This is a genomic window from Oceanospirillum beijerinckii DSM 7166, assembly GCF_000422425.1.
Classification (GTDB): domain Bacteria; phylum Pseudomonadota; class Gammaproteobacteria; order Pseudomonadales; family Halomonadaceae; genus Oceanospirillum; species Oceanospirillum beijerinckii.
Genome location: NZ_KE383834.1, coordinates 6298 through 60575 on the forward strand (window position 1 = coordinate 6298; position 54278 = coordinate 60575).

The 54278-nt window shown below is 48.9% G+C and carries 58 protein-coding genes and 1 pseudogene; 19 read left to right on the forward strand and 40 right to left on the reverse strand.

Features of this window, described 5'->3' with window-relative positions:
• Positions 1 to 357 precede the first annotated feature (357 nt).
• The 11 genes from H579_RS27360 to H579_RS28340 form a co-directional block, all read right to left on the reverse strand.
• Positions 358 to 780: a BRO-N domain-containing protein gene (locus H579_RS27360; protein ID WP_051228294.1), complete on the reverse strand. Its 423-nt coding sequence runs from the start codon at positions 778 to 780 to the stop codon at positions 358 to 360.
• A 165-nt stretch (positions 781 to 945) separates the two neighbouring features.
• Positions 946 to 2550: a phage portal protein gene (locus tag H579_RS27365; RefSeq protein WP_084624324.1), complete on the reverse strand. Its 1605-nt coding sequence runs from the start codon at positions 2548 to 2550 to the stop codon at positions 946 to 948.
• Positions 2551 to 2557: 7 nt separating this feature from the next.
• Positions 2558 to 2758 (reverse strand): phage head-tail joining protein, encoded by a 201-nt coding sequence (locus tag H579_RS0123210; protein WP_028302627.1) that lies wholly within the window; start codon positions 2756 to 2758, stop codon positions 2558 to 2560.
• Positions 2759 to 2772: 14 nt separating this feature from the next.
• The gene (locus tag H579_RS27370) at positions 2773 to 4905 is read right to left on the reverse strand and encodes a phage terminase large subunit family protein (protein ID WP_157834697.1); all 2133 of its coding nucleotides are present in this window, start codon (positions 4903 to 4905) and stop codon (positions 2773 to 2775) included.
• Positions 4868 to 5380, reverse strand: a complete 513-nt coding sequence (locus H579_RS0123220) for a terminase small subunit (RefSeq protein WP_028302628.1) — start codon at positions 5378 to 5380, stop codon at positions 4868 to 4870. The genes H579_RS27370 and H579_RS0123220 overlap by 38 nt, the downstream gene beginning before the upstream one ends.
• Positions 5381 to 5664: 284 nt before the next feature.
• Positions 5665 to 5919 (reverse strand): hypothetical protein, encoded by a 255-nt coding sequence (locus tag H579_RS0123225; RefSeq protein ID WP_028302629.1) that lies wholly within the window; start codon positions 5917 to 5919, stop codon positions 5665 to 5667.
• The gene (locus tag H579_RS28330) at positions 5916 to 6479 is read right to left on the reverse strand and encodes a hypothetical protein (protein ID WP_028302630.1); all 564 of its coding nucleotides are present in this window, start codon (positions 6477 to 6479) and stop codon (positions 5916 to 5918) included. The genes H579_RS0123225 and H579_RS28330 overlap by 4 nt, the downstream gene beginning before the upstream one ends.
• A complete protein-coding gene (locus H579_RS0123235) occupies positions 6460 to 6735 on the reverse strand; it encodes a hypothetical protein (RefSeq protein WP_028302631.1) in 276 nt (91 codons plus the stop codon). The genes H579_RS28330 and H579_RS0123235 overlap by 20 nt, the downstream gene beginning before the upstream one ends.
• A 223-nt stretch (positions 6736 to 6958) precedes the next feature.
• Entirely contained in the window at positions 6959 to 7462 is a 504-nt protein-coding gene (locus H579_RS0123240; protein ID WP_028302632.1) for a hypothetical protein, read from the reverse strand.
• A 1-nt stretch (position 7463) separates the two neighbouring features.
• A complete protein-coding gene (locus tag H579_RS28335; RefSeq protein ID WP_051228298.1) occupies positions 7464 to 8078 on the reverse strand; it encodes a replication protein P in 615 nt (204 codons plus the stop codon).
• Positions 8020 to 9135, reverse strand: coding sequence for a DnaT-like ssDNA-binding domain-containing protein (locus tag H579_RS28340; protein WP_051228300.1), 1116 nt, complete (start codon positions 9133 to 9135; stop codon positions 8020 to 8022). Before H579_RS28340 ends, H579_RS28335 begins: the two co-directional genes overlap by 59 nt.
• Before the next feature lie 191 nt (positions 9136 to 9326).
• Between H579_RS28340 and H579_RS0123255 the strand changes: the two genes are divergently transcribed.
• Positions 9327 to 9626, forward strand: coding sequence for a hypothetical protein (locus H579_RS0123255; RefSeq protein ID WP_028302633.1), 300 nt, complete (start codon positions 9327 to 9329; stop codon positions 9624 to 9626).
• Here H579_RS0123255 and H579_RS0123260 read toward each other — a convergent pair.
• From H579_RS0123260 to H579_RS30195, 4 genes are read right to left on the reverse strand one after another with little or no spacing between them, the layout of a single operon-like run.
• Complete coding sequence (locus tag H579_RS0123260; protein ID WP_028302634.1) at positions 9623 to 9898, reverse strand: hypothetical protein; 276 nt, start codon at positions 9896 to 9898, stop codon at positions 9623 to 9625. The two genes, H579_RS0123255 and H579_RS0123260, sit on opposite strands and share 4 nt — an antisense overlap.
• An 11-nt stretch (positions 9899 to 9909) precedes the next feature.
• The gene (locus tag H579_RS0123265; protein WP_028302635.1) at positions 9910 to 10371 is read right to left on the reverse strand and encodes a hypothetical protein; all 462 of its coding nucleotides are present in this window, start codon (positions 10369 to 10371) and stop codon (positions 9910 to 9912) included.
• A 2-nt stretch (positions 10372 to 10373) separates the two neighbouring features.
• The gene (locus H579_RS28345; protein ID WP_051228302.1) at positions 10374 to 10856 is read right to left on the reverse strand and encodes a phage regulatory CII family protein; all 483 of its coding nucleotides are present in this window, start codon (positions 10854 to 10856) and stop codon (positions 10374 to 10376) included.
• Positions 10857 to 10875: 19 nt separating this feature from the next.
• A complete protein-coding gene (locus tag H579_RS30195; protein WP_084624328.1) occupies positions 10876 to 11136 on the reverse strand; it encodes a helix-turn-helix domain-containing protein in 261 nt (86 codons plus the stop codon).
• Between the two features lie 89 nt (positions 11137 to 11225).
• Between H579_RS30195 and H579_RS27395 the strand changes: the two genes are divergently transcribed.
• Both H579_RS27395 and H579_RS0123280 read left to right on the forward strand, forming a co-directional pair.
• Positions 11226 to 11885: a LexA family protein gene (locus H579_RS27395; RefSeq protein ID WP_036567365.1), complete on the forward strand. Its 660-nt coding sequence runs from the start codon at positions 11226 to 11228 to the stop codon at positions 11883 to 11885.
• A gap of 457 nt (positions 11886 to 12342) precedes the next feature.
• Positions 12343 to 13161: a DNA adenine methylase gene (locus H579_RS0123280; protein WP_028302636.1), complete on the forward strand. Its 819-nt coding sequence runs from the start codon at positions 12343 to 12345 to the stop codon at positions 13159 to 13161.
• Here the strand turns inward: H579_RS0123280 and H579_RS0123285 are convergent.
• A complete protein-coding gene (locus H579_RS0123285; RefSeq protein ID WP_211224792.1) occupies positions 13155 to 14309 on the reverse strand; it encodes a DGQHR domain-containing protein in 1155 nt (384 codons plus the stop codon). The genes H579_RS0123280 and H579_RS0123285 overlap by 7 nt on opposite strands.
• Positions 14306 to 14794: a hypothetical protein gene (locus H579_RS0123290; RefSeq protein ID WP_157834698.1), complete on the reverse strand. Its 489-nt coding sequence runs from the start codon at positions 14792 to 14794 to the stop codon at positions 14306 to 14308. Before H579_RS0123290 ends, H579_RS0123285 begins: the two co-directional genes overlap by 4 nt.
• Before the next feature lie 616 nt (positions 14795 to 15410).
• On the opposite strand from H579_RS0123290, the gene H579_RS0123295 reads away from it, so the two are divergent.
• The 8 genes from H579_RS0123295 to H579_RS0123330 all read left to right on the forward strand — a co-directional run bounded on the left by H579_RS0123295 (position 15411) and on the right by H579_RS0123330 (position 19202).
• Positions 15411 to 15782, forward strand: coding sequence for a hypothetical protein (locus tag H579_RS0123295; RefSeq protein ID WP_028302639.1), 372 nt, complete (start codon positions 15411 to 15413; stop codon positions 15780 to 15782).
• Positions 15783 to 16058: 276 nt separating this feature from the next.
• Positions 16059 to 16856: a hypothetical protein gene (locus tag H579_RS28350; protein WP_051228304.1), complete on the forward strand. Its 798-nt coding sequence runs from the start codon at positions 16059 to 16061 to the stop codon at positions 16854 to 16856.
• Positions 16853 to 17191 carry a hypothetical protein gene (locus tag H579_RS0123305; protein ID WP_028302640.1) on the forward strand — a complete coding sequence of 113 codons (339 nt, stop codon included), beginning with the start codon at positions 16853 to 16855 and terminating at the stop codon, positions 17189 to 17191. The genes H579_RS28350 and H579_RS0123305 overlap by 4 nt, the downstream gene beginning before the upstream one ends.
• Positions 17169 to 17351, forward strand: a complete 183-nt coding sequence (locus tag H579_RS0123310; protein ID WP_028302641.1) for a hypothetical protein — start codon at positions 17169 to 17171, stop codon at positions 17349 to 17351. Before H579_RS0123305 ends, H579_RS0123310 begins: the two co-directional genes overlap by 23 nt.
• Positions 17344 to 17580, forward strand: a complete 237-nt coding sequence (locus tag H579_RS0123315; RefSeq protein WP_028302642.1) for a hypothetical protein — start codon at positions 17344 to 17346, stop codon at positions 17578 to 17580. The genes H579_RS0123310 and H579_RS0123315 overlap by 8 nt, the downstream gene beginning before the upstream one ends.
• Entirely contained in the window at positions 17580 to 17873 is a 294-nt protein-coding gene (locus H579_RS0123320; protein WP_028302643.1) for a phage antirepressor KilAC domain-containing protein, read from the forward strand. Before H579_RS0123315 ends, H579_RS0123320 begins: the two co-directional genes overlap by 1 nt.
• The gene (locus H579_RS0123325) at positions 17870 to 18076 is read left to right on the forward strand and encodes a helix-turn-helix domain-containing protein (protein ID WP_245583355.1); all 207 of its coding nucleotides are present in this window, start codon (positions 17870 to 17872) and stop codon (positions 18074 to 18076) included. The genes H579_RS0123320 and H579_RS0123325 overlap by 4 nt, the downstream gene beginning before the upstream one ends.
• Before the next feature lie 4 nt (positions 18077 to 18080).
• A complete protein-coding gene (locus H579_RS0123330) occupies positions 18081 to 19202 on the forward strand; it encodes a tyrosine-type recombinase/integrase (protein ID WP_028302645.1) in 1122 nt (373 codons plus the stop codon).
• Between the two features lie 12 nt (positions 19203 to 19214).
• Here the strand turns inward: H579_RS0123330 and H579_RS0123335 are convergent, their stop codons facing one another.
• From H579_RS0123335 to H579_RS0123355, 5 genes are all read right to left on the reverse strand, one after another.
• The gene (locus tag H579_RS0123335; RefSeq protein ID WP_028302646.1) at positions 19215 to 19562 is read right to left on the reverse strand and encodes a hypothetical protein; all 348 of its coding nucleotides are present in this window, start codon (positions 19560 to 19562) and stop codon (positions 19215 to 19217) included.
• Between the two features lie 610 nt (positions 19563 to 20172).
• The gene (locus H579_RS0123340; RefSeq protein WP_036567368.1) at positions 20173 to 21852 is read right to left on the reverse strand and encodes an electron transfer flavoprotein-ubiquinone oxidoreductase; all 1680 of its coding nucleotides are present in this window, start codon (positions 21850 to 21852) and stop codon (positions 20173 to 20175) included.
• Positions 21853 to 21854: 2 nt separating this feature from the next.
• Positions 21855 to 23057, reverse strand: coding sequence for an acetyl-CoA C-acyltransferase (locus H579_RS0123345; protein WP_028302648.1), 1203 nt, complete (start codon positions 23055 to 23057; stop codon positions 21855 to 21857).
• 14 nt (positions 23058 to 23071) lie between these two features.
• Positions 23072 to 23545, reverse strand: a complete 474-nt coding sequence (locus H579_RS0123350; protein WP_028302649.1) for a MaoC family dehydratase — start codon at positions 23543 to 23545, stop codon at positions 23072 to 23074.
• A 52-nt stretch (positions 23546 to 23597) separates the two neighbouring features.
• The gene (locus H579_RS0123355) at positions 23598 to 24383 is read right to left on the reverse strand and encodes an SDR family oxidoreductase (protein WP_028302650.1); all 786 of its coding nucleotides are present in this window, start codon (positions 24381 to 24383) and stop codon (positions 23598 to 23600) included.
• Positions 24384 to 24780: 397 nt separating this feature from the next.
• Here H579_RS0123355 and H579_RS0123360 point away from each other — a divergent pair, with 397 nt between their 5' ends.
• Entirely contained in the window at positions 24781 to 26199 is a 1419-nt protein-coding gene (locus H579_RS0123360) for a DUF1329 domain-containing protein (RefSeq protein WP_051228308.1), read from the forward strand.
• Between the two features lie 256 nt (positions 26200 to 26455).
• On the opposite strand, the gene H579_RS0123365 is transcribed toward H579_RS0123360, so the two are convergent.
• From H579_RS0123365 to H579_RS0123375, 3 genes are all read right to left on the reverse strand, one after another.
• The gene (locus tag H579_RS0123365) at positions 26456 to 28969 is read right to left on the reverse strand and encodes a bifunctional diguanylate cyclase/phosphodiesterase (protein WP_028302652.1); all 2514 of its coding nucleotides are present in this window, start codon (positions 28967 to 28969) and stop codon (positions 26456 to 26458) included.
• Between the two features lie 380 nt (positions 28970 to 29349).
• Positions 29350 to 30876 (reverse strand): DUF1302 domain-containing protein, encoded by a 1527-nt coding sequence (locus tag H579_RS0123370; protein WP_028302653.1) that lies wholly within the window; start codon positions 30874 to 30876, stop codon positions 29350 to 29352.
• An 86-nt stretch (positions 30877 to 30962) separates the two neighbouring features.
• Positions 30963 to 32345 (reverse strand): DUF1329 domain-containing protein, encoded by a 1383-nt coding sequence (locus H579_RS0123375; protein ID WP_028302654.1) that lies wholly within the window; start codon positions 32343 to 32345, stop codon positions 30963 to 30965.
• 283 nt (positions 32346 to 32628) lie between these two features.
• On the opposite strand from H579_RS0123375, the gene H579_RS0123380 reads away from it, so the two are divergent.
• Together H579_RS0123380 and H579_RS0123385 are read left to right on the forward strand one after the other, a co-directional pair.
• Positions 32629 to 33918 (forward strand): acyl-CoA dehydrogenase family protein, encoded by a 1290-nt coding sequence (locus H579_RS0123380; RefSeq protein ID WP_028302655.1) that lies wholly within the window; start codon positions 32629 to 32631, stop codon positions 33916 to 33918.
• Positions 33919 to 33935: 17 nt separating this feature from the next.
• Complete coding sequence (locus H579_RS0123385; protein WP_028302656.1) at positions 33936 to 35141, forward strand: acyl-CoA dehydrogenase family protein; 1206 nt, start codon at positions 33936 to 33938, stop codon at positions 35139 to 35141.
• A 323-nt stretch (positions 35142 to 35464) separates the two neighbouring features.
• Here H579_RS0123385 and drt3b read toward each other — a convergent pair whose 3' ends face one another.
• From drt3b to H579_RS0123455, 13 genes are all read right to left on the reverse strand, one after another.
• Entirely contained in the window at positions 35465 to 37408 is a 1944-nt protein-coding gene (drt3b, locus tag H579_RS28355) for an antiviral reverse transcriptase Drt3b (RefSeq protein WP_028302657.1), read from the reverse strand.
• Entirely contained in the window at positions 37401 to 38582 is a 1182-nt protein-coding gene (drt3a, locus tag H579_RS28360; RefSeq protein WP_028302658.1) for an antiviral reverse transcriptase Drt3a, read from the reverse strand. Before drt3a ends, drt3b begins: the two co-directional genes overlap by 8 nt.
• Positions 38583 to 38985: 403 nt before the next feature.
• Complete coding sequence (locus H579_RS0123400; protein WP_028302659.1) at positions 38986 to 39255, reverse strand: DUF4351 domain-containing protein; 270 nt, start codon at positions 39253 to 39255, stop codon at positions 38986 to 38988.
• Between the two features lie 73 nt (positions 39256 to 39328).
• Positions 39329 to 40399: an Rpn family recombination-promoting nuclease/putative transposase gene (locus H579_RS0123405; RefSeq protein ID WP_051228310.1), complete on the reverse strand. Its 1071-nt coding sequence runs from the start codon at positions 40397 to 40399 to the stop codon at positions 39329 to 39331.
• A 260-nt stretch (positions 40400 to 40659) separates the two neighbouring features.
• Positions 40660 to 42273 (reverse strand): ATP-binding protein, encoded by a 1614-nt coding sequence (locus H579_RS0123415; RefSeq protein ID WP_028302662.1) that lies wholly within the window; start codon positions 42271 to 42273, stop codon positions 40660 to 40662.
• A 168-nt stretch (positions 42274 to 42441) separates the two neighbouring features.
• Positions 42442 to 43608: an acyl-CoA dehydrogenase family protein gene (locus H579_RS0123420; protein ID WP_028302663.1), complete on the reverse strand. Its 1167-nt coding sequence runs from the start codon at positions 43606 to 43608 to the stop codon at positions 42442 to 42444.
• Complete coding sequence (locus H579_RS0123425; RefSeq protein ID WP_245583356.1) at positions 43605 to 44819, reverse strand: acyl-CoA dehydrogenase family protein; 1215 nt, start codon at positions 44817 to 44819, stop codon at positions 43605 to 43607. The genes H579_RS0123420 and H579_RS0123425 overlap by 4 nt, the downstream gene beginning before the upstream one ends.
• A gap of 33 nt (positions 44820 to 44852) precedes the next feature.
• Positions 44853 to 46019, reverse strand: a complete 1167-nt coding sequence (locus H579_RS0123430) for an acyl-CoA dehydrogenase family protein (RefSeq protein ID WP_028302665.1) — start codon at positions 46017 to 46019, stop codon at positions 44853 to 44855.
• Positions 46020 to 46029: 10 nt separating this feature from the next.
• Positions 46030 to 47205, reverse strand: a complete 1176-nt coding sequence (locus H579_RS0123435; protein WP_028302666.1) for a lipid-transfer protein — start codon at positions 47203 to 47205, stop codon at positions 46030 to 46032.
• Positions 47206 to 47222: 17 nt separating this feature from the next.
• Positions 47223 to 47642 carry a MaoC family dehydratase gene (locus H579_RS0123440; protein ID WP_028302667.1) on the reverse strand — a complete coding sequence of 140 codons (420 nt, stop codon included), beginning with the start codon at positions 47640 to 47642 and terminating at the stop codon, positions 47223 to 47225.
• On the reverse strand, positions 47614 to 48747 hold the full coding sequence (locus H579_RS0123445) for an acyl-CoA dehydrogenase family protein (protein WP_028302668.1): 1134 nt from the start codon (positions 48745 to 48747) through the stop codon (positions 47614 to 47616). Before H579_RS0123445 ends, H579_RS0123440 begins: the two co-directional genes overlap by 29 nt.
• A gap of 8 nt (positions 48748 to 48755) precedes the next feature.
• Complete coding sequence (locus H579_RS0123450; RefSeq protein ID WP_028302669.1) at positions 48756 to 49787, reverse strand: OB-fold domain-containing protein; 1032 nt, start codon at positions 49785 to 49787, stop codon at positions 48756 to 48758.
• A 94-nt stretch (positions 49788 to 49881) separates the two neighbouring features.
• Positions 49882 to 50673: an SDR family oxidoreductase gene (locus tag H579_RS0123455; RefSeq protein WP_028302670.1), complete on the reverse strand. Its 792-nt coding sequence runs from the start codon at positions 50671 to 50673 to the stop codon at positions 49882 to 49884.
• A 160-nt stretch (positions 50674 to 50833) separates the two neighbouring features.
• Here H579_RS0123455 and H579_RS0123460 point away from each other — a divergent pair, with 160 nt between their 5' ends.
• The 3 genes from H579_RS0123460 to H579_RS0123470 all read left to right on the forward strand — a co-directional run bounded on the left by H579_RS0123460 (position 50834) and on the right by H579_RS0123470 (position 52750).
• Positions 50834 to 51658 (forward strand): enoyl-CoA hydratase, encoded by an 825-nt coding sequence (locus H579_RS0123460; protein ID WP_051228312.1) that lies wholly within the window; start codon positions 50834 to 50836, stop codon positions 51656 to 51658.
• 481 nt (positions 51659 to 52139) lie between these two features.
• A complete protein-coding gene (locus H579_RS29265; protein WP_157834699.1) occupies positions 52140 to 52295 on the forward strand; it encodes a hypothetical protein in 156 nt (51 codons plus the stop codon).
• 2 nt (positions 52296 to 52297) lie between these two features.
• The gene (locus H579_RS0123470; RefSeq protein WP_028302672.1) at positions 52298 to 52750 is read left to right on the forward strand and encodes a hypothetical protein; all 453 of its coding nucleotides are present in this window, start codon (positions 52298 to 52300) and stop codon (positions 52748 to 52750) included.
• A 121-nt stretch (positions 52751 to 52871) separates the two neighbouring features.
• Here the strand turns inward: H579_RS0123470 and H579_RS0123480 are convergent, their stop codons facing one another.
• Complete coding sequence (locus H579_RS0123480) at positions 52872 to 53087, reverse strand: DUF2798 domain-containing protein (RefSeq protein WP_028302673.1); 216 nt, start codon at positions 53085 to 53087, stop codon at positions 52872 to 52874.
• 10 nt (positions 53088 to 53097) lie between these two features.
• Positions 53098 to 53388, reverse strand: a complete 291-nt coding sequence (locus tag H579_RS0123485; protein WP_028302674.1) for a putative quinol monooxygenase — start codon at positions 53386 to 53388, stop codon at positions 53098 to 53100.
• Between the two features lie 112 nt (positions 53389 to 53500).
• Here H579_RS0123485 and H579_RS27415 point away from each other — a divergent pair, with 112 nt between their 5' ends.
• Positions 53501 to 54001 (forward strand): LysR family transcriptional regulator, encoded by a 501-nt coding sequence (locus tag H579_RS27415; protein WP_211224793.1) that lies wholly within the window; start codon positions 53501 to 53503, stop codon positions 53999 to 54001.
• A 49-nt stretch (positions 54002 to 54050) separates the two neighbouring features.
• Positions 54051 to 54278: pseudogene (locus H579_RS0123495) on the forward strand (helix-turn-helix domain-containing protein); the annotation flags it as partial.

Below are 54278 nucleotides of genomic sequence, written 5' to 3' on the forward strand. Positions count from 1 at the left end.
ATTGTTTCTACTGCCTTAACGGCAAACACTGCTGCAACAGTGCCTTCTGCAACCCGCATTCCAGAGCCTTCCCTGAGGCCAAAAAGGCGACCCTGTAAAGTGTAGGGTTATTTTTTGGCTTAAATTGCCAATTTTCGCACTTTTTGGAGCGTTGCATTCAGCTAACTTATTGATTTTAAAGAGCTGGTGAACCTTATGATCTATTGTTTAGCTAACCGGCTGTTTTTCATAATAAAATGATTTTTCGCTCGATTAGAGTAAAAGGCCTACCAAACTAGTCAATCCGTTCGGGAGTCATATTACTTAACCTTGTATTACGGATCAACAATAAAGCAGTCACAATTGGATCACCCACCTTTATCCACAGGAGCTGGCTTGCTGTTTGGCTTGTTCCAGTTCTTTCTGGGCTTTTATATATCGGAGCTTGGCGTTTTCTGTGCCATTGTGGAAGTCTTCCAGTAAGTCCAGCACCCAACGGCGGAAGGCTTTGGCTTTTTCGGTACGGGCAAACATGGCGATCAGGTGGGCACCGCGAAGGGAGAATACACGCACTTCACGTATCTGACCTGCGCCCCCAATTTGGGGGTGCAGGTCTGGGAGCTTCATCAGTGTTGTCATAGATTCCGTGAATTCATCCTTATTACGTTCATAGAGTTTGCTCATTGCCTTGTATGAGTTCTCATAATCCAAAGCATCACCGATTTGCGTACCCCTTACCCAAATCTGATTATCAATACGAAGAAACTCAATATCGGTATTTTCAAAAGCCATTTTTTCCATAACAACATTCCTCGTGGTTTCAAAATAAAGGATGCCGCCGGGCCGTTGGAAAACACCGAGCACCGGCCTTTCGGGAGCTACCCTAGGCTGCATACAAAACCCGCAGGCATAAAAAAACCGCCGGTTGGCGGTTATCTCTTATCACTGCTTTTATCTATAAAGCCTTTACGCTGCCTCTTGATCTGAGTGCATCTCCCCCATAATTTTGGCGGCATTCAGGCTAATCAGGTCAATTGGTAGGTCTTTCTCTTTACGCTCTGCAATCTCCCGCGCCTGCTGATCGAACACTTCCTGATAGTCTTTACCCATGATGGCCATTTCGTCTTCATAGGTGCTCAGGCCAGATTCAATCTTGAGAATGGCTTCTTTGGTTTCTTTTAGGCCGTCGATAGCTAGGCGGCCTGTGCCGATCCAGCGGCAGCGGGTCCAGGCACCGATCCCTTGATAGAAGTCTCGGGTTGCGCCTTTGGGCAGTGAGACGAGATTACGAAACAGCATCTCTTCCAGTACGCAACGGAAGATAATGGTGGCTTTGCGCTCGGCAATAATCTTGCGTCGCCCCATAAAGTAGCGCCAGTTTTCACCCAGCGAGGCTTTAACTGTGCTGTAGGACATCTGCTTGAAGTTTTTGCTGAGCGTTTCGTAGGGCAGGTTAAGACCTGCTGCCAGCCAGCGCAGTACGGAGCTTTCAAAGTCCACATAGCCGTTATCGACGTTGCCGGGTGATTGTACGTTTAAGCGTTCGCCACTCATCAGGTGCGGCACCCGCGCGCCGTTGAGCTTGAGCCCCAGGTTACTGTGATAGGCTTCAGCGGTGTTCATGTGGTTGAGTAGCGCCTGACTGGAGATGTTGCCACCGCCCAGAATCTCTGCGACCACATCCGGCGGCATATCGCTTTCAATGGTGGCGGCAAACATGGCACTGACTACGGCATTCTGCAGGCGGGTGTGGTGCATTTTTGGCAGCATCTGCATCTGTTCCAGTACGGTCAGAAACTGGTTAGCGCCTCGGGTTTGGCCGTCTTCTACTGGCTCAAAAATATGGGCAAATTTGGGGCGACCATGACGGGTTTCACGGCTGACATAGCGCCATTCGTTACCCATGCCGTGACCCAGGCTATAGCCATCGGATTGGCCGCTACGCACATGGTAGCCAATTGCGGCACCGTGACGATTAATCGCTACACCGGCTTTCAGGCCGTTACCATCCATCAGGCCGCCGGGGTTGCTGACCCGTTTCGGTGCTACGGATTTAATGGCGGTTGAGATGTAGGCACCTGTGCGGGGAATCCACTCTATGGCAAACATATCTTCCCCGGCCTTGGTGTGCATTCCGACGCCTTCGCGGATCATCATGGTGAAGGTGCGTTTGCGCTCTGCATCCAGATAGCAACTGGTGGGATCTTCTGCGATCTCTTGCCAGGCTACTTCTACATCTCGGGCAAAGGCTCTGGCATCTTCCTGACTGATCCCTAAGGCAAGGTGATTCGGTTTGTAGCTGAGCCGGAACAGTTCACCGACGATATTGTCAATGTGCAGCTGTACGCCGTTGCTGGCAAAGGCGTTATTGCGCACCACGTCTTCAGCACGGGCGTTACCCATATTCAGGTTAGGCAGCAGGGCGGCATCCATGGTTTTAAGGCCGGGATACCAGTCACCCAGCTGACCACCAAAACCGGCACCGGCACCCTGATAACTCATTTGCCGCAGGGGCTGACCACTCAGGTCAACCAGTTGCGGTGATTGTGTCGATGCGATTGGTGCGTTCATAACTACCTCAGAAAACTCTAAATGCCCGGCGACGTTGGCTGGATGCCAATACGGATTCCAGCTCTCGAATATAAGCCCTTAAACTGCCAACATTGGCGGGGGTGTAATCAACCTTGCGGCCATCCTTTTGGATGCTGGCGACGCCTTTACCAATACTGAGCGCGTGAAGTGCCGCCCTTGCTTCATCTAACTGCGCTTGTGTTGCCATCAGCTTTCCTGTTGTTAACCGCCCATTCTGCGCCCCAGTTCGGCTATTTGGTCAGCCACGCTTTTACCCGCTGCAGTGGGCGGCGGGTTTGGCCGATCCGTTTGGTGCCGGGTACTGGTCTGGGGTTTGAAGGTGCGGGTTTTGGGTTTATGGGGTTGGGGTTGTTGGGACTGGGGTTGTTTGGGTTCAGGCTCAGATAGCTCCGGCCTATCCATCTCGACTTCTAATTTCTCAATGGGTACAACCGAGGTTTCCGGTAGGTCTTCAGGATGCTCATCAATGTAGGTAATAAAATCATCATCCTCAAAACTACCACCCAGCAGATCCCCTTGACTCAATTCAGCTTCCCGAGCATCCCAGTCATATTTAGGGAGATTGATGCGCAAAACCCTGGCCGAATGCGTGGCATAACCCATGCTATCCCAAGCTTCTACAGAAGCCCCGGATTTGGCAGTCCAAACCAATTTGCCACCGTGCTTACGCGATGGGATTTTGCTTTCACCTGTGATCTGCTTATAAAAGTCTGATCGAATACCGACCGGCCAGTGGATACGACCAGGGCCACTGCCCTCTAATCTCAATCGACCCGAGATCAAATCTTTAAGTTTGTTTACACCGACAACCCATATCTGTAGGCCCCATTTAGCCGCTTTGGTCGTAGCACTCACATCAATTGGCTTAGGGAGTTTTAGGATTTCGGCATCGATCTCAGAAGAGCCTTTAATAGCCATTAACTTTGGACCGATACCGGCTTTACGGCTACGCACATAGTGATAAACCGCATCGTTGGTATTACCGTCACCCGAGTCGATACCCGCGGCGGCTATACGCATCGGTGCACCACTTTCATGTCGATAAACACCGCTCAAAACACGATCCAGCTCGTACCAACAGGGATCATTCAGATCATTTACCGACGTAACCGCATGAATCTCACCCCAGTAAACAATCCAGGATTCTTCACCTCGACCCCACGCCATCAGCACAACTGCCAGTCGATCCGGCTGCACATCGATGCCCGCAGTCATAAGCAATGATCGTTGTGGCGGAATCAGTACAGAATAGTTCTCCGCTTTCGCTTCTAGCGTTTCAGCATCCGGGGAACCGTCTTTATATTCGTATGCCTCACCTAATGTTGTGTTGGTGAAGTGAATCATCTTGCCCTCATCACCCTGCTTTAGGTGCTGCTGAGCAACCAGAAACTTATCGGCCAGTGCAGCCAGCTTGGAACCGGGAAACGGTGAGTAGAGTTCGTTGATTTTGAACCCGGCCACACCTTTGGTTTCTGCCTCTGCCCGCCACTCTGCTTTCTTAACGTTCAGGTTTTTCTGCCGGTCATCCCAAATACAACCATTATGCGGACAGACGTAATAGGCTTGCTCCGGTTGAAACCTGCCATAAACCTCATGATTCACCGATGGGTCTTCAGGGATAATGACGTTGTCCCAATGCAAAACATGGTATTCACCGCACTCGTGACAAGGTACCCAGAATTGGCGACGGTCACTTTTCTTATAGGCCTCTTCCACGCGAGAGAAACCTTTAATGGTGGGTGTACCTCCAAAAATCAGCTTGCTGTCTTCAAAGGTTTTAAGACGATCCCGCAGGTGCTCCACTGAGTCACCCTGACCCTGAACATCACCAGAGCAATCATCTGGCTCTTCAACACAGCCCACCGGCACTGACCAACTCTTAACGTTATCTGGTGAACCAGAACCCACCAAAGCGAGAAAGCCACCGCCAGGAAACTCTTTATAATCTTTCGTGTTGTCTGATGACCGAGACACCCCTAAGTTAATCAGCTCATTCAAAACCGGCGTAGCCGTCACCATGGGGTTAAATTTTGTTCTTAGGTATTTGTTGATGGACGTTTCTTTCGGCATCAACATCAAGATGCCGCACGGGTCTTGGTGCATTCGACGACCTAGGTAGTTATTCCAGGCACCATCCGTCCACGCTACCTGAGACGATTTGGTACAAACCACCTCTCTGATCTCTGGATCATCCAGAGCATCCAACATCCCCTTAACCCAGGGCGTGTAATCTGAACTGTATTTACCCGCTTTTGCCGTGGTGCCTTTTGCCAGCCACCGATATTTATTGGCCCAATTATTTGTCGACATCTGCGGTGGAGGAATAAAGCTCATCAAAGCCCGGCTGATCACACCCGCTCTGTTCGCTCTCAATTTTTGATAGAGCGGTGAGAATGTTTCGAGAATGGTCATCCAAAATACCCAGGTCTAAATCTATGCCGTATGCCGCATCGATATCCGTTTTCAACGAGCGATTACCACCCATCATGGTTGAGCGAATCGTAACCGCCATATTGGTCAACAACTCTTCCAGATCATCAGCAGGAATCAGCTGTTCAACCTCTCGCGCAATGGCGATTTCTTCCTTATCACCACGCAACCTATCAAGCCTGTCTTTGGGAGACTCAGAGGTTTTACCCATCTCCCGACGCACCAACCAGGCAAATACCTTTTTGGTGTCATATACATTCCCTTTACCACGGCCTCCACGCTCCTCTATAGGGAACGTTGGGTCCTTTTGAAATTCGGTAAAAGTTTTCTCGGACCATGGAAAAACGTCTGCTAGCTGCTTCTTATTAACCAGAGCCATACCGTTTTAACCTATTGATTACCAAGATAAATAAAGGAAGGAAGTCCCACAAAAATCCTATGTCTGGGCAAACTCCGCGACTCTGTGACCCGTACACTAAAAAGCCGCCAGAAGGACCCGCAGTTTTCAGAGGGTTACAGCCGATCCGGCCAGAAAGCCGAATCAAAAAAGAAAAAGGGCAGTGACTGAAACAATCGGATAAGTTCATCTGTTTCTGATTTTCAGTATGCCCTAAAGCCAGGTAACGCCTGGCACGTTTACGGAGAAGGTTTAATCACTGGCCGCTATAGCTTCAGATGATCAATGGCCTGTTCCAGCAGAGTACGCAATGACGATTCCGTCTCACGTTCTAACGCCTTGCCGCCTACTGAGCGAACATGCTTCAGGGCCTCTTGCATCTTGGCTTCACCCTTTAGATCGGAACGCTCAGCCAGTTGAACTGACTCAAACACCGCACGGCGCAAGTGTTTATCCATTGCAGCCCGTAACAGCACACGCCCCGCGAATTGCAAAAGGCCGAATAGAAATTGTTGAATCATGCGGCTTGCTCCTGTCGTTCAGGTTGCGGCTCTGGGTTTGGCTCTGGCTGACTGACCTCAGCCAGTCGCTGCCAGAACTCATTACGCTCAGCCGTTGACCGGACCGGATAGATATAGCGCCCTTCGTAGCGCATCCAGACCGTCTTAGGCAGATTGATTCGAAGATCCAAATGCAGCATCGGCTCAGGTTTGCCCGATGGCCCCGTGGTATCCAGATAGACACCGATCCCGCCCCACCACACACAGCTCATCGCCACCAGAAAGGCATGGCGGATATCACACTGCGGGAACACACCCCCGCCATCACTCAAACGATTAAACGCATAGTGACGACTGGTGGGTGAGCCATCCTTACGAAACCAGCCACCCGGCAAAGGTGACGGAATCACCGGATAGCCCAGCAGATCCCGATAGCCCTCCAGCGATAACACCAGCTCAGCTTCCACATGTTCCAGCACACCTTCAGGAAACTCATCAGGGCTGAACCAGTTGATATCCTTCCAATCCATCTGAGCTGCAGAATCAGCGATTATCCTGCGTTCAGTCGTTTGCTCGGTCATAGCGATCCTCCAGCCGTCGCTCCAAGGACTGGACTCGAATATCCAGCCGCTGCAGTTTGCTTTCAGTACCGCCCAGCCGATCCAACCCGACCTTCAGCACCTCCACACGCTCCTCCAGTCGGGTTAGCGTCTCCAACCCATCTGAAGCCTTGTTGCCTGCCCAGCCCAGCATCGCCACCACCGCCATCACCAACACCGTTTGCAGATGTCGCTCAAAGCCACTGACCCGGCCACCACTCTTGTCTGTCATATCCATTAAGCCCCCAACTTGCAGACATAAAAAAACCCGGCCAGAAGACTGACCGGGTTAAGACTTTCAATGCAAAACCGCCGATAAAACACAAATTGCAGGCACAAAAAAACCCGAAGGGGGTGCCTTCGGGTTTTCATGGTTACACGTCTACGACGGTGCCTGAAAGATAATAGTCGAGTACCACATGTGTCAAACTGATTTTTCACACACATGACTCGAAAATGCTCTATACACCCCCTAACTGATTGTTTTTAGGACTTTTTAACAAGAAAAGAATTTTTTGGTGAGCATCTGCCAAACGTCTGTAAAACGTCATTGGCGCACAACCACACTTGCTAGCCTTCTCTTGTTTTGTTGAAATCCCATCCAAGTACTGAACCTCAACCACCATACGCAGCTTCATATCAAGCCGCTGCACCGCCCGGTCCGTATCAAAGATATCGTCCGGCATGGAACCGGCACAGGGATTAGCACCCCGGATCACCTCGCCACCCCCGGCCATCAGCGCCCCCAACACGCTGCCGGAAGAGGTTTGAATCCGCCCCCTGTCATCGTTCGCCAATCGCCACCTTGCCCAGGTATCCAAGCGCTGATCGATGACAGGGATCTTCCCCTTACGCTCAGGCCCAAGCCGTTTAGCAGACCCTGCTGATTTATCAGATTTAGCCCCCTCACCTTCCATCACCGTAGCACCCACGGCCTGATCATCCAGATCCTCCCTTACTCCCACCTCAACCTCCTAACGCCTGTTTCATTTGGCCCAGCCAATGCTGAGCGGTTTGTTTTTGCTGAACCGTTCGCACCTCCTGACCGTTTCTGTGCTGAGTCAGTGACCGACCATCACAACGCTGCAGCTCGAATTGTTCCCCCGCCATAGCCCGCTGGCACAGCTGCTGATAAACCTTGCCAAACCGCTTTTCAGTACCGCCTTCAGAGCGCTCTAAATCAAACCACCCCACCTGCCGACCCGTGTGATAAACCACCGCATGAGACCACTTCGCAGCCCCCGGAGCATGAGCCGCCCGACAAGCCTCACGGTAAGCAAACTCAACATCCGGCAGACCAAACTCAGCCGGATCAGGCTTGCAGCACTCCATGAACTCAGGCAGCGTCGGCGGCATCGAATGGCGCTCAAAGCAGCGCTCAAAACCCCGCAAAATCTGATCCCGAGTAAACACCGACAGCGCCTTAGCCCACTCAGACTTACCCGCCTCCGTCATCTCAGGCGCAGGCAACCGACTGGCCCACAAACCACCGTAAGCGGCCTGCATTTTCACAAACACCTGATCAATCCAACGGCCACCCGTTTGAATCGAAGGTCTGCCCACCTGCGCCGTAGGCGGCATACTCACCACCTGCCCCTGCGGATTGATCGACTGCACCGGAGAATGCCCCCGCACAGGACTCTGCGAGGATGGCGGAAGCAGATTTTCGACTTGAAACCCTTGATTGTGCTGCATGACTAAACTCCTTGCTTGGTTGACCCATCGCCCCGGATCGCCCATCACGAACCACCCTCATCACACGCTGAACCAGCTTGTTCTCCCACTCGCCTTGCGTAATGGGCTGATGAGGTCGGGTATTCCAGTAGCAACAGAATTCCGACAGCAGATCCAAGTACGACTGCTGATCGAAAAGTTTGGGAAGGTCTAACCCCCGGCGTTTGCACAGCGCCATAAAATTTTCTGACGGCTGCCAGCCATCCAGGGGCATGGTAAATCTCGGTCGAGTATCAACCGGAGGGGAAAACGGATCAGCGACTTCACGCGCGTTGTCGCCGACGTTCGTAATCTCTGAAGTATTCTCTGTAGTAATCTCTGTATATAGTTTGCAGGATTCTGCAAACTGGGATGCAGAATCCTGCATACTAAATGCTGAATCCTGCAAACTGTGGATTTCATTAGCTTTTTCCGGCAAATCCGGGCTTTTAGCGGGTTCAGGCTGCGCGTAGTTTGCAGAATCCTGCATACTGTTGATTTTATTGGCTTTTTCCTCAGAACCCGCCAAGATTGCAGAATCCTGCAAACTGGTGTTTTTCTTAGGTTTTTTCAGCGCCGGTTTACCCTGCGCAAACTCCAGAATCAGCTCAAATAACCGATCCAGATTCAGCCGGAAAAACAGCTTAGCCGGACGGCCCTGACGCCTCTCCTCCAGCAGACCCACCGCCTTCAGATCACGCCGGGCACGCTCCTGCTCAGACCGTGACAAGCGTGTTTCTTCCGTCCACTGTGTACCCGTCTTGTAGAACCAACCCGCCCGCTCAGCCGCGATACGGCCACCCGTAGACCAGTAGTAAGCCTGGCTCAAAAACACACCACCCACAGTGCTACCCGCCACATCGCGGAACACCGGATGAAACGCAATCGTGCGCTCAAGCAACGTCGTAATCAGCGCAATACTCATAACAAAACCCCTCCTTTCGGGCACACAAAAGCCCCCTGCAGCCCGAACGGCACAGTGAAAACAAAAGAAAATATGAAAAAGAAAAATTGGGCCGCTACGGGCCGGAACGGATATTCATAGGCATAACGCCTTCCATATTTATTAACCTGGGCTAATATGAAAATTCACACCTAAAGCAAAGGAATGATCGAATGTCACAAACAGTACATTTCACACTACTCAAAGAAACAACTTTGATTAAAGAACTGGAAATAGAAAATGCACCTATACCCCGCGTAGGCGAGGTTATCCACGCCCCCGGAAGTGCTGCGAACGGCATGGACTGGTATATGACCTCTGACGTCCGTTACACAATGAACATCGAGAAACAAACCATGGAAGTAGAGGTCACAGCACATGCAGCCTCATCAGATGAGCACAGAGGCATAGATGACCACCGATTACGCCTAATGCACTCCACTGGATGGGTTAGCACAGATATAGAAAACTAAAGCCTTGAGGTAATCACCGGCTCTGTCAGATCGTCTAGTTCAGACAGAGCTTCAGATATAACAAACAATCGTTTATAAACCTCAGTCTCTTCAAGCTCCGGCCTTGCTACATTACTCGAACCAAAATACCCACCACGAATATCGACCATCGCCTTCAGAACACTGTCTTTAGCTTGTCGAACCTTCTTGTTAACCCCTCCGCATCCCACAACCGTTTTCAACTGATCTGCTTTAATAGCTGGAAACTCAACTTTTTTATCTACATCAGTCATAACAACACTCCCTACTCCCCAACAACACTATCCAACTCAGGTTGATACCCCACCGATACCAGCTCAAGTCCCTCAAGTTTCTTGTACTGACGCACCAAAGAAGACGCCGACATAAACACAGCCTCATACCACACCTGAACATCATTAAGTCCAGGCAAAGCACTTTCAGCCTTTCGCTTACCAAACCGCTTAATCAGCTCCTGTTTCTTCTTTGGCGGATACATCGCACGGGTACGCTTACGCCAAAGCTTCTCAGTCACAGGCTTATAGTGAGGATTTGGGCCAGCGAGGTTTTTATGCCCCCAACCCGCACAGGTTGAGCCATCCAGGTATACCCGCAGAGCAAACGTACTCTCACTAACTGCAACCCGAACCACCTGAACCAGAATTCCCTCATACCGGAACTTCGCCTGAGCATATAAGCCCTCAAGCTCCCGCTGGACCTCAGCCCACTGCTTATTACTAATCGACATCCTCAATCCTCCATAAACCTTTCAGCCAACTGACCCAACACCGCCAACCGCCGCTGAGCCTCATGAACCATCGCATTGATCCGCCGCGCCTCAGTCGCATCAACCCGGCCATCTTCCAACGACCGAATCACCTCCTGAATTGCCTGATTGGTCGCATCCATAGACGCCGCACCACCGGCCAACACATCCAGATCCCCCGGCGTATCCCGCACCTCAGACAACCAATGGAACGTCGCACCCACCGGCTCACACAGCGCCGTCAAAATACGCGCATCCCGAGTGATCACAGCAATCTGCACAGCCTCATCCGCCGTCAGCAGATGACCCGAAACATTCCCGTTCAACTTATTCGCCAACGTCTTAGCCGTAACCCCCAACGAAGGGGCCACCGCTGCCACCTTGCCCGGATAGCCCCACACCGCGTGATAACACGCCTGAGACAGCGACAACGTACCGCCGTCATGATCCCTCGCCTTAGCACCCATGTACCTGATCTCCTTTATGTCACGTTGATGAACCCGATATTGAAGGCAAACTGAGAGATAATTGTCCGGGAGGTGCGCCAAAGACGTCTGGCCTCAGTAAATAGCGACTAATTTCACCCTTTGTGGCTTCTTCTATCTTTACTGAGTAGATCGGCCCCACTTTGCACACCTCTCTAGCCCACTTAGAAACAGCAGCTTGAGAAACTCCGCATTTACTTGCCAGAGATGCCTGGGAACCGACTAACTCAATAGCTCTTTTAACTAACTGGGATTGCTCCATGATTTATAACCAAAGAATAACTAAAGTTGTAATTATTAATACCACTTTAGTTGTTTGTCAAGTCACAACCTGAGTTATATGATTCGCAGATGAAAGAAATAGACACCCCATCTACATTTGCGGAACGACTAATCTACGCCCGAAAAGCAGCTGGATACTCACAGGCGCAAGTGGCAGAACATGTCGGAATGTCGCAGGCTGCATACTCAAAACTAGAGCGCGGCCAAAGCATGTCATCTAGGAAGACAGCCGAGTTGGCCAACTTTTTAAACGTGCACTCCAAATGGTTAGCCGACGGAGACCGACGTTTTTTTAACGAAGTGGACTCGAACGTTGAAGTAGCGCCACCAATAAAGAAAGGATGCCCTGAAATTAATTGGATTCAGGCTGGTCAATGGACAGAGATAGGAAACACCGCTATTGACCTATCAGAAGCCAATTATTACCCGTGCCCAGTAAACTGCTCAGATCAGACATTTGTTTTGAGGGTGGTAGGTGAAAGCATGATCCCTGATTATCACGAAGGGGAGCTTATTTTCGTAGACCCAGAACGATCCGCCGACAGTGGTGACGACGTTGTTGCAGTTCTCACTCACCAGAACAAAGCGACATTCAAGCGATTAGTGATAGAGCCGGACGGAACCCAGCTACTTAAAGCACTGAATCCTACCTATCCAAATAGATACGTTCCGATTGATGACAGCTGTGAAATCATTGGGAAAGTAATTTTTTCGGGGAAAATTCGTTAAACATCAAACAGATGCAACCAAATAAAAACCTAAACCGCCTTTCATGGCGGTTTTTTTATGCCAAAAATATAACTAAAGATGTTGAAAACAAAAACAACCATAGTTATATTTCAGTTGTCAGCGATACAACTGATTAGAACCAAAGCGCTGACAGCCTCACCAAATTGAGGCGGTAGCGCTCTTTAACAATGTAGGTAGACATTAAAAACCCCGCCCGGAATTGGCCGGGTGGGGTTAACACAAGTTATGCGCTCAAAACGTGGAGATAGCTTCCCACTAGGCTGCAGCTATGACACCCTCTATCAATTAGGTACGGAGAATTAGCTAAAGGCGACCCCAATGCTGGTGTAAGGCCCAGTGCGAGCGCGTTCTAAAACAATTCAATCATTAATAGGACAGCGCCATGCTACCATGCTAGTATCCGCTGTTTTTCGAACTATCTTTATAAGGGATTTTCATGGACTCCACTAATCTACATACTGTGCCATTTCTAAAGTGGGCCGGTGGTAAAAGATGGTTTACGGAGCACACAAAGGATTTTATCCCAGAGTTCAATGGCACCTATATAGAACCGTTTCTGGGAAGTGGCGCTGTGTTCTTTCATCTTCAGCCTGAACAAGCTATTCTCTCTGATAAAAATGATGCCCTAATCAATACCTATAAAGCGATAAGAGATGGTTGGAGGCGGGTATCTTATCTGCTAAAAGAGCACCAAGCCCTTCATAGCAAAGAGTATTACTATGAGGTTCGTGAAAGTATTCCTACCAATAGGTACGAGCTTGCCGCACGGTTCATCTATTTGAATCGCACTTGTTGGAATGGACTATACAGAGTAAACCTGCAAGGAAAATTCAATGTCCCCATTGGGACGAAAAGCAATGTGATCCTTGAGACAGATGACTTCCAGGCTCTCTCAAAGAGACTGAAACAAACGACCCTTTTGACTGATGACTTTGAAGCGATTATCCGGCAGGCAGGCGATGGGGACTTTATTTTTATAGACCCCCCCTACACCGTAAAACACAACCAGAATGGCTTTATTAAATACAACGAAACTCTTTTCTCATGGCAAGACCAAGAGCGACTGGCAGATGCAGTCAAATCTGCCGTGAAAAGAGGTGCAAAAGCATTGGTCACGAACGCTGCCCACGAATCGATTTCAGAGCTGTATGCCGAGTTTCAGCAAACAACTCTTAATCGTAAAAATGTGCTTTCAGGGAAACCTGAGTTCAGAGGTAAATATGAAGAGTTGATTATTAAGTGCTGGCATCAGTAGCCAGCACAGTCTTTGAATCGTCGATACAAAGCACCTTCACCACTAGAACCCGGCTTGTAATTATCTACAGTAAACTCTTCATCATCAATATCAAATTGAGAGAATATCGCTAAAAACTCTTCTTCAGAGATAACTTCACCCAAGCGACCTCTATTAAGATAGATATCTTTAATGAATCTCATACACGCCATAAAGCCATTGGTTTTACTAAGCATATACCCTTGCTCAGCGCTATCCCAAGCCTTAGGCCAACGCTGCCTTATTGCGGAAAAATAATTCCATATAATATCTACCAACTCGTAATCTCGATCATCAATCATAAATGATCTGAAAATCAGTTTATCGAGATCTGCTTTGTCTAATAAAGGTATTTTTCCACGCTTATATATATCTCTATCCTTTATCTCTTCTCTGGATATATGCTTCATTAACGCCTGTACAAATGCGGCCTGTGTGATACCCATTTTCCCGCTTGGATTTTCTGCAGTGCCAAGCCTCTTGATACGGCCATAAAACGGGCTATCTTCTCTACTAGTCAAGACTACGGCTATGTTGTGACATAATTTCTGAGGACTTCTTGCCTTAGCAAGATCATATAAATCATACACAAGGCTTTTATTAACCTTTGTTTGCGCCAAGTTCACTGTCGAAAATATATAACCCTCAGATGCCACATCGAGATCAATAAAAATACTCACATTAATATCAAAACTATCTCCTTGGTAACCCTTAAGCCCTTCTATCCGATGCTGGCCATCAAGAACTTTGGCTATATTTTCATACGTCACCTCATCATATTCACCATCTCCCTCAAAGGCAGAGAGTGTCATAACTCCAGTTTTCTCGTCATATGACGCACATGAGCTAGGTATAGAAAGAATTACAGACGTAGGAAAGCTTGCATCCACTGTATTAGTATAATCTGCAATCTTCTTAGAGCGCTTTTTATCTAAGGGTCTCTGGATTCCTAAATAGCTTTCAAATTCTCGTTCACCATTAATTCGTCTTACATCAGAATAAGTAATATCGATTAGGTCTTTATATTCAACCGAACCAATATAAAAACAACCAATTGGCTGCTTAATTTCAATACATTTAAAGCTAACAAAACTCTTTCCAGAAGTTAGAGGCATATCCACAGTACTCATAACCGCCCTCTCCTCTCACTATTTCTTTGATAGTTTTTATCAAAATCATGTTCTTGATTGGCAAACTCTTTGGCTGGATCAACGATATTATTACGATAAGCTTGTGCAATCAGAAGAATAAATATAGATAAACCAAAAATAATAGATGAAAAAAACTGGATTCCGGCTTTTCCTTCACCTGCGCCAAGCAATACCTTAGCGTAAAATCCAGCCGATATAACCAAGATCATAAAAACGCAAACGAAGTGCGATGTTTTTGAGGGAAATCTTGTTTTATTAGGCTTATCCCAGAACAATATCCATATAACGGGAGCTAGCAAGGAAGAGGCATATAAAATAAGCTCACCTTTTCTTGTTAGCGTATCCAACCCTAACCAGTAGCCATTAAAAGATATGTCTTGCTCAACCATAACAAGAAATGCACCAAGCCATATCGGCATTGTAGAAATCAAAACCGTTACAACTGTTTCGTTTACAGAAGTCATGAAATCTTCCCACCGAATATCTGGCAGCCCAGAGATTATTGGTATAGACCTTATAAGCATTAAAAGAATGCTTTTACATTTATTAATAATCCTAATAAACCACATGCAAGCTCCCTTTAAGCAGTTATAGCACATAGAACATCCAGCGTAGTTAAAACCTACAATTATCACTCCCATCAATTATTTTAGCTAATCATTCTTTAGTTTCACACAAATAGCTGATGGGAAAAATGTGACGCCCATTAATCTGCCTCAGATTATCGACACGTTAAGTAGCCTTAGCAATGCCTGATTATTCGATGCAGATGGGCGGTTATTCTGACTATTTTGGCGGGAGTTACCGTACTTTGTGGTATAGCGGGGAGATGGTGACTGTATATGTCGGAGTAAGAAAGGTGTTGGTTTTTGTTACTTTGAGCTGTGCAGAACGAAATACCGATGGTTTAGCGCCACTTACAGTTCACCTGTATGGCCGTTCCTTTGTCTTTTATGGGTATCCCTTCAGAACATGGCTGTAGCCCTAACTTGGGCAAACTACACACTTCCGAATAACCGCTTTACCAACCTAAGACCAATAACGCCAAAAACTTTGGCGCTTTATTTTAAGGAGACCATTATGAAGAACACGACCACTGTTTCAGAATTCAGCCCACCCCACGCTGTTATCATTATAGGGGCGGGGATCGGCACATGGCTTGATAATGAATTCTTACAACTTCTCGCGATGATTTATCTGGTATTTTTCGCTGCACTGGCCCTGATAGCCCTAATCACCCCGATCCGATACATACATACCCATCTCGACAAAGCAGAGACACAAGGAGACCGGGGCGACTGGAATATGCTAACTATCGTTATTCTGACAATGCTGGAGTGGTATATCGGAACAGGTATTATGATTTTTGCCACTATAGCCAGTCTGGTGGTAAAGAAGCAGTGGCAAAAATACAAGCAGCCAAGCCTTAATACCAATATGGGACATCCATAAAATTATCCCTGATTATCAACGCCAAACCTGCTCAGGTTGTTAACTTCCCCAAGCGTTAATCCAAAGCCCTGTTCCCCTGCACTACCCCAGGCTCTAACAGGGCATTTTTTTGCCTGAAACAAATATACTGTATAAATATCCATTATATTGAAATATCATAACCGGACTACTCAAATCCGGTTAATCCCCCACACCCTAACCCATCTACTCAACTTGCCCTGCCACCCGCACCCTGCGGTGGCCGGGCTTTTTTATGTCTTTAGAAAGGAAACCGCTATGACTATCCAAGCATCCCCCGTTAACCGTGATGCCAATGGCTACTGGACACACCCAGACTATCTATACCGGGATGAATCCACCTCTGACGAAACCGTTAAACAATGGGAGCAAGACAACAAAATTACAACTACCGTCATCCACTTTGAAGATGATGCGCCAGAAGAACTACTGGAAAGCGACAACTCTCATCATGCAATCAGGTTCTGGCAACCAGCCATGCCACCCGGCAGCTTCTTACTATCAATACACGACACAGAAGACTGGGGGGCAGTTGCAATAATCGCCCACCCAGACGACTACATAGCCGAGCGCATCGCCACAACAACACTTAAAGAGATCAATAAGCTACCCGCCACACTGGTAAGCGCATCCCTAAGCCAAGAGAAAGATTGCTTCGCAGAGCAGTACGCAGAAGAAGAGTGCCCACACCGAGCAATGAACCTTATGTGCTTAATAGGACTGATTAACGGCCATATGGACAAGCTTGATAAAAACCCAGGCTACATAGGAACACTCGACGACAATGAAGCCTTCGAATTCGAAGAACTGATCCAGCACCTCTGCGAAACCGACGACGGACAGCATAAACGATTCAGCCCAGATGAACTGATACTGCGCAAATACGGCGTCACAGTTGAGCAATTCCACATGATTACCAAAGACCTTTTAGCACTCACTCCGCTAATCAAAACCGCAATAGACAACCAACACTATCACGCTTTTGTCGACCACCAAGACAAAACCAGCATTATGCGACAAAGGCCAAACCAACAGATCCTGGAGAGCATCGCATGACGATACAACCCTATCCCATTACCCGTGATGCCGACGGCAACTGGCAACATCCAGACTTACCGGACTGGTCAGAGAGCACACCCAGCACCGAGATGGATTACTGGGCGAAGCAACAAGGTTTGCACACCAAGGTTCTGCACATTGGTCAGCGTATCGATCCTGATGTGGTGGATCGTTGGCTGGCTGGTGAGACAGGTCACTCTGATGACTGGCCTGAGGACTATCAGCAAAAGGGCTATTTCGTGCTGGCGGTCAGCCAAAGCGAGGAAGATATTTTTGTCTGGTTAGCCAGACCACAGGGAGGAATACACCATGAAGTTCACACCGCAGCTTGATGCCAACGGCCAGGTTTACTGGCTGGTAGAGATCCGGGTTAGGGGCCGTATGCTGATGGCTGAGGGTAATACCTTCAGTGAGGCGGTCAGTAATGCCATTGATCTACTGTGCGACGCTAACAACCTCACCTTACCCCATGTAGGAGTCAGCCATGTTTAAGATGCCAGACGATCAATATATCCGCTCCAAACACAAACCCCGTCACTACGCCGCTACTGAGCAACAACTGGAGCAACACCATATCGAAGTGGGTAAGGCGACCATCAAAGCCAAGCGCGACCCAAACAACCATGTGTACTGGGTGTTACCGGGCAGCCGTACCACTTACCACAAACCCACGGCATTAGCGGTGGCCAAGAACACCAACAAGTTAATCGGAGGGCACTGATGGCAACCCTATCTGTTGAAGAGGCCGCTAAGAAGCTGAGCTTCCCCGGTGGCCGCAACGCTTTGTATCAGTTTCTGCGGGATCACGCCGGATTCCAGGGCACGATCCCACCCTATCACCTGTGCCATCTGCATGGCTTTTTTGCGGTGATCGACGGCCAGTATGAACAGGGCCGCCGCACGATTTACACCCAGACCACTAAGGTCACGACTAAGGGGCTGACGTTTATTGCTCAGCTGATGAGTGAGCACTTGGAGAGAAGTGACCACAACCTTTCAGGAGAATCATCATGATGAAAACCAACAAGCTAATGTCTATCGAAGAATGGCGTAAACGCCGCTTTCTTGGTGAAGCCCCTGCACCGGTCACCGTCCGTAAATGGTGCGCCAATGGGGAGATACCCGCCAAAAAGATTGGTGGTAACTGGTATATCGACGTTGATGCAGAGGCCAACGTCACAGGAAAACCTTTAGTTGATATGGTATTAAACGGGTGACGATATGGCAGCAAGGCCCCGCAAGAGAAAGCATAAAGGACTGGTCACTAACCTTTACTTGAGAAAAGGCATTTACTACTACCGCCGCCCGGATAATGGCAAAGAGTTTTCTATGGGCCGCAACCTGAAAATGGCAAAAGAGGCGGCAATTGAACTCAACAACCGCCTGATGCCTTCGGCTGATCTGGTTGCCACTGTGATGGGCCTTGCTGATATCTCTATCAATGACGCTTGCGATGAATTCCAGCAGGTGCGCATTGATGACGATCCCCGCCTGGCACCATCCACTAAAAAGGAGAAAACCTACCGACTCAACCGCATCAGAAAAGACCTGGGTCATTATGATATTACCAAGTTCACCACCGCTGACGTGGCAAACTGGCTGGAGAATATCAAAGGCGATGCCTACCGCCAGCACAGAACCACGCTGTCACAGGTTATGGACTTTGCTCAAACCAGGGGCTGGATTCATAAAAATGTGGTCAGCCCTACCCTTTCTCACGATGTTCATTATAAAAAAGTGCGTAAGCGCCTAACGGTTGAACAATACCAGGCTGTAAGAGGGTTTGCGGAACCCTGGCTGCAGGTAGCAATGGATCTGGCCTTGCTCACCTGCCAGGGCAGAACGGAAATCGTGAATATGGCCTTTGATCATATCGAAGATGATACCCTTTATGTCGTTCGCCAGAAAACCTACCGCAAAACCGAAACAGCCTATATCGCCATTAGCATCACCCCCACTCTGGCTAAGGTAATTGAGCGTAGCCGACAACTACCACCCGCATCACCACTCATGGTGCATCGTCGCCCGGAACGTATGCAGAAAAGTACCCGCCACGGTAACTGGTCAGTAACCGCCAGCTATCTCTCTAAGGCCTTCCAAAAGGCACGGGATCAGGTCAGCAGTATCGCCAGAATGCCAGAAGAGGAACGACCCACTTTCCATGAGATCCGCGCCCTTGGCGCACACCTAATGGAAAAAGCCGGGGTTAAAAAAGCAGAAGTACAGGCCCTACTCGGCCACGCCGATGAAAGTATGACCGAGGTCTATTTAGCAGGGCATGATCAGAAATGGATCTCAGCCGTGGCAGGGGATTTTGAGGTGGGTGGCATCAATAAATATTGATGCTATTACCCCTTATGCACTCAACAGCCAAAGATTAAATAGCATCAACCCAATAGCAATATAAAAGAGAGAATCTCCCTCAATTATGCGACGCACGACATACCGCCAGGGCTGCTTAATCTCTAAAGCTGAACGCTCATTTTGAGCTTCTAATAACAGGGTTTCTGCGACCAGAACATTCCGGCTCAACTCACTATGCCGCTTTTGCAAATCTGCCGCTTGCACAGTGTAATCCTCATTGCTCAGCTGTTCATTCGCTAGCTGTTTCTCAAGCTCAAGCTGCTCTAACTCAGCCTTATTTACAGCGAGCTTTTGATTCAGTACATCGAGTTTTAAAGCTGAGATTTTACGGCTAAACATTTCTTATCCTCCTTGGTTTATACAGATAGCTTTGCATGTCTTTTTCCAATCTGAGATTTACCTCTTCCGCATTCTTAGCTCACTGTCTCTTTACTCCATGAGTTAGCAATAATACCTATCCATACCGCAGGAGATTAACATCTTTTTTCATGGTCATCCTCCCAGGGAGATTCCTAATCTGAATCGTATATTTGTTAGATAGCAACAAATAAGCTTGTGAAACTATTGTGAAAGAAACAGCAAAATCAGTGACTCAAAACCTACAACGTAACCCATTGATTTATATAGCCCCATCAACAGCCAAAACCACTGTATAAAAAACCATAAAATAGAAGTAAAAAGACATGGAAATCAGTGTAATAGAATTATAATAATTCAAAATTGACATGGTGGGGGTCGTTGGTTCGAATCCGATCACGTCTACCAAATTTAAAAGCCCGTAACTCACTGAGTTACGGGCTTTTTTGTTATACACCGAAAATATCCTGATTCACCACTTCTGCTATAGACTGGGGATCAAATGGTGTGGAATAAAACTCGAAAAGACTTAAGCAATGAGAGAGCAAATACTCCCTCTCATTAAACAAGTTTAAAGCCAATGATTGATGAGTTACATATTCGGATAGTTAGGCCCACCGGCACCTTCCGGTGTTACCCAGGTGATATTCTGGGATGGGTCTTTGATATCACAGGTTTTGCAATGCACACAGTTCTGTGAATTGATCTGAAAACGATCCAGACCGCTTGCCTCTTCCTTCACGACTTCGTAAACACCTGCTGGGCAGAAGCGCTGTGCCGGTTCAGCCCATTTTGGCAAGTTCACCCGTAGCGGCACGGTGTCATCAACTAGCTTCAGGTGACAGGGCTGGTCTTCTTCATGGTTAGTATTGGAGAGAAAGACCGAAGAGAGTTTATCAAAACTGATCACACCATCCGGTTTAGGATAGTGAATAACCGCTGAGTCATTAGCCAGTTTTAGCTGAGCGAAATCCGCTTGATCGTCATGCAGTGTCAGTGGGATATTAAACAGGTTCTGATCGATAAAGTTAAACGCGCCCCCCAACATAGCACCAAACTTATGCATCGCCGGGCCAAAGTTGCGGCTGTGATACAACTCATCAAAGACCCAAGAGTTTTTCCAGCGCTCTGTAAACTCAACCAGATCCTTACCACCCTCACCATCGGAATGCGCTTTATCACCTTTCAGGGCAGCAAAAATTGTTTCCGCCGCGATCATACCGGTCTTCATTGCCGTATGAGTGCCCTTGATCTTGGCAAAATTCAGTGTACCAGCATCACAGCCCACCAAAATGCCACCGGGGAAGGTCATCTTCGGCAAGCAGTTGAAGCCGCCTTTGGTAATCGCACGGGCACCGTAAGAGACCCGTTTACCCCCTTCCAGGTACTGCTTCAGCTCTGGATGATGCTTCATCCGCTGAAATTCATCAAACGGGCTCAGATACGGATTGTCGTAGTTCAGATCGGTAATCAGCCCCACCACCACCTGACAGTTTTCAGCGTGATACAGGAAGAAGCCGCCACTGGCACCGTTATCGCTCAATGGCCAACCCGAGCCATGTACGACAAGACCCGGTTTATGTTGATCAGCAGGAATATCCCATAGTTCCTTAATACCGATACCATAGTGCTGAGGATCTTTGCCTTCATCCAGGCTGAACTGATGAATCAACTGTTTGCCTAAATGACCACGACTGCCTTCCGAGAAGATGGTGTACTTCGCACGCAGTTCCATACCCGGCATAAACATGCCCGGCTTCTCACTGCCATCTTCTGCAACGCCCATATCACCGGTGATGACACCTTTAACTACGCCCTCTTCAATCAAGAGTTCGGCTGCGGCAAAGCCAGGGAAAATTTCGACCCCCAACGCCTCTGCCTGCTCCGCCAACCAGCGACAAACATTGCCCAATGAGACAATATAATTACTCTCCCCATTAGCAAAGTGATTGTGCATAGATTTGGGCACAATGGCATTAGGGAAGGTTTTGCTAGCGGTATCACTTTTCAGCATCACGATCTGATCTTCGGTCACCGCAGTCGTCAAGGGTGCACCTTTTTCCTTCCAATCGGGGATCAGTTCATTCAGTGCCGTAGGTTCAATCACCGCACCAGAGAGAATATGGGCTCCAGCCTCAGAGCCTTTCTCAACCACACATACCGTCAGTTCCTGACCGGTTTCATTGGCTTGTTGCATCAGACTAATGGCAGCAGACAGGCCCGAAGGACCCGCCCCAACAATAACGACATCAAATTCCATCGCATCACGCATGATCAGCACACCTCAAACAAACCTGCGGCGCCCATACCGCCGCCAATGCACATGGATACCACCACATATTTGACGCCACGGCGCTTACCCTCCAGCAACGCATGGCCCACCATACGAGCACCGGACATACCAAATGAATGGCCAATGGAAATCGCACCACCATTCACATTCAGCTTATCGTTAGGGATACCCAAGGCATCACGGCAGTGCAGAACCTGACTGGCAAAAGCTTCGTTAATCTCCCACAGACCAATATCACTCACGGTCAGGTTAAAACGCTCCAGCAGTTTAGGAATAGCGTAAACGGGACCAATACCCATCTCTTCCGGTGCGCAACCGGCAACGGCGATACCGCGGTAGATCCCCAGCGGTTCAATCCCACGACGCTCCGCTTCATCGCGACTCATCACCAGAGTTGCAGCGGCACCATCGGAAAACTGAGAGGCGTTACCGGCGGTGACATGTTCACCCTGCTCAACCCACTGACCATCTTTCCAGACCGGCTTTAAGCCCGCTAGGCTTTCCAGTGTGGTTTGCGGACGGTTACACTCGTCTTTATCGGCCACAACCGCTTTATGACCGGCAGGTTTACGCTCTTCATCAAATACCAGCTGCTGAGCCGTTAATGGCACGATCTCATCATCAAACAGCCCTGCTTCCTGAGCCGCGGCAGTACGCTGCTGACTTTGTAGCGAGTACTCATCCTGATCGGCACGGCTGATACCATAGCGATTAGCGACAATTTCGGCAGTTTCGATCATTGGAATATACGCGGAAGGGGCGATCTCTTTTACCGCTTCGGACTGGGCACGGTAAGTGTTTTTATGTTTGGTTTGAGTCAGCGATAACGACTCCACGCCACCTGCCACGGCTATCTTCATCTCACCGGCGATAATATTTTTTGCCGCAACGCCAATGGTCATCAGGCCAGAAGCGCACATACGATCCAGCGCCATACCCGGCACCGTATCCGGCAGACCCGCAGTATAGGCGCACAAACGACCAATATTATAGGCTTGAGTACCCTGTTGAACCGCGGCACCCATAATCACATCTTCAACCGCTTCCGGCTCAATACCGGCACGTTCAACCACCGCACGCACCACATGGCCACCCAGCACCGGCGCTTCGGTATCGTTAAAAGAACCACGGAAAGATTTAGTCAGCGCAGTACGCGCGGTAGAGACAATTACAGCTTCAGTCATTTAACGAATCCTCATTACGCATTAAAGGTATAACGGCTGATGGTATCGATCACACAGCCCGGGCGATCACTGCCCTCAATTTCAACGGTGACACGAATAGTGGCCTGTACGGCTTGTTTGATCTGTTCCACCTGCACCACTTCACCCCGACCACGAATACGACTGCCCACAGGCACCGGGCCAGGAAAACGGACTTTGTCACAACCGTAGTTCACCCCCATCTGCAGGTTCTGTACCTCAATCAACTGGGGCAGAAACAGATTCACCAACGACAGGGTCAGATAACCGTGGGCGATACAGCCACCAAAAGGGCCATTAGCCGCTCGTTCGGGGTCCACATGAATCCACTGATGATCACCGGTCGCATCAGCAAACTGATTCACTCGTTCCTGAGTAATCTCCAGCCATTCGGTTACACCCAGGTCAGTACCCGCAGCGTTTAATAATGCTTCAGCACTGGCAAAGGTTTGATTTGCATGTTCTTTCATATCGGCTAATTTCTCTCCATTGAGCATCTCTTTTCTCGGCATTAAGCATCGATCAGGCGTGCTGTGAGCTCACAGAAACCACTTCACCGGCCATATAGGAGGCATAATCGCTGGCCAGGAACATCATCACATTGGCAACTTCCCACACTTCAGCCGCACGACCAAAGGCTTCGCGACTGGCCAGTTGAGCCAACAGCTCTTCACTGGAGGCTTTTTTCAGGAAATCATGCAGGGCAATAGAAGGGGATACCGCATTGATCCGCACACCATATTCGGCGGCTTCCAAAGCAGAACAACGGGTCAACGCCATCACACCGGCCTTAGCCGCAGCATAATGAGCCTGCTCTTTTTGAGCACGCCAGCCCAGTACAGAGGCGTTATTAACGATGACTCCACGACCACGCGTCTGCATATGAGGCAACATGGCACGAGTCATACGAAAAGTACCTGTCAGGGTGATATCCAGTACGCGATGCCATTCATCATCGGTCATATCAACCACTTTGGTCTGACCGCCTAAGCCAGCGTTATTAATCAGCACATCCACACCGCCCAGCTGTTCTTCTGCAGTAGCAATAAGTGTCTGCACTTCGTCTTCAGAAGTTACATTACACAGCTGACCGTAGACCTCACCCAGGCCGGTTTCCTGCTTGAGTGTCGCGACCGCTTCTTCCAGACGACGGGGGTGAATATCCGAGATCATCAGGGCGCGACAGCCCTCTTCCGCAGCACGACGGGCGGCAGAAAAACCAATACCTGCACCCGCAGCCGCTGTAATCAGTACCGACTTACCTTTAAGCAGGCCATGCCCACTCACATATTCAGGAACCTGTTGCATATTCACTCCTCGCACCTCAACGATTCTCTGGCGGCTGCTGGACCCTAAGGATCTGAATTTTTATTCATTCACAACAGGCCGCGCTCTGGTGAGCTATTACGCCGCGACAAGTCAATTACCTCATCGTCAATGCGGACTAGAGCTGACCCCAAGCCTAAAAATGCCGAAATACCTAAACGCCAAAAAGTACCTGGAAAAACCTGAAGACGTTAAAAATGAGAAATCAAAGCACAAAACGGCGCAATCAAAGCGATAAGTAGTCCCAATAGACGATTACAGTCGGCGGTAAAGACCAAACAATGGGAGCAGATCAATCCTACCCGAACACCACAAAACCCGGCGTCGTGTTCACCGATGCATACACCATCCGAGCAGCGACCAGACCAGGAGATACAAGATGAAAAAAAGTCATCTGCTAACCCCTTCATTCCTTTCAGCCCCTTCATTTTTAGCCCCTTTTCTTGTCACCTCTCTGTTAGGCCATAGCTCAATAGCAGCAGCCAAGGCCTCACCGGAACAGATTGCACAACTGGGTAATGAATTGACTTGTGTTGGCGCGCAGGCCGATGGTAATGCCGATGGTTCTATTCCACCGTTCAGTGGTAAATGGCAAGGTGTGCCAGAAGGTGTGCAATTTACACCTAATGTCGGTCAGCATCCGGTTGACCCTTACCCACAAGACCAAGCTCTGTTTACAATCACCGGCCAAAACTGGCAGCAGTACCAAGGCAAGCTGACTGAAGGTCAGAAAGCTATGTTTAAACGCTACCCCAAGACCTTCTCCATGCCCATTTACCCAGGTCGCCGTGATTTTCGCTACCCGGATTTTGTCTGTGATATCGCCAGGAAAAACGCTCAGGAAGCAGAGCTGATTGATCAGGGAATGGGCTTCACCGGCTATAAGGGCGCGATCCCCTTTCCGATTCCCGATGCCAGTCAACCGCTGCAGGTATTGCAGAATCATAATTTCCCATACCGGGCGTATACCTATCACACGGTACGGGATATTGCCGATGTCAATTCCAAGGGCTACATCACCTGGGGCCGCCAGAACTATCGCGGTTTGAACGTTACTAACGATCCTCAGGAGATCGGTAAACCCATGGAAGGTGTGATGGCTTACAGCCTGACCGCAACAGAACTACCGGCACGCTCAAAAGGCTCTGCGACTGTCACTTCAGAACCCGTGAACTTTGCCGAAGCCAACCGCTTGGCCTGGAACTACAATCCCGGTACCCGCCGCGTGCGCCAGCTGCCAGAATACGGCTTTGATACGCCGCTCAGTGGTACCGCAGGCAAGCTCACCATCGACTCAGACCGTCTTATGAACGGTTCGCCGGAACGTTATGACTGGGTCGTACAGGGTAAAAAAGAGATCTATATCCCGGCGAATGCCTACCGGGTACATAGTTCAGAGGTGAAATACGATGACCTGCTGAAACTGGGTCACGCCAACCCCGACTATATGCGTTATGAGCTGCGCCGTGTCTGGGTGCTGGAAGCGAAACTAAAAGAGGGCTATCGCCATCGCTACGGCAAACGAGTGATGTATCTGGATGAAGATACCTGGCATGGTGTTATCGCCGATTACTACGACACCCGCGACACCTTGGTTCAGCACGCCTTTATTAACTACTTCTACGCCTTTGATATGAGTGCCTGGCAGGCGGGCAGCAGCTTCTATCACGACCTGACCTCAGGGGGCTACGTCGGTTACAACCTATTCCAGGAACAGGAAAAAGCCCCGATACTGAACAAATACCAGTACACCAAAGATAACTTCTCGCCTGCGGCGCTGCGCCGGTTAAGTCACTAGTAACAAGGGATATCTAGCAAAAGTGAGGAATCACTTTGTCAAAAATGAAGCCGCGCTTCATTTGCTAACTCTCTGGGTCTGGCGAGAAAACTAACGCATCAACAGGCATAGGTTAGTTAATAGCTACTTCGGCGTATGCTATTAACTCATTTACCGGCTTCCCCTGAAGCCGGTTTTTTTCCTTTTTGATACAAGGGTTCACCGATCAAGCTGCAGACAAAAGAGTCCACCCATCCTGATCAGCACTGGAAACAGATCAATGATTCGCCATCCTCATATCGTTTACACATTTATTGTCGCGGTACCAATCAACCAGTGTATCCGGTGCCAGAGGTTTACTATAGAAGTAACCCTGAAAATAGTCGCAGTCCATCTGTTTCAACAGCTGGGCCTGTTCCTGCTTTTCAATGCCTTCAGCGGTCACAGATTTCTTCAGTGTGTGGGCCATGGCAATAATATTGCGTACTATCGCCTGATCCACTTCACTCTGCTCAATGGCCGAGATAAAGGAGCGATCAATCTTAATGTTATCCACTGGCAGCAAGCCTATGGCACTGTAGGATGAATACCCCGTACCAAAATCATCCAACGACCATTGCAGAAATTCATTATCGACTTTCGATATCACTGTGTTCAGAGCGTCATAGTCCATAAGCTCATAGGATTCAGTGACCTCCAGGGTGATCTTCTGACCTGCAGAAAAACCTGTCTTGAGTTCATGGGCCAAAAAATCGCTGAAGCCATCATCAAAGAACTGACTACGGGAGATATTGATGTTGATACGCAACTCTCCCAGCCCTTGTTCTGCCAGCATCTGGCTATCTTTGCTGACACAGCGGAAAATCGCTTTCCCCAATGAAAAAATCAAGCCATTGCGCTCGGCAATGGGAATAAACTTATCAGGGCCGATAAAACCTTTCACTGGATGCTGCCAACGCACCAGCGCTTCAACCCCCACTACCGTTTCACTGGCCGCATCTACAACAGGCTGATAGACCATAAAGATCTCATTTTCCCGAATGGCAACCCTCAGATCCCGACTGAGCTCATCCTGCTCTTTTGACGAGTCTAATAGCGATGAAGAGTAATGACAGATATGACCTTGCTCTCCGTGGGCTTTAGCTGCATGTAGTGCAATTTCCGTCGATTGCAACAACTCATCCACTGTTGCGCCATCCTTCGGCCAGTAGGCGATGCCTATATTGAAAGAGACATACCTCAGCACTTCATTAATATGCAAAGGGGATTCAAACTGCTTTTCGACAACGGCTCCGACCGGATTCTTCTCTGCAATATTCGCTTCACGTTTCAGTGCAACCAAGAACAGATCTGCCGCAAAACGGCCGATCAGCAAGGCATCAGGAAAAGCCTGGGATAGACGCTCAGCAACAGCGATAAGCAATTGATCACCCGTTTTCTTACCATAGCTGTCATTAACGACTTTGAAGTGCTGAATATCAAAAAGCATTAAAGCGACAGAATCCGACGAAGCATCCAGTAAGTTCAGATTATCCGCTAACAGGTTCTTGGAATAATTGATATTTGGCAGTTCTGTCAAATCATCAATGTTGGCCTGATGCCAGATGACAGCCTGATTTTGCTTATCCTTAGTAATATCCTGAATCGTACCAATCAGCTTCTGACTCAGCGGATCAAACTCGACCACCTCTCTGATCCAAATCAGACGGCTGCCGGTATTGATCATATATTCAACACTCCGGTTACCTTTTGCCTGACTGGAACAAAAAGCCTCGAAACCGGCCTGATATTCAGGGGAGATCAGTCCCATATATCGGGTTAAATCCTGTGTCGATTCATTCACCTGCAGTATATGCATGGCCTGATCGGACAGATAACGCACCCCAGTGTCCGGCGGCTTGTACCAACTGCCCAGCCTGGCCACCCGTTGCGCCTGTTTAAGATTCACCTCACTCTGCTTTAGATCCGCCGTTCTTTCATCCACCAATAAACTGAGTTCATTACGATGCCGATACAGTTGTGAGGTTGAGTAAGCCAATGCACTGGCAAGCCAGGTAATCAGAATAGCCACCAGAATTTCGGCCCAACTGATATAGGATATCAGAGAGCTATCCGTTGATCTGATACCCAGTGTCCATATTTGATTGGCCACCTCTATATCCAATGAACGAATATCGGTCGCATCCGCGGGTATAGCTGAATCAAATAATGACTGTAACGGTTCGGATTCTGAATTTACCCAGATGTTAAAATCAAACCCTAGTGTTTTCAGCTCTTTCAACCGGATTCGTGTTAACAGATCATTAAGCCTGAACACCGCCGTGGCAAATCCCCAGAACTGCTCTTGCTGAAAGATAGGTAAGCGAACAACAATCCCCCTCCCTCCCTGATTTAACATGCGTGGGCCATCAATCAGAATCTGACGTGAAGCGATCGCCGCTCTGGCGGAGTCTTTGGTGACAGGGTGTTCCAGCAACTTCTGCCCCCGAATACCCGATGAAAGATCATCGGGATACATAAAGGACACAACTCCATCAGGTGCCAGCTGCAGGGAGAGGATGCCATCTAACTGACTATAGAGAGCACCGGCCAGGTTTTGAAACTGATCATTTGAAAGGTCATCTTCCCGTGATAAGACAGACAAGACTCTGACGCTGATCAGAGCCCGATCAAACTCCTTATTCAGATCAGAAGCATAGGCCTCAAGTAGCTGTGTTTCTTCTAGCTGACGAACCGCAACCCGCTCAGTATTGAGTAACCAAAGCACCAGCCAGCAAATTATCCCGGTCATCACTGCCGAACTTATTCTGAAAAATTGAGGACTCATAAACTCACTTCACGTTCCAGAAAATATATCTACACCATAGGCCAATGATCCCAGGGCTGCTAAATCTTTCTGCTGAAAACCCTGTTATAAATCAATAAGCAACCGGCTTATTCAGCCTTCGGTCTAGCGCCATTAAGAGGTTATCGACCTGTAAGATAGTTTAAAGGTGACCGACAAAAGGACACAAAAAAACCGGCTTCCTGGGAAGCCGGTTGAAGGGTTAATACTATATTACTGTTCAACAGATCCGAACGGGCTTGCTGTTAAACAGGGCCGAACCGATAGTGATTAACCGACCTTATTGCGATTGTTACAATATTCAATTGAGCCGTCTTCTTACCCCTTTAGAACGCATACTTCGCGGTGAAAGAGATATTGTCGCGGTCACTCAGGGTGCGTTCCCTATGTGGCTCGTCCACATCCGGGTTACCCATGTAGGTCAGATATTTAACTCCCAGTTGCAGACCAGAACGCGGGTGAGTCAAGTCTGCCCCTATGCTGAAGCGCTGATCACCTTCACCACCGACACCGCCAGTGATGGCACGGCCACTCAACTGATTGGAGTAACTGATCGGTACACTCAGATCCCAGCTTTCTGTTATACCGGGATAAGCCAGACTCAGAGACGCGGCCAGCGCCAGGCTATGATTGGAATAGTACAGCTTGTCGGTTTCACTTCCGGCGACACCACTGATACCACGGCTTTCCACATCAAGAATATCCACGTAAGCAATTTCCGTAGTCAGGTTGGTACTCTCTGACAGTGGCGTACTACCCAGGTTGATAATGGCATTCAGGTTAGTCTGCAGAATCTCACCACGGGTCGCCGTCGGCAGGGATGAACCATAGAACTCGGTAGCCAGCAGCACTGGAGCACCGTCTTTATAGGACATTTCAGCCGCAATGGAAGCCATGCCCACGGTTGTCGAGTAGGTGGCACCGATCAGGTCAATATCATCGAAGTAACGTACACGATATGTGCCCTGGAAATTGTTATCCAATGGTGAAATTTCAGTCATTGGGATACGGTCCTGATAGTTCAGGTAGTAAAAACCGATCTCTGTCGTCTCACTGACACGGTAACGCGTCCCCACACCCCACTGGCCGTTGTCATCCGGCTGAATATCATCCCCCCGAACACCAAAGGCACAGGCTCCGTTTGGCAGGGCATTCAGACAGTAAGCCCCTTTACCCACGGCTTCACTGGTGCTCAGATAGGAACCCGGCTCAGGCACCAGGGTTTCATGCCAGTCGTACTGATAGTGGGCCATTACGGACAGCTCAGGGGTAATCTCCAGCTGCATGGACACCTGATCTTCCGGTAACAGAATATCTTTTACTTCCGTACCCGGAATACCGCTTTTAATGGCATCCGATGGGCCTTGTGCCAGAGAGATGCCCGGGAAGAACAAGCCTTCACCCCAGGCAACCACGTGTTTACCAACACGAATATTCGCATAACCACTTTCACCAAAAGCAAAAGCGGTATAGCCGTAGAAATCCAGCAAGCGGGAATAGCCGCCATGATACTTTTCGGCATCGTCGCTGAATTTATCATCCTGATAAACACTGTCGTAGAAGGTGCTGGCCGACATCACCAGGCCGAAGTTGTCTTTTGCCAGATGGGCTTCCATCAGCAGCGACAGGGCATTGGAGGTCATATCGCCTTCATCGAAATTTTTGTTACCGGAGCTGGTCAGCTCATCGGCCTGATCTTCGGTACGCACAGCGGCGGAATAGGTCAGGGTACCTTTCCAGTCCAGCGTGGTGCCATTACCCAGTTCCAGGGTGTCCCCTGCCATCGCCGGAGTAGACATTGCGGCGGCCAGAATTGCAGCCGACAGGGTGTGACGTTTAAAAACTTTGTTCATTGTTGCTCTCTTTACTACTGACTGATCACTGACAGCACTGTGTTGAAACGCTTGCATGTCGCTTATCTCCTTCAGATCGCTGTGATTTAGTGACTCAGTCGACGCAATGCAGCAGGTGTAAAGTTATCTTTGCTGTATTCGCCGGTATTCAGAATCGGACCCTTCTCACGCTCCTGGAACAGGTTGTAGCCCACATAGCCGCCCGTCGTCAGGTCATGGTAAAAGCTGCTGCCCGCCTGCCAGGCGTTCATATCAAAGGCGTAGTAGTAATTGATATAAGCGTGCTGAACCAGAGTGCCACGGGTGTCGTAGTAATCAGATATCACGCCGTGCCAGGTATCCTCGTCGATATACATCACACGCTTACCGTAACGGTGGCGGTATTCCTCTTTAAGATCACCTTCAAGTACCCAGATGCGGCGTAACTCATAACGCATATAATCCGGGTTGGCGTGACCGATCTGCAGCAGATCATCGTAGGTCACATCTGAGCCGTGAATCTTATAGGTGTTGGCCGGAATAAAGATCTCCTGTTTACCCGTCACCTTCCAGGTATAGCGTTCAGGTGAGCCATTCATCAGACGGTCGGTGTCGATTGTCAGCTTACCGGAGGTGCCTGCCAGCGGTGTGTCAAAACCGTATTCCGGCAACTGACGTACACGACGGGTTCCAGGGTTGTAGTTCCAGGCCAGACGCTTACCCCGGGCAAAGTTCACCGGCTCAGAAGTCACCGTGGCCGATCCTTTTTTACGTACCGGACGTTCCGTTTCCACCAGGCTATAGGCCATCACCCCTTCCATCGGCTTACCGATCTCATCCGGGTGGTTGGTGATATTAAGACCCGCATTCACCGTGCGCCCCCAGGAGATATCCCCTGTTGAGCTGACATCCGCCACATCACGACGGGTGTAATAGGTGTAAGCCCGGTATGGGAAGTTATGGTTTGCCAAAACTTCCAGTGGCTTATTGATATCGGGAATAGGGAAAGGCACAGCGCCCTTGTAGCCGGTAAAGCCAAAACCATCATCAATCAATTCAGATTCAGTGGCATTACGCTTAGCGATATCGCAAATTTCGTCAGGGTAACGAAAATCACGACGTCCCGGATATACAGGCATTTCAAACGTATCAGGATAGCGCTCAAACATCGCCTTCTGCCCCTCGGTCAGAAACTGACTGTATTGCTGCCAATTCTGACGGGTGATGACATAAAGGGGTTTGTCATCAGCATAAGGGTCAACTGGGTGCCGGCCTGCATGGGGGGTATACTCAACCCCTTCAGGTGTACCCAGCCACTTTCCGGTAAACTCAGGAATCGTACCTGCTGCATTACCGGCAATCTCGCCCCCCATACAGTTCAGTTCGGTGCCCAGCTTACTGGCTTCATCAGCAGAAACCTTGGCCAAGGTCCCGGCACTGTGAGCCATAACGATAGCGGCAACGAGGGGTTTTATTATGTTTCTTTTCATCCATACCTCCAGCTCTGGCATGTACGCCGGTGCCTGAAGTGGCCCATGACGTACCCTGCAGATTCGTTTTGTTGTTATTAGAGATTTCATTATTTTGGATCGACCGGAGGGCTAAATCGTCTGTTAAGACTAGTCTGAAAAGTTCGCACGACCTGCTCCTGTCAAAGCCAACAGGGCCTAGTCCAAATAAGGGATTCGCAGCACAGACAGAATTCAGCAACCTAAGCGGTTACTGGGCAAAGACCCATTGTCTTTGCTGTCTCAAGCGGCTGAAGGGATCCCTATGGAGTTTGTATTTACCCCGGAACAGCAGATGATTCAGGACACTGCCCGACAGTTTCTGGATGCCTGTTCCAATAGCGGACATGTGCGTGATGCCATGACTAAAACGACAGGTTATGACGCAGAACTCTGGCAAAAGATCTGCCATGAGATGTACTGGCAAGCCATTCATATTCCCGAGCAATATGGCGGTCTGGGCCTGGGCTGTGTGGAAATGGCTATCCTCTTTGAACAGATGGGACGGCGCTTACTCTGTTCGCCCTATTTTTCGACCGTGGCACTGGCAACCAATGCCCTGCTGGTGGCCGGAACAGAGGCACAAAAACAGCACTATCTGCCCCGGATTGCAGATGGCAGCCTGACCGCCACACTGGCCTATATCGGTCACGCCTCCCACGGTGATAACAACAGCAAAGACCGCTATCACAACGGCTGGCATACCGATTCAGTTACTGTAACGGCGTTACCCCAGTTCAATCAGCATACCGTTATAACGGGCTATACATTGAGCGGCACACTGCACTACGTCCCTCACGGCCATACGGCTGATCTATTGGTTATCGCCGCCCGTCTGCCTGACAGCTCAGGTGAAGAGGGGGTCAGCCTGTTTTTGCTGCCCAGCCATCTTCAGGGCGTAGAAGTCCAATGGACACCTTCCATGGATCAAACCCGGCCTTTGGCACAGATCACGCTCAATAACGTCATAATTCCAGCGGATAACGTGATGTTACAGTCAGAATATGCCTGGCCACTGTTGGAAAAGACATTGCAACTGGCCTGTGTCGCACTGGCTGCGGAGCAGATGGGCGGCGCACAACAGGCCTTGGATCTCACCCTGGAATACACTAAAGAGCGCAAACAGTTTGGTCGCGCTATCGCCAGCTTCCAGGCCATTAAACACCGTATGGCCGATATGATGTTACAGGTGGAAAGCGCCCGCTCAGCGGTCTACTACGCCGCCTGTATTGCCGATGAAGCACTTCAGCATCATAACCCGGCAGCAGCCACCGATAACGTTTCTCAGAACGATCCGCTATCCCCCGGCAATGCCTGCCACAGTTCCCTCGACCATTCCCTGGCCGATGAACTACCTCTCGCCAGTTCACTGGCTAAAGCCTACTGCTCAGATGCCTACTTCCACTGCGCCGCCGAATCCATACAGCTCCACGGCGGCGTTGGCTTTACCTGGGAATACGACCCTCATCTCTACTTTAAACGCGCAAAATCCAGCGAAACCCTGCTCGGTAACGCCAGTTTTCACCGAGAAAAAATTGCTCAAATTATTCTCTAAAAGTCAGGAGGTAGGTTATGAAACTCAGCTTTAGTTCAGAAGACGAGCAGTTCCGTCAGGAGATCGCCACCTGGCTGCAAGACAATCTATGCGGAAAATACGAACCACTGCGCTTTCGCGGCGGCCCCGGCGATGAGCATATGTTCCCCGAAGAGAGAAAACGCTGGGAACAACATATGGCGCAAGCGGGATGGCTCTGTGTCGGCTGGCCAAAAGAACACGGCGGACGGGCACTCAGCATCAACCAACAGGTGATCTTCTACGAAGAGTACGCCCGAGCCGGAGGCCCAGGCCTGGCCGGACATATCGGCGCAGGTCTCACAGGGCCAACACTGATCGCCTTTGGCACAGAAGAACAGAAACAACGCTTCTTACCGGGCATCATCAACGGCACAGAATACTGGTGTCAGGGTTACTCCGAACCCTCCGCCGGTTCAGACCTCGCCAACGTCAGCACCAAAGCCGTGCTGGGAACAGCAGCCGACGGCCACACACAACAATGGCGCATTAACGGCCAGAAAGTCTGGACCTCCCTCGCCCATGAATCCGACTGGTGTTTTGTTATCGCCCGAACAGAACCCGGCAGCCAAGGCCATAAAGGCCTATCGTTTTTGCTAGTACCTATGGATCAACCGGGCATCGAAGTGCGCCCCATCGAACAGATCACAGGCACCTCAGAATTTAACGAAGTCTTCTTTGATGATGCCGTCACCGACGCCAACAATATCGTCGGCCAACCCGGCGACGGCTGGAAAATCGCCATGGCCCTACTTGGCTTTGAACGCGGCGTCTCCACCCTGGGCCAACAAATGGCCTTCCAAAACGAACTGGATGAAATCATCCGCATCGCCAAAAATAACGGAGCCGCCGAAGAGCCCACCATCCGCCAACGCATCGCCGACGCCTGGATGGGCCTGCGAATCATGCGCTACAACTCCCTACGCATGTTATCCGGCCCACAAGACGGCACCCTGCAAAAAGAAGCCATGATCTACAAACTCTTCTGGACAGATTGGCACTCCAACCTCGGCAAACTCGCAATGGATGTTTTAGGCCCAGAGTCTGAAATCATCGAAGAAGGTCAATACGGCCTCAGCCGCCTACAGTCCATGTATCTCTTTAGCCGCTCCGATACTATCTACGGCGGCACTAATGAGATTCAACGGAATATTATTGCCGAACGGGCACTGGGTATGCCAAAAGAGCCTAAGGGGGCTGTTTAGCGTTTTGGGAGTGAAGTGCTGAGGCTGGAGGGGATCAGCGCTTGGGGTGGGATTGGCTTAACGCCGCCAGCAGAGGCGCAGCTTTGCTGCGTCCTTCTCACTGGCCTTGTTAACTATTTGCCGGTAGCAACCCATATTTTATAAAAATAGAAGACACCCATGCCTAAAATTAGCGCAGCGCCTTAGGCGCTTAAGGTGGGTGTCCAAGTTGGTAGGCATTATAGGGCGCCGCCTACCTCCCATCGTGTGTGTGGCTAAGGTTTCCCAAAGCCCTTACAAACACCGAAGTGAATGCAGAAACCTACGGAGGCAGGCGACATAAACTAGTTATAAGAGAAAATATAGCCTTTCTTCTCCAAGCTATTTTTCAAATATTCTGGATCACTCCAACTAACAATAAAGTCTTTATTAAGCACTATCTGACTTTGCTTATTCACATCAAATTGTACTAGATTTTGTTTGCTATTCAAGGTGATTTTTTTAACTTCTTCTATCATTTTTTTTCTCACTGCCTCATCGATATATAGGCAAGCCAGATAATCAAAATAGAACATAAAGTATTCAGAAGATATAAACATATCATCGCTGTTCAGAAAGTAATCATCAGCTGCTTTAATCAGCTCATCTCGTAGCTTATTATATTCTGGCTTCCTCTTTATATATAGCATAAAGGTTATCCAGCGAAAATAGAAATCATTGGTCTCTGAATATTTCTCTAAGTTACCAAAATACTCTTTTAGTTTATTTTCATGTAGCTGATATTTTGAGGGCAGCATTGTTAAGATAATCAAGAGATTTAATATCTCAAGCCCAACCATGTCATTTGCATGATTAATAAATATATTTATTGCCTGTTTAATATGGTCGAAAATTTTCTTGTGAATTATTTCTTTATAGTTTTCCGGCCAATCTGAAGTCCTTTCAAGAAGATCATGAATTAACCGCGCCAGTCTATCTGTTGGCCTTATCCGAATATCCATTGCATGCACAAAAAACAGCACATCCAAATCAACTAACAGCCAATTTAAATGAAATTCTTCTTTTGAATTAACTTCTGATATTTTTGACAAGTACGAAAGCATTCGCTTTGTGATTGCACTGAACAAATAGTTAGAAATGGAATGATACTCAAACTTGTGATTAGCCAAGGCCATTTTTATTTCAGCTATTGTCTTATTGGCTTTATAATTTGGCTTTCTTAATTGAACAATAAATTCTGAGTCCGTGTCTTTTTCCCTGTAACGTGAACTATAGTATTCACAAACAGCATGGCTTAATGCGTGTTTAGCCAAAGATATGTCAGTTGCAAAAGGCCTAGAGGCTATTGTTGTTTTTGCCTCATTTAAGTACATCTTATATTCCAAAAGACTTGACTCTAGTGCTTTTATGAAAGCTATTTTCACTTCTTCAGAGCGAAAGAAAACAAAATAATCATCAACATAGCGCCTAAAGTCATAGTGTTTCGAAATTTGGTACTCATTTTGCATCATTTTATCAGCAAAGTTTAAATCGATTTTCTGTAGAATAATTTCTGCAAAAATCCGACTTACTTCAGGTCCTATGATAATACCGTTAGTCTCACGATAGTTTGTGAGCTGCATTAAACTATCGAATTCCCCATCAAAACTTCCATGAACCCTTGGCTTAGCTTTAGCCAAGCGCTTATCTTTTACAGCCCATCCAATTGAATGCGTATAAATACTTGGAAAGCACTTGGAAACATCAACCTGAAGCATGCTGTGAAACTGCTTTTCCAGTTTGTGATACTCATAAGACTCGAAAAAACGATATAAAAAAGGGTACTTTTTGTATTTAAAATAGGAGCTTGAAACAATTCGCTCTTCGTCTGCACTTTCAACACCATCAGCTAGCTTTGATCCTTCTTGGGTTTTACCATAAAATTTGGTTGATTTTCTATAAGGGTGTCTCAAAGAGTAATTTGATTTTGTACAGTAATATTCGATTAGATCATCGTATTCATTATAAAAATCACAAACTTTCAGCTGAGCTACCGGGTGCATGATTGATATTGCGCGTGGCGTACTGTTACCACCTCGAGATACAAGGAAATCTAAAGGAATATAGACACCAGTTTCACTTTCGAAGTCCAGACCCGAAATAGTCTTATACGCATTAGCATGCGCTGACGTACTAAACCTTTGATACATTGTAAAATTAGAGAACCATAACGGTAGCTCATAGGGAAGAACATCGGTTAGCAACGTTCTTAACTTGTCATTAGTATCTACTTTAATAATGTCAGGCATTTTTCCAAACTCGCATTATTTGAGCTGTTTGCTTCTTGCTAAATTTCCCTACATTCCGCTTTCTTGCATTTCCATATATTGATATTTTATTAATTTTGTTTTGTTCTTGTTGACTGAGACCAAACCGAGGGTTGACCAATTGTTGGCAGAGAAAACCATCAAGAGACTTCAAACACTCAAAATCATCAGTAACATACTGATAGTTATGAGCAAGGCCTGCTAGCAAATCTCCATTTTTACCTTTTCGTACACTTTTCAGCATACAAATATATTCAAGCCTTCTTTTTAAAAGGGGTATATTATTTTGTTTTTTGTGATCACAAAAACTGATTGCTATCCGAGATTTAAGCTTATTTAACTTAGATTGAGATATTTTCAAAGTTACTTTGTTTGGATTATTCTTTATAGGTTCCACCTTGATGGAATAACCTAAGTAATCAAACTCTGCTGAGCATGAAGAGCCACTATAGTACTTATTAGTATTATTATTGAGATTAAGGTTCATTTCATTCATGAAGGCTTCAACATCAGTTTGTACGCTATTTTCCTTACCTGCTGGTGTAAGAATAATGATATCGTCAACATATCTTGCGCTATATATCACGTTAGGATGTGATGCTACCTTTTTATCTAACCTTTCTAAATAAAGCTCTGCAAGTGTAGGGCTTATTGACAGCCCTCTAGGTAAACCATGCATGCCATGATTAGTCCAAGGGTCACTATGTATACTACTAAGTAACTTGATACACTCAGGGGCGAGGATCAGTTCATCTTTAAACTTATTGATTAGATATTCAAACTGTATGGTTTCATAACAATCTTTGATATCCAGTCGAAGGACATGATATTTGCCAGAGTCTTTTAATAGCGTTACTAGCTGTCTGACAATTCGATTACGATCTGACTGCCTGACTTTATAAATTCTTCGAATAAACCGATCGAGTAGCTTGATTGCAAAAGCATCTTCCATATTCGCCGGGATAAAGACTGGTTTGCTCTTTACTGCCCTTGCCTCTAATGATGATAAGGTAAGGTTATGTGACTTCCAGTACTGAACCGTGTGATCTACGGCTGTTTCGACATCGCCATAACTAGACAATAACCCCCATTGCCAAACATCTGACGATGAAAGCACTTTAGATAGTTGATCTTTATCAAAAACCTGTTTCAACATCGTTGCAGTCTATTACTTAGAGTTAACATTTTATTCATCCGCCCATGTAAGCTTCACAAGCTTGCATGGTTGGCTTACCTTGCAAGGTCGGCTTAAATTGTTGCAGAGATTACCAGCTTAAAACTGCCTACAAAAGTGCTTATTTGTACCTTTTATGTGCAGTTTTTTAAGCTTTTATACGGAGATGACTGGTATATATAGGCCGCGGAATATTTCATGACTCTATATGTCGGCTGGTATTTTTATCAGTTACCGCGCTGTATACGGCTGACAATTAGTAGATGCGTTTAGGGTTATCACGCTGTGGGGATGGATGATATTGGCCTATTATCAGGGAAGATACCGGTTAACCTTGGCGGTAGTATGGTGTGAAAGTTAACCGGGTCAAATCAGTCAGCAGATATTATTGTTCGCCAAACACATCATCCAGGCTTTTGGCATCAAAGATATTATCCGTCCACAAGATCAGCTCATCGGCTGAAGCCTGGTGTATTTTCTGGATAGTTTCACCCGATAATTCACCAAATCGACGTGTTAGCTGGCGCTGTAAAACGTTAGCTTCGCCTTCTAAGCGTCCCTCTTCCCAGCCTTGTTGAAGGCCTTCCTCAATACCTTGCCGAAGTCCTTCCTGCTTCCATTCTTCTACCCAGGTTTTTACACGTTCGGCCAACATGCTGTGTACCTTATGCAGATCAGTGATCTGTCAATTGTCTTAGTTTTATGCTTTTCAATAGCAAAGGATAGGATTATTGCTTACCAAACACTTCTTCCAGACTTTCGATATCAAAAATAGCTTCCGTCCATTGATCAAGCTCTTCTGCTGTAGCCTGATTTAGACGCTGAATATTCTCTTCTGATAGCAGCCCAAAGCGTCGAGTAAGCAGCTTCTGCACTGTGACAGCTTTTCTTTGGCGTTCCTGCTCCCTTTCTTGTTCGATACCTTCCTGAACTCCCTGCTGAATCCCTTCCTGCTTCCATTCTTCTGTCCAGGTTTTTACGCGTTCGGCCAACATGCTGTGTACCTCATGCAAGTTATGAATCTGTTCAAATTGTACACCAGGAACTCGGGCTGGGAGTAATACTCGTTTTAGCCAGAGGGTGAAATTTCGCCTGAGCCCGGTTTGTTCCGGTTGTTTTAGCCATTCGATAAGGGCGGTGAGGATTCTTTGCATATCTGCGGGGGTGCGGCTGTTTTCCAGTGCAAAGAGTGCTGAGACGAGGTTTTTGACCTCAGGTAAAGACTCATCCTGATAGTGTTTTTCATCCAACAGGCAGTAGCGAAAGTGTGGTTGGTAGAGATGCAACCCGCCGGGGACATTTTCAATCAGTTCGTTAAGCTCTAAAGGGGCCGTCCAGTTGCGTTCGCCGTTGTAGAGCACCAGTGGAAATACTGGCGGCAGTTTGCCATTGGGTGTCAGGCGTTTGGTTTTGCGTAGGTCATCCATTAGCAGGCTGCTGTAGATATTTAACCGCAATGGCATATAGCGGTCGACACTGGATTGAAACTCCAGCAAGAGATAAATATATAGCCAGCCTTCGTTACTCTGCTTCTGTTCGGCTTGCGAGATTTTTGAGGTTTCGACTGAGCTTTTCCAGCGCACTCGCCAGATAATATCGTCTTCCCGATCTCTTAGATCATCACTGGTATAGCTGCCACTGACAGTTTCTAAGGTGCTGAGATCCAGCTGTTCAACCCAGGGTTCTTTGATATAGCCGGTAAGAAGGTCGGATACCATTTCTGGATGGCTAAAGAGCAGCTTGTAGCTATTATCGTGGGCGTTGTGGGGAGTATTGTGATAGGCATTATCGTTGGTCATCGCTGCATCCTTGCAAGCTGATTGCGATTAGGTTTAATGCAATGTAGTTGAGCTGTTGCAAAATCGCCAATCCCATATCGATCTCGCCCCAAAGATAGGTCTTTATCGAGGTTATACCAATCCTGATAAGTTTCTTGATATCAAGGTTGGATAAGCGAAGCGCCATCCGACATTGGTTCCGGTATCTGATGATTGTCGGAAGGCGCCTACGGCTTTTCCGACCTACAACAACTTATCTTGTTTGGTATTGGTGTCTGGCTTTAGGCGTTCACCTCAACCCAATCCATCTGTACCAGATTTCGGGCATGGGTATTAAAAATCATGCCCACTTCAAAGATGTGTTTTCCTGCTTCTGCAGCCTGATTCGCGGTCAGGTACTTGGCGGAATACTGCCTACTCTGGATCTGCTCCAGTGCCGGATTAGGCATTTGGGGCTGGTATTCGTTGGAGGTATCGCGTTTAAACTCGATGACATAGATAAAGTCACCGAGAATAACCGTCATATCCGCCTGGCCGTGACAGCTGATATCTTCGGGGATGATGGTGGCATTCAGACTGGCAAAAAACGCATATAGCACAGAGGCGTAATAGCCTTCGGAATCCGGTAGGTCATTTTGATTAAAGTTACGCCAAGGGATACCAGCGAATAGCGCTTTTATTTGCTGCTGCAGCCTTGCAAGATCGCCGGTACTCAACAACCGAAAGATCTCTTGTCGCCACTGCATTGCTGCGGATTCGATCTCGGCATAAGCACCGATAAAGTGAGTGTTTAAAGCAGAGCGAACCTCACGATTGGGTACTTTCAACTGATAGACCAGTTCGCCAAAGTCTGTCTCATAACAGTTGTTCAGCGTCAGGTAACCAGCCTGAAACAGTAACGTAATGGGATTAATCCGCTCTACATCAAAAGAATCCAGAATATCCTCACCGACCTCGATAGCTTCCAGATCAGGTAAAAAATACTGCCTTTGTTTAAACAGTTTCAGTAAAAAAGAGGGACTGCCGGTCTCAAACCAGTAGTTTTTAAACCTGCAACCACCATCAATAAACAGCAGGATATCGTAAGGGTTATAAACCGCCTGACCTGAGAACTGATAACCGTTGTACCACTCTTTTAGCTGTTCCCAATCGACACCTTGTAGATGTCCGGCAAATTCGGTTTTCAGATCCTGTTCGGTATAACCACAGATGGTGGCGTATTTAGTGTGCAGTGTCAGATCCTGAATCTGATTGATGCCACTAAACAAGCTGACTTTGGAAAACTTGGTTACTCCCGTCATAAAGACAAACTGAATATAGGCATCCTGCCCCTTCATCACCGAATAGAGGTTTTTCAGGCCTTCGCGCATCTGCGCTGCTTGTTCAGGCTGTTCGATATTATCCAGAATAGGTTTGTCGTATTCGTCGATCAGAATAACCACTTTCTGAGCATACTTTTTATGGCATGCAACGATCAGATCACGAAAACAACCGGGGATATCATTAGCCTGTTGTTGAGTGGAATAATGAATAGAGTGCGGAATGGAGACACCCAGTTGATCAGCGCAGTCCTGTAGCATCTTACGAATACGCAGGTCTAACGCTTCCCGGCTCTGCAGAGTGCCATCGGCAAAATCCAGTTTGATCACAGGATAGGTCTGAGACCAGTCCCATTTGTCCTCAATATAGAGTCCCTGAAAGAGTTTTCGGTTACCCTCAAACAGCTCCTTAAAGGTATCCAGTAATAGACTTTTACCAAAACGACGGGGACGGGATAAAAAATTGGCCTTACTTCCCTGCAGCATATTATGCATATGCTCAGTTTTATCGACGTAAAGATGCTGATCATCACGAATTTCTGCAAAGGTCTGCACCGCTATGGGAAGCTTTTTCATTCAAAGGCCTGATCTAGGGTTTGCTTATGACTAATGATACTCTGGAACGAAGAAGAGCATAAGTGCTTGTTTCAAAGCCAAGCACTTATGCCCTAAACAAAAAAACGGCCCAACCTGTTTAAGATTGGACCGTTTGGATAACGCAACAGCCAGCAATATTCAGAGAGATTAAGCCGTTAATCGACCATAACGCTCCAGATGATAATCTGCATCACCCAGGCTGGCCTGTGCCACTCGAATGCGCTTCAGGTACAGACCCACATCCAGCTCATCGGTGACTCCGATACCGCCGTGCATCTGCACCGCTTCGCCGCTGATCTTGTCCGCCATCTGACCCACTTTCCATTTGGCTAAGCTGATCTGTGCGGCTGCATCATCTGCACCTTCGTCAACGGCTGCCATCGCCGCTATCAGGGTGCTACGGGCCAGTTCCAGCTCGACATAACACCAGGCTGCTCTATGTTGCAGCGCCTGGAAGGTGCCGATCTGAACATCAAACTGCACACGGGTTTTCAGATACTCCATGGTGGTGGCAAATAGGGTTTCTGCTGCGCCCATCATCTCTGCGGCCAGACATAAACGGCCAAGATCCAGTGCTTGTTCCAATGCTGGCAGGCCCTGATCCAGTTCACCGAGCAGATTTTCTGCCGGTACCACGACATCGTTTAACGACAGACGGGCGATATTACGGGAATCGATCAGTGACTGACGGCTTGTGCTGACACCGGCCATATCAGCAGTGACCAGAAACAGGCTAATGCCCTGCTCGTCACCCGTTTTTGATGAGGTATTAGCGCCCCCGCTTTTAGATAAAGAGCTACGCGCCGCAACCAACCAGCCATCGGCACCCAGCCCATCAAATACCATCACTTTATCGCCATTAAGACGATAACCATCCGACGTAGATTCAACCGATAGCTCAATGGCCATAGGATTATGACGTGGACCTTCATCCACCGCTAAGGCCAGACGCTTTTCACCGCTGATCAGCGCGGTTAGCCACTCCTGCTGTTGCGCTTCTGAACCTGCCGCTTGCAACAGACCACCGCTCAACACCACGGAAGACAGCATAGGAGAAGGACTCAGATGACGACCCAGTTCTTCAAAAACCGCACCCATGCCCTTATAGCCAAATTCCAAGCCACCTAATGCTTCCGGGAAAGGAATAGCACTCCAACCCAATTCCAGCATCTCGTTCCACAGCTCAGGTTCGAAACCCAGCGCGTCGTTACGATCCCGTAGAGCACGCTGAGCCGAAACCGGACTGCGTGCAGACAGAAATTCCCGTGCGGTATCGACCAACATCTGTTGCTCTTCTGTATAGATCAGGCTCATGAGCGACCTCCTTTTTTACCGTCCGGCAGTTCCAGCACACGTTTGGCAATCACATTCAGCTGCACTTCAGAAGCACCACCGGCAATGGTTTGCGAGAAACTGTTTAACCAGGATTTGGTGATACGCAGTTCCTGTTCGCTAAACTCATCCCCTTCCCAACCCAGGGCTCGATACCCCATGGCATCCAGCAGCAGTTCAAACTTCACCTTCTCCTGCTCGGAGTGCACCAGCTTCATAATGGACATGACACCAGAAACATTTTTACCGGCACGGGCTTCTTCACCCATACGCTGCACGGTCAGGTTATAGGCTTGCTCATCCATCTCACAGGCCTGAGCACGGGCTTTCAGCGCGATCTCGGCTGGCGTAGTCGCTTCCGGCAGATAGTCACGGATCAGCGACATCAGATGAAAGTGTGTCGGCAGACTGAATTCACCAAACTTGGACATGGCACTACGCTCATGCTGCAGTAGCAGTTTTGCCAGCGGCCAGCCACCGTTCAGTTCACCAATCAGGTTCTCTTTCGGGACTTTGACGTCGTCAAAAAACACCTCACAGAAGGAGGATTTACCGGCGATCAGATCAATAGGCTGGGCTTTGACACCTTCCGCGTGCATATCCAGCACAATCAGACTGATACCGCCATGTTTTGACGCTTCATTGTCGGTACGCACCAAAGCGTACATCCAATCGGATTTATCGCCGTAAGAGGTCCAGATCTTGCCGCCATTGACAACAAAATGGTCACCCTCATCACGGGCACTGGTACGGATATTCGCCAGATCGGAACCCGCATTCGGCTCACTAAAGCCCTGACACCAGCGCACTTCGCCGCGGGTCATCGGGGTTAACAGGCGTTTTTTCTGCTCTTCTGTACCATGGGCCAGTACCACAGGCCCCAGCATCCAGATACCCAGATTAATCTGCGGCGGACGACAGCGCAGACGACGCATCTCTTTCTCCAGAATAGCCAGCTCTTCCGGTGACAAACCACCGCCGCCGTACTCTTTTGGCCAACCCGGACAGAACCAGCCCTTGTCGCGCATACGCTCAAACCACAGGCGCTGATCTTCTGTTGTAAACTCAACTTGAGAACCACCCCAGATCAGTTCTCCTTCCGGCGTCGGTGTACGCAAAGAGTGCGGACAATTCTCTTCCAGCCAGGCACGGGTTTCCTGACGGAAACCTTCAAGTGCGTTCAATTCGCTCATTTTATTATTCTCCTTCAGCGCTTGATTTCAGCCCTAGCGTGAGCGGGGCATCCCCAAACCAAACTGAGCAATCAGCTCACGCTGAATTTCATTAGTACCACCACCAAAAGTCAGGGTGACCGATGCACGCACTTCATATTCCAGTTCGCCCATTAACAGAGCAGCGCTAGAGCCTTCGCGTACCATGCCATTGGCACCGACAATATCCACCAGACGACGCAGAATCTCGATTGCCGACTCTGAACCATACACCTTAGTGGTGGATGCCAGCGCCACATCCATCTGACCCTTTTCCAGATCAGAGGCGATACGGAAGTTAATCAGGCGCATCGCTTCCAGACGGGCATAACACTCAGCCAGTGCCGAACGTACCCAGGCTTTATCCGTGGCACGACGACCATTTTCATCCGCCGTTTTAGCCCACTGATAGACGCGATTAAACAGCCCCACCACCTTATCGGACCAGGAGCCCAAACCCAGGCGCTCATGGTTAAGCTGAGACGTAATCAGCTTCCAACCACCATTCAGTTCGCCCACCAGCATCTCTTTAGGCACCTTAACATTATCGTAGTAGGTGGCCGCAGTTGGGTTAGAACAGGTGGGGATTACCGTATGGGAGAAACCTTCCTCTTTGGTATCCAGAATCATAATGGACACGCCCTTATGACGGGGCAGATCGGGATCGGTTCGGGCCGCCAGCCAGATATAGTCGGCCGCCTCCGCACCTGAGGTCCACAGCTTGTTGCCGTTGACCACAAAATGATCCTCTTCTGCACGGGCGGTGGTTTTCAGCGTCGCCAGATCAGAACCCGCATTAGGTTCGGAATAACCGATAGCAAAGATCAGCTCACCTTTGGCAATACCCGGCAGAAACTTCTCTTTCTGCAGCTCAGTACCGTACTGCATCAACGCCGGACCAACCGTACTGATGGTGACAAACGGCAGTGGTGCACCGGCGATATTGGCTTCTTCAAAAAAGATCAGCTGTTCGGTGGCCTGATAACCCTGACCACCGTGCTCCTTGGGCCAACCAACCGCTAACCAACCATCTTCGCCCATCTGACGAATCACCTGACGGTATTCATCTCCACCCTCTTTACCACGCAGGGATTGGCGCAGTTCAGGGGTCATCAAATTAGTAAAATAGTCCCGAACCTTAATGCGCAACTTGCGCTGTTCCTGTGTCAGATCAACAAACATCTTAACCTCCTCAGGCTGCGCTTAGAATCAGACCACTGGTCGGCACGCCGGTGCCTGCCGTGACCAGTACATTTTCAACATCATCCACCTGATTCACCGATGAACCACGTACCTGACGCACCGCTTCAGCCACACCATTCATACCGTGAATGTAGGCTTCACCCAGCTGACCACCGTGGGTGTTGATCGGCAACTTACCGCCACGGGCATGATGACCGGCACGGATAAACTCTTTGGCTTCACCACGCTTGGCAAAACCAAACTCTTCCAGCTGCGGCAGCACAAACGGCGTAAAGTGGTCATAGATCACTGCCGTTTGGAAATCATCTGGGCCCAGACCAGACTGGGCATACAGCTCTTTAGCCACCACGCCCATTTCCGGCAGATCGGTAATATCATCGCGGTAGTAGTTGGTCATAATCTGAGTACCATCAGCGATACCCTGAGCACCGGCCTTGATCACTACCGGCTTCTGCTTCAGATCTTTCGCGCGATCAACACTGGTGATCACCATGGCCACCGCACCATCAGACTCCTGACAGCAATCCAGCAGATGCAGCGGTTCACAGATCCAGCGCGATGCCTGGTGCTCTTCCAATGTAATCGGCTTGTCATAGAAGAAGGCGTTCGGGTTAGTCGCCGCAAAATCACGGGCCGCCACCGCAATACGACCAAAATCTTCCGAAGTCGCGCCATAGGTGTGCATATAACGCTGAGCGAACATACCGACCCAGGCCGCTGGCGTATGGAAACCATGGGGCATATACCAGCCATAGTTCACGTTCTCAAAGATCGGCGAATCGGCAAAACCGTAACTGCCGGTACCGAAGCGATACCAGGAGCGCTCATTCATGGCACGATAAACCACCACGGTTTTTGCGACACCGGTCGCCACCGCCATCGCCGCATGCATAATGGGCGCACACGCCGCACCACCACCATGAGGAATCTGCGAGAAGAATTTCACCTCTTTACAGCCCAGCAGGCGGGCAATTTCGTACTCAGGTACTTTATCGACCGAGTAACTGCTGAAACCGTCCACCTCGGATGGATCAATTCCAGCGTCTTCCAGCGCCGCCAAGGTCGCTTCCATGGCTAAACGCAGCTCGGTACGACCGGAGTTTTTCGAAAATTCTGTCGCACCCAGACCGGCAATTGCCGCCTGACCACTGATTGATTGCTTCATTACATCGCTCCTCCGGCTTACGGCAGTACCACGGCCACACTACCTGTGACGTGATTACCCATGGAATTTTTACCTTTCAGACTCACTACAGCGGTGCGCGTCTCGGCATCCAGTTCGGTGACTTCCCCGGTGAAGGTCATGTGATCGCCCGGGTAATTTGGGACACCCAGCTTGATTTTCAGGTTTTGCAGCCGACCCGTTGGGCCACACCACTGACCGACAAAACGCTCAACCAGACCGTTTGTGGTCAGAATATTCATAAAGACATGGGGCGAACCCAGCTCGTTGGCGGCATCTTTATCATGGTGACCGGGGAAATAATCCCGTGTGGCAATGGCACCACCGGTAATCAGCGCCACGGTAATCGGGATATTCAGCTCTGGCAACGTTTCGCCCAGGCTGACGTCATTAAATTGCTTGGTGTTCATCGCGGTCATACTTCCATCCCAGATTATCGTTAATAGCCAGCCAGTCGCCCAGCCGCTCAAGATTTGCTTTACTGCCACCCAAGCCCAGACTCAGGCCACGGCTCCAGTACAGGAAACGGTGCATTGGGTAGGTCAGATCAACACCAAAACCACCGTGCACATGCTGTGCTTTATGACCGATAACATGACCGGCCTCACAGGCCAGCCAGGCCACGGCCAGGGCTTCGGAAGGTGCAGGCAGATTATTGTCCAGGCGATAACACAGCTGCCACAGCGTTGAACGCAGGGCTTCCAGAGCGATCTGACAATCCGCCATTGTCATCTGTACCGCCTGGAAGGTGGCGATCTGACGATCAAACTGACGACGCTCGGTAATATATTCCACGGTACGACGCAGCTGCTCTTCACTAACACCCAGTTGCAAGGACGCCTGCGCGGCAATGCTGCGCACCTCCAGCCACTCGGTAGCGGCGGCAGGCAGCAGATGACTGGCAGGAAGCACTACCTGATCCAGAATCAGATCCGATACCGCTTCACCCTGAGTCAACACACCATCAATACGGGTGATGCCTTCAGCACTTAGGTTCAGCAGTACCGGCTGTACGCCCTCAGGGCCCTCGGCTAATACCAGGGCACCCTGGGCATTAGGGCCTTCAGGCAATGCTTCAATACGACCACTCAGCACCACGCCATCACTGTTAGTTTGCGCCTGCAGTTTTATGCCCAGACTATGGCTCTGATCGCCTTGAGACAGGGTCAGCAGATAGCCATCTTCGGCAGCGGCTTGGGCAATCGACTTCAGTTCATCAGTGCCAAATTCCACTAAAGCAGCCGCAGCGATCTGATGACGCCATAGCGGCACCTGACCCAGACCACGGCCCTGAGCTTGTAATACAGTCATCAGGTCTGTGATGCCCAGACCACTACCACCGACGGATTCAGGGATATAGAGCGCGTGCAGACCAGTTTCCCGACAGGTCTGCCACAGATCATCCATGGTAGTTTCGTTATTCTCCACCGCTTCGCGCAGACGATCATCGGTACAGATATCGGAAAACAGGCTGCCAGCCATCTCGGCAATGGCACGCTGATCTTCTGTTAAAGAAAAGTCCATAATACCTCCTACGCGTCAACCGGCCGGAACAGCGGCAGGGTCAGTTCATCATCAAAGGTTTGGAATTCCACCTGCATACGCTGACCGATTTTGACCTCGCCGTTTTGCAAGGCTTCTGGATCAACCCCTGTCAGCCCCACAGGCATGCGAACACCTTCATCCAACTGGATCAGACCAATGGGGTTCGGATGCTCAAAAGGAGGCACCACGGGATAGTGCATCACGACAAAGGAGTACAACTCGCCTTTACCGCTGGCGACTTTATAATCCAGCTCAAAAGACTGACAGTGCACACAAACCGGGGCTGGAGGATGCTGTAACTTGTCGCAGCACTTACAGTGTTGCACACGCAGTTCACCTGCTTCACAACCGTCCCAGAAGAAACGGGTATCGTCGCTGATACCGGGCTTAGGACGCTTAATCGCCGGTTTTTCGGCTTTCTTTTCTTCCTGGCCTTGATCGTCTTTCTTTGCTTCAGACTTAGGACGCTGTGCCGGTTTAAACTTAAATACCCGGAACAGCAGCTCACCGACCTTTTCGTCTTCTTTACCCTTCAGTCTCTCTTTATCAGGAGCTTCGGAGTAGAAAGTCTGAATTAAAGTTACGAAGAAACCAGCCCCCAGACCCGTCGTCTTCTCTTCACCCATATCGGCAAAACGGGTGGTGTAGTACAGGCGTTCGCCCATCTTCACATAGCGATCAAAACTCAGCTCAGAGTTCACCGCCACCACCGCCGGATACCCCTGAGCTTCGATCAGTTTCAGCACTCCATAAGGATTTTCATCGGTGGAGCCTGGTGGGTAGTTGTTCATATGCAACCCTTCCAGACACCACGCCTGCAACATCGCTGGCGGCGCAACCATACCCTCAAACTCGGTCTGAACAGCATATTCAGGATCGGTGTAAAGCGGGTTTTCAACACCCATCACTTCACACCACTGTCGGACCATCGCTGGATTTACTTCATCCCATGCGTAGATACGGCCATACTCCCGACCTACCATGGAACGCACTTCGGACAACCACTCGTTATTAGCCAAGTTCTGTCTCCTGCATCTCTTACGGCTCGTCTGATCAGACGCTGCCGGTGTTATGTTTAAATCGCGGTTTTCTGCCCACTCGTTGGCCCGCTGATCAGTTTGTATCGCCCGCCGCTAAAAAGGCCGGACGTTCACCGCCGCCATTCAGCAGCAGATTGCAACCACTGGCATAACTGGCCAGAGGAGAAGCCATATACAGGCAGGCATTACCAATATCTTCAGGGTCAGCCATACGACCCGCAGGAATGGTGGCACTCACAGCAGCAATCCCTTCATCATCGCCATAGTGCAGATGGGATTGCTCGGTTTTTACCAGACCAGGACTCACCGCGGTCACACGTACTTTAGGCGCCCACTCAACTCCCAGGGATTGCACCAGAGACAGCACACCGGCTTTAGCCGCGCCATAGGCCGCCGTACCCGGAGAAGCACGTAGTGCACTGATACTGCCGATAAAGATAATGCGACCACCGCTTTCCTGGGCCTGCATCAGCTCATTGGCTTTTTGCGCCACGTTTAATGGGGCAATCAGATTGAGGCGTAAAATACTCTCGTGGAAACGGGGCGATGCCCGATCCGCCAGAGCAAAAGGACTGCCACCGGCATTGTTGATCACCACATCCAAACGGCCGTATTCCGCTTTAATGGTGTCAAACAGCGCGTTGATCGAATCCAGATCACGCAGATCTGCCGCGATAAAATCCGCACTGTTTACGCCTTCAGGGCCGTCAGCCTCTGGCAGCTTTTCTGCCGTATTACGACCACAGACAATCACCTTGGCACCCGCCTGTAAAAAGCTGCAGGCAATGCCTGCGCCGATCCCTTTTGTTCCGCCTGTTACCAGCACCACCTGGCCCTGATAATCAAAACCTGCTGTCTGTTTCATTCGTTTCTCCGTTAACAAGCTTTGTCTCATCTAACCAAATGCACTGAAATGGAGCTTCGTCTGAATGGACGATGCTGTCTGTGACAAGCCTGTGCACAATGCGCAACTATCAATATTTGCTTGAGAAATACAGAAATTGACCTGTAAGAGGACGCGTTCCATGACTGAACGGACAGCCATCTCTAACGCTGACAAGAAGCCAGTGGCTAATGAAGAGAATCCAGTATTACTGGAACGCCCGGAAGAAGGCATTGCCCGCCTGCGTTTAAACCGACCTCATGCCACCAACGCATTGAGTCTGGAACTGCAGCAACAGCTATCCAACTACTTTACCGAGCTGGCAGAAGATGACAGCGTGCGCTGCATTATCCTGACGGGTGGCGATAAGGTGTTTGCCGCTGGCGGTGATATCACCAGCATGATTGATGCGGACCCGATTGAGATTTATAAGCGCCATACAGAACGCTTGTGGGCACCGATTCAACACTGCCCTAAACCGGTAGTGGCTGCTGTGAACGGTTATGCCTTTGGCGGTGGCTGCGAACTGGCGATGCTGGCGGACATTATTATCGCCGGTGAAGGGGCCAGCTTCTGCCAGCCAGAGATCCGTATCGGCATTATGCCCGGTGTTGGCGGTACACAGCGCCTGGTACGTGCGGTCGGTAAAGCCAAAGCGATGCAGATGGCACTGACCGGCAAACCGATTACCGCTCAGGAAGCCTGGATCGCTGGTTTAGTCAGTGAAATCTGTGCCAATGAAGAAGTACAAGACAAAGCCCTGAGCACCGCCCGTAGTATCGCCCGTATGCCGCCACTGGCTGCGGAACAGGTGAAAGAAGTGATTATCGCCGGTATGGATGCGTCATTAGACAGTGCCCTGGCACTGGAACGCCGCGCTAATGCCCTGCTGTTTGCCTCACGGGATCAACGGGAAGGCATGCAGGCCTTTCTGGAGAAGCGCCACCCGGTCTTTACCGGGGAATAGTCCTGTCTTTACAGGTGAATTGTTATAGCTTGTCAGACGACTGAAAAACGCCTTTTGCTGTTCGACATCTTGTTGTGTATTGATGTTGTGCATTGGGTCTCCGGTAGCGTCGCCCTCCGGAGACCATTTTTTGAATATTGAACGCTTCTTGAATATTAGAAACGCACTACTCAACCCTTGACATGTCCTGTCTTTGCTTCACCTTGTCAAGCTTACCCCCGGTACTGAAAAGTCCGGGGGATTTTTTTGTCTGAGCCAACAGGAGTTCGTCACAAGCCGCCTAAACCTGCTAATCCGCTTTGAGACTGAGCAAGATTTATTCTGCGCTAAAAAGCGATGAGATAGCCGAAGCGGTGGTTTTCAAGAGAATCACCAAATAGCATAAGAAATCTGGTGAACTAAAACTGACCCTCACCCTCAAAACGGATCTGCCATTTAAAAGCAGATATCAGAGAATCTTATAACCTATCCAGGACCTATTATGGCGCAACACCCCGTGCAACAGACTGATCCACAAGCCAATTTCTCAGCCCCACCGCCTTTTTATAATCTGATGGTTTTCGCTAAATTACTGCTACCACCCGTGCTGGGCTTTGGTGTACTGGCTATGGTTTTACGTTATGTCGTGGGAGGCTAAACATGAATCAAAAAACAATACTTTTTAAGAACAATCTGATTATATCCTACGTTATGGGCGGTTTTGTTTTGGCGATTGTTGGCCTTAATGGCTACTTTTTGCATAGAAATGATTTCCCTATCCTGGCCTGGGTTCTGTTAGCCACACTGGGTTATCTATTGTTTTTTATCCGCCACGAGGTTTATCTGGATCACGCCAATAATCAGCTGGTACGCCGGTTAAAGTGTATCTTTCTGATCAAAGAGATGATCATTCCCCTGGATGCCGTTGAACGGATCGAACTGGCTCAGGATAAGCTGCAACCCCGTAAGAAGGGGAAGGTAAATCTGGTATTTTCGGATGGTGAGGCGTTTAACTTAAGCGGGACTCAGCCCCTGTACAAAGTCGGCCGGGCAGTAGAGCTACTGGGAGAGCTCGCAGGAAAACCGACAAAGATGCTCAGGCCTCAGGAATGATGTCTGTGCCGCAAGACCGGTTTGAAAGAGCTCTGGACCAAATCATCAGTTATATGGACAAAATGTACCGCCGGGATTGCTATTAAGCGATCCCAACAGTACAACCCCAAACAGATCGTTACTATTTTGGCACAAGTAATTTGGCCGTTAACTGCTGAACCCTTGGGCCAAAAGTAATGGCAATCGTTGCAGCTACGGGCCAAGCCATCACAAACGCTTTACACCACGATGCCAGAAAATGTTCCACAAAGCCCAGATTAGACCAGGTCACCCAGAGAGTCATAACACTGGACAGCAGCAGCGACATTAACAGTCCGGAAACGATACGTTGTGCCATAACAGCCTCCTTATGCATTCATCGCTTCCAGCTTTTCGATATATGCCACCCGCGTCAGGTCTAACGCCAGATAGGCTTGGGTATGGGGAGCCTGAAAGTGGGCTTGTAAGGCTGCTTCATTGTCCCAGCATTCCCAAAGGGTGAATCGGCTTTCATCCTCTTTATGGGCCAACACCTCGAAATGCCTGCAACCTGGCTCCTTTATGGTTGCCTCTACCAACTCTGTCATCTGCTCTATCGCAAAAGTTCTGTCTGTACCTTCGGTTAAAACCAAACCGGCACTCACATATAAGGTTTTCATAATGGCTCTCTTTTACTCTTTCCAGGGAAGATCTAACGTGAGAAAAGAGTAGAAGATTTCCAAAAATGATAATATGGCTAAAAATTAAAGATTAAATTCCAAAAATGAAACCATGTACGACGATATCGCACTCTTTATTCATATTGTCCAGGCCAGAGGGCTGGCGGGAGCAGCGCTACAGCTTAATATCCCACCGCCAACGGTCACACGCAGACTGAAAAAGTTAGAAGAGCAACTGGGCTGCCAGCTGATACATCGTTCAGCCAGACAGTTCAGACTCACAGCTGAAGGCGAGGTGTATTACGATACCTTTGCTGATCTGGTCAATGACTTTGATATCAAAAGCAAAGACCTAAGCCAGGAGATGCAATCCCTGCACGGGCCTTTAACCGTGCTTGCTCCCACCAATATCTCTATTGGCTATCTGCAGCCGATGTGGTCTGAATTTATCGCCCTCTATCCCGATATTCAGCTCAACCTGAAACTGAATAACGAAAATAAAGATATTATCTCAGAACAAGCCGATATTGCCCTGCGTATAGGCCCGCAAAAGGATTCCCGCCTCTATCAAACAGGACTAGTAGTCAGTCATCATGAAAACATAGAGTGCTAGACTTGTTCTCAAAAGGTGGAAGTCACCTGACCAGTTGAGGGCAATCTGAATGAAAAAGCGTTATGTAGTGAAGTTGACTGAAGAAGAACGTAATCACTTAATTGATCTGGTTACACGAGGCCGTGTAGCGGCTTATCGTCGACGTCATGCAGAAGTCTTACTGCTGGTTGACGAAGGTGAGCATGGCCCTTCTCTTACTGATCGTGACGCTGCCGAAAGAGTGAGATATAGCCGGCGTACTATTGAGCAAATCCGGGAACGCTGCGTGACAGAGGGC

Bases quoted from the DNA above. Each gene is read 5' to 3' on its own strand.
- H579_RS0123315 (WP_028302642.1), top strand. From the start codon at position 17,344: ATGTTTAAGATGCCAGACGATCAATATATCCGCTCCAAACACAAACCC.
- H579_RS0123480 (WP_028302673.1), bottom strand. From the start codon at position 53,087: ATGGCACAACGTATCGTTTCCGGACTGTTAATGTCGCTGCTGCTGTCC.
- H579_RS0123370 (WP_028302653.1), bottom strand. From the start codon at position 30,876: ATGAACAAAGTTTTTAAACGTCACACCCTGTCGGCTGCAATTCTGGCC.
- H579_RS28350 (WP_051228304.1), top strand. From the start codon at position 16,059: ATGACTATCCAAGCATCCCCCGTTAACCGTGATGCCAATGGCTACTGG.
- H579_RS27415 (WP_211224793.1), top strand. From the start codon at position 53,501: ATGTACGACGATATCGCACTCTTTATTCATATTGTCCAGGCCAGAGGG.
- H579_RS0123340 (WP_036567368.1), bottom strand. From the start codon at position 21,852: ATGCGTGATGCGATGGAATTTGATGTCGTTATTGTTGGGGCGGGTCCT.
- H579_RS0123255 (WP_028302633.1), top strand. From the start codon at position 9,327: ATGTCACAAACAGTACATTTCACACTACTCAAAGAAACAACTTTGATT.
- H579_RS0123290 (WP_157834698.1), bottom strand. From the start codon at position 14,794: ATGACTTCTGTAAACGAAACAGTTGTAACGGTTTTGATTTCTACAATG.
- H579_RS0123420 (WP_028302663.1), bottom strand. From the start codon at position 43,608: ATGAGCCTGATCTATACAGAAGAGCAACAGATGTTGGTCGATACCGCA.
- H579_RS0123415 (WP_028302662.1), bottom strand. From the start codon at position 42,273: ATGAAAAAGCTTCCCATAGCGGTGCAGACCTTTGCAGAAATTCGTGAT.
- H579_RS0123400 (WP_028302659.1), bottom strand. From the start codon at position 39,255: ATGTTGGCCGAACGTGTAAAAACCTGGGTAGAAGAATGGAAGCAGGAA.
- H579_RS0123445 (WP_028302668.1), bottom strand. From the start codon at position 48,747: ATGGACTTTTCTTTAACAGAAGATCAGCGTGCCATTGCCGAGATGGCT.
- H579_RS0123380 (WP_028302655.1), top strand. From the start codon at position 32,629: ATGGAGTTTGTATTTACCCCGGAACAGCAGATGATTCAGGACACTGCC.
- H579_RS0123470 (WP_028302672.1), top strand. From the start codon at position 52,298: ATGAATCAAAAAACAATACTTTTTAAGAACAATCTGATTATATCCTAC.
- H579_RS0123225 (WP_028302629.1), bottom strand. From the start codon at position 5,919: ATGATTCAACAATTTCTATTCGGCCTTTTGCAATTCGCGGGGCGTGTG.
- H579_RS0123365 (WP_028302652.1), bottom strand. From the start codon at position 28,969: ATGACCGGGATAATTTGCTGGCTGGTGCTTTGGTTACTCAATACTGAG.
- H579_RS0123220 (WP_028302628.1), bottom strand. From the start codon at position 5,380: ATGGCTCTGGTTAATAAGAAGCAGCTAGCAGACGTTTTTCCATGGTCC.
- drt3b (WP_028302657.1), bottom strand. From the start codon at position 37,408: ATGCCTGACATTATTAAAGTAGATACTAATGACAAGTTAAGAACGTTG.
- H579_RS27360 (WP_051228294.1), bottom strand. From the start codon at position 780: ATGGAAAAAATGGCTTTTGAAAATACCGATATTGAGTTTCTTCGTATT.
- H579_RS0123355 (WP_028302650.1), bottom strand. From the start codon at position 24,383: ATGCAACAGGTTCCTGAATATGTGAGTGGGCATGGCCTGCTTAAAGGT.
- H579_RS0123210 (WP_028302627.1), bottom strand. From the start codon at position 2,758: ATGGCAACACAAGCGCAGTTAGATGAAGCAAGGGCGGCACTTCACGCG.
- H579_RS0123320 (WP_028302643.1), top strand. From the start codon at position 17,580: ATGGCAACCCTATCTGTTGAAGAGGCCGCTAAGAAGCTGAGCTTCCCC.
- H579_RS27395 (WP_036567365.1), top strand. From the start codon at position 11,226: ATGAAAGAAATAGACACCCCATCTACATTTGCGGAACGACTAATCTAC.
- H579_RS0123280 (WP_028302636.1), top strand. From the start codon at position 12,343: ATGGACTCCACTAATCTACATACTGTGCCATTTCTAAAGTGGGCCGGT.
- H579_RS0123405 (WP_051228310.1), bottom strand. From the start codon at position 40,399: ATGACCAACGATAATGCCTATCACAATACTCCCCACAACGCCCACGAT.
- H579_RS0123460 (WP_051228312.1), top strand. From the start codon at position 50,834: ATGACTGAACGGACAGCCATCTCTAACGCTGACAAGAAGCCAGTGGCT.
- H579_RS0123385 (WP_028302656.1), top strand. From the start codon at position 33,936: ATGAAACTCAGCTTTAGTTCAGAAGACGAGCAGTTCCGTCAGGAGATC.
- H579_RS0123440 (WP_028302667.1), bottom strand. From the start codon at position 47,642: ATGACCGCGATGAACACCAAGCAATTTAATGACGTCAGCCTGGGCGAA.
- H579_RS0123425 (WP_245583356.1), bottom strand. From the start codon at position 44,819: ATGAGCGAATTGAACGCACTTGAAGGTTTCCGTCAGGAAACCCGTGCC.
- H579_RS0123295 (WP_028302639.1), top strand. From the start codon at position 15,411: ATGAAGAACACGACCACTGTTTCAGAATTCAGCCCACCCCACGCTGTT.
- H579_RS0123285 (WP_211224792.1), bottom strand. From the start codon at position 14,309: ATGAGTACTGTGGATATGCCTCTAACTTCTGGAAAGAGTTTTGTTAGC.
- H579_RS0123325 (WP_245583355.1), top strand. From the start codon at position 17,870: ATGATGAAAACCAACAAGCTAATGTCTATCGAAGAATGGCGTAAACGC.
- drt3a (WP_028302658.1), bottom strand. From the start codon at position 38,582: ATGTTGAAACAGGTTTTTGATAAAGATCAACTATCTAAAGTGCTTTCA.
- H579_RS29265 (WP_157834699.1), top strand. From the start codon at position 52,140: ATGGCGCAACACCCCGTGCAACAGACTGATCCACAAGCCAATTTCTCA.
- H579_RS0123335 (WP_028302646.1), bottom strand. From the start codon at position 19,562: ATGTTTAGCCGTAAAATCTCAGCTTTAAAACTCGATGTACTGAATCAA.
- H579_RS0123235 (WP_028302631.1), bottom strand. From the start codon at position 6,735: ATGGATATGACAGACAAGAGTGGTGGCCGGGTCAGTGGCTTTGAGCGA.
- H579_RS0123350 (WP_028302649.1), bottom strand. From the start codon at position 23,545: ATGAAAGAACATGCAAATCAAACCTTTGCCAGTGCTGAAGCATTATTA.
- H579_RS0123265 (WP_028302635.1), bottom strand. From the start codon at position 10,371: ATGTCGATTAGTAATAAGCAGTGGGCTGAGGTCCAGCGGGAGCTTGAG.
- H579_RS0123435 (WP_028302666.1), bottom strand. From the start codon at position 47,205: ATGAAGCAATCAATCAGTGGTCAGGCGGCAATTGCCGGTCTGGGTGCG.
- H579_RS28330 (WP_028302630.1), bottom strand. From the start codon at position 6,479: ATGACCGAGCAAACGACTGAACGCAGGATAATCGCTGATTCTGCAGCT.
- H579_RS0123430 (WP_028302665.1), bottom strand. From the start codon at position 46,019: ATGTTTGTTGATCTGACACAGGAACAGCGCAAGTTGCGCATTAAGGTT.
- H579_RS0123375 (WP_028302654.1), bottom strand. From the start codon at position 32,345: ATGAAAAGAAACATAATAAAACCCCTCGTTGCCGCTATCGTTATGGCT.
- H579_RS0123260 (WP_028302634.1), bottom strand. From the start codon at position 9,898: ATGACTGATGTAGATAAAAAAGTTGAGTTTCCAGCTATTAAAGCAGAT.
- H579_RS27370 (WP_157834697.1), bottom strand. From the start codon at position 4,905: ATGAGCTTTATTCCTCCACCGCAGATGTCGACAAATAATTGGGCCAAT.
- H579_RS0123310 (WP_028302641.1), top strand. From the start codon at position 17,169: ATGAAGTTCACACCGCAGCTTGATGCCAACGGCCAGGTTTACTGGCTG.
- H579_RS0123345 (WP_028302648.1), bottom strand. From the start codon at position 23,057: ATGACTGAAGCTGTAATTGTCTCTACCGCGCGTACTGCGCTGACTAAA.
- H579_RS0123330 (WP_028302645.1), top strand. From the start codon at position 18,081: ATGGCAGCAAGGCCCCGCAAGAGAAAGCATAAAGGACTGGTCACTAAC.
- H579_RS28335 (WP_051228298.1), bottom strand. From the start codon at position 8,078: ATGCCGCCTACGGCGCAGGTGGGCAGACCTTCGATTCAAACGGGTGGC.
- H579_RS0123305 (WP_028302640.1), top strand. From the start codon at position 16,853: ATGACGATACAACCCTATCCCATTACCCGTGATGCCGACGGCAACTGG.
- H579_RS0123485 (WP_028302674.1), bottom strand. From the start codon at position 53,388: ATGAAAACCTTATATGTGAGTGCCGGTTTGGTTTTAACCGAAGGTACA.
- H579_RS27365 (WP_084624324.1), bottom strand. From the start codon at position 2,550: ATGAACGCACCAATCGCATCGACACAATCACCGCAACTGGTTGACCTG.
- H579_RS0123360 (WP_051228308.1), top strand. From the start codon at position 24,781: ATGAAAAAAAGTCATCTGCTAACCCCTTCATTCCTTTCAGCCCCTTCA.
- H579_RS28345 (WP_051228302.1), bottom strand. From the start codon at position 10,856: ATGGGTGCTAAGGCGAGGGATCATGACGGCGGTACGTTGTCGCTGTCT.
- H579_RS30195 (WP_084624328.1), bottom strand. From the start codon at position 11,136: ATGGAGCAATCCCAGTTAGTTAAAAGAGCTATTGAGTTAGTCGGTTCC.
- H579_RS28340 (WP_051228300.1), bottom strand. From the start codon at position 9,135: ATGAGTATTGCGCTGATTACGACGTTGCTTGAGCGCACGATTGCGTTT.
- H579_RS0123455 (WP_028302670.1), bottom strand. From the start codon at position 50,673: ATGAAACAGACAGCAGGTTTTGATTATCAGGGCCAGGTGGTGCTGGTA.